The following is a 57,671-nucleotide window of genomic DNA, read 5'->3' as shown; positions in this document are numbered from 1 at the left end:
AGGTCGTCATCCACAGCTTCTCGGGGTCGAAGCCGTAGCCGCCCTGCTCGACCGGGCTCGTCAGCAGCTCGTAGGCGTAATGGATCGCCTCCTCCTTGAAGTAGTCGCCGAAGGAGAAGTTGCCGAGCATCTGGAAGAAGGTGCCGTGGCGGGTCGTCTTGCCGACCTCGTCGATGTCGAGCGTACGCACGCACTTCTGGTTGCTGGCCATGCGGCGGCTCGGCGGCGTCTGCTCGCCCATCAGGTACGGGATGAACGGCACCATGCCGGCGATCGTGAAGAGCGTCGTCGGGTTCGGCGAGATGAGCGAGGCGGACGGCACGATGAGGTGGTCCTGCTTCTTGAAGTAGTTGAGATATCGCTGGGCGATCTCCGCGGTGCGCATTGCTTGCGGCTCCTTACATACTCTGGATGTCCGTGGATGGATGATGAAAAACAATGAATGAAGATATCGGGACGCGCCGTGTCTCCGGCGCGTCCCTCCGCTCAGGAGAGCTTGTCCATGTAGCGGCTGTTGAGCTCCGCCTCGCGTGCGCGGCGCACGTCGGTGAACTCGGCGACGAGGCCCTGCAGCGTGCGCATGCCGACGTGCTCCTGGTCGGGGCCGAGCAGGAACTGGCGCGCCTTGTCGGGGGTGTTGGCCTTCACGTAGGCGGTGGCCTTGCTGACGGCGACGACGCCGGCGATCATGCCGAGCGCGATCCACAGTAGACGTTTGCGCATGGGTCACTCCCCCTTGGTCGGTGCGGCGGCCTTGGCGTCCTGCGCCGGCTGCCCGCCCTTGTTCATGAACGAGCGCGCCGTCGCCCTCAGCGCGTAGAAGGTCGAGGCGAGCTTGATGATCGGCTTGCCGAGGAAGGAGCCGTACAGGTTCGTCAGCGCGCCGATGTTGTTGGCGGTGCTCGAGGCGGCCGACGAGATCTCGTTGACGTCGGCGAGCGACTTGTTGACCTGCTGCACCGTCGTCACGCCCTCGTCGAGCGCCGGCAGCGCGTGGTCCCCGGTCTCCTTGACGGTGTCGGCGAGCTGGTCGAACAGCTTGCCCAGGCGGATCAGCGGATAGATCAGGAACCCGGCGAGCACGGCGAACGCTATCGCCGCGATCAGACCAGCAATTTCTCCAGCACCCATGTTCTCGTGCACCTCTTTCCTGTCACGACGTGCATGTCACGACTAGTTTCCTACCCGCATTAGGGTACCCAAGCGCCCAGACGGCCGGTCAGCGCCGGTTGTAGGAGACGACGGTGAGCGCCGAGGCGAAGTCGGCGTCGGTGTCCAGGTCGAATTCGCTGACCGATCCGTTCGCCGGCCGTTCGCTCAGGTCGTAGCCCTCCGGCGCGAAGCGCTGCATGAGGCTCAGCAGCGTGTTGCCGTGGGAGATCTGCAGGACGTGGTCGCCGTCCCTGAGCGCCGGGTTCGACGCGATGAGCGCGTAGCCGCCGGCGATGCGCTCCCAGTACTCATCGTCCGACTCGGCGTCGTGGAAGGGGTCGGCCTCCTTGAGGAAGTCGCGGGTCGCGGCGACGCCGTGGCGTTCGATGATCGCGTTGTAGGTGGGCGCACCGTGCGGGCCGCCGGCGGCGAGCCAGGCCATGCCCATGTCCTGCCCTTCCCAGTAGCCGTAGCACTGCTCGCGGAAGTGCATGTCGCACACGAGCCGCGGGCGCATGTGGCCGTGGGATTCGTTGACGTCGAGGATGCGCTCGGCGGTGACCTGCGCGCGCGTCGTGTCCGAGCAGTAGGCGGCGGCGAAGTCGACGTCGGCGAGCAGTTCGCCGGCGTGCGCCGCGTCGTCGAGGCCGGCGGCCGTCAGCGGCGAGTTCGACCATCCCTGCAGACGGTTGTATCGGTTGAAGAGGGTCTGTCCGTGGCGGACGAGATGCAGATGAACGATCATGGTTTCCGATTATCGCACCCGGCCGCCCTATAATCGGCTCATGAAAGATTTTCTTATTCGCTGGGCGATCCTGACGATCGCCGCGGGCGTCATGGTCGTGCTGCTTCCCGGCATGCACGCCGTGGGCGACCCGCCGATCCTCGGCGTCGCCGCGTTCTCGCTGTTCATGGCGCTGCTCAACGCGTCGATCAAACCAGTCGTGCAGATGCTCGCGCTGCCGTTCTCGATCCTGACCTTCGGCATCCTCGCCCTCGTCATCAACTGGCTGTTCATGGAGCTCGCCTCGTGGCTCGCGCTCAGCCTGTTCGGCGTCGGCGTCAGCATCGACGGCTTCCTGTGGGCGACGCTCGGCTCGCTGATCATGTCGATCGTCAGCGGCATCGTCAGCGCCGCGTTCTCCTCCTGAGCGCGCGCCGTTCCCTCCCCGACAACACGGAAGGCCCCGCGAAGCCATCGCGGGGCCTTACGCTGTATGTCCTTATACTGTATCGATTTACAGTACGTGAATCCAGATCAGCGGGCGTAGAATTCGACCACGTACTGGATGTTGACCTGCACCGGGATCTCCTCGGCCTCGGGCTTGCGGGTCAGCGTGGCCTTGAGCTGGGCGAGGTTGACGTCCAGGTAGCCCGGGACCGGCGGCAGCACGTCGCGGTGCGTGCCTTCGGCGGCGATCTGGAACGGGACCATCGTCTGGCTCTTCGGCTTGACCTGGATGGTCTGGCCCGGCTTGACGCGGTAGGACGGGCGGTCGACGATGTTGCCGTCGACGAGGATGTGGCGGTGCACCACGAACTGGCGGGCCTGCGCGGTCGTGCGGGCGATGCCGGCACGCAGCACGAGGGCGTCAAGACGGGTCTCGAGGTCGGTCAGCATCGCGTTGCCGGTCTGGCCCGCGGTGTGCGTGCCCTTCTCGTAGGCGGCGCGCAGCTGCTTCTCGGAGATGCCGTACTGGGCGCGCAGACGCTGCTTCTCGCGCAGACGTACCGCGTAATCGGATTCGGCGCGGCGGCGGGTGCGGCCGTGCTCACCGGGGGCATACGGACGCTTTTCGAAGATGCGCTGAGCCTTCGGGGTCAGTGCGATGCCGAGGGCGCGCGAGAGGCGCACCTGACGGCGGGAACGCTGAACGTTCGTCATTGGTTTGTATCCTTCTTTGTTCTGTCGTTGTCTGAACGGAACACGGCATGGACGCCCATGCCATGCGAGCCAGCCTCTCCAGCGCTTCGCCGTGCATCGCACGAACGGTCCGCGACGGACCGCCGATCCGCTGACGGGCCAAGGCTCCAGACGGCGCCGTCCCATTCGAAACGGCACTAATCGTCGATTGTACACCGCAGCCATGGACGAACGCGTGGCGTCCTCATGGCCGGGCGGCGGGGAGGGACTCAGAGCTTCTCGATGGGCGCGACGCGCAGCATGAGCCTCTTGACGCCGTCGGATCCGAAGTCGACGGTGATGATCGAGTTGCGGCCCTTGTCCTGCGTCTCGAGGACGGTGCCGAGGCCGAAGCTGTCGTGCGACACCTTGTCGCCGACGTGGAAGTCGTTGATGTCGAGGCGGTTGTCCTTGTCGAGCGAGGACGCCGGCTTCGGCGCCGTGCGCCGCGTCGTCACCTTCCCCGAACGCGACGACGGGGACGCCGCCGAGCCGGAGCGCGATGCCGAATGCGACGACAAACGCGACGACGACGGGGAGCCGCTCACGCCGTAGCTGAAGTGGGCGCCGCCGTTGCCCGACGAGGACGACGAGGAGCGCTTGCGCGCGGCCGATCCGAAACGCGGCGCCGCGTCGTCATGGGACGCCGCGCGCGAGCGCGACGCCGAGCCATACGACGATCCGCCGTAGGAGGAACGGCCGTACGACGACGAACCATAGGAGGAGCCTCCGTACGACGAGCCGCCATAGGACGGCGCGGAGAAGTCGTCGTCCCAGCCGCCGAACTCGTCGAGCTCCGAATCCCAGTCGGCGCCGCAGCCGTGCGAGCCGGAACCGGAGCCGTGCCCCCATCCCGACCGCATGCGTTCGACGCCGGCCTCGCGCCGCTTCCAGTCGATGAGCCCGTCGGGGATCTCGTCGAGGAACTGGCTCGGCATCATCTCGCTCGCCCTGCCCCACTGCGCGCGCACGGCGGCGCGGGTGATGTACAGGCGCCGCCTGGCGCGCGTGATGCCCACGTACGCCAGACGCCGCTCCTCGCTCAGCTCGCTCGTGTCCTCCATCGCGCGCGAATGCGGGAACGTGCCCTGCTCCATGCCGGTGAGGAAAACGACCGGGTATTCGAGGCCCTTCGCCGTGTGCAGCGTCATCAACGTGACCTTGCCGCTGTCCTCGGCCTCGTCGGGAAGCTGGTCGGAGTCGGCGACGAGCGCCGTCGTCTCGAGGAAGCCGGCGAGCGTCGCGTCGGGCGTGTTCTGCTCGTATTCGGCGGCCACCGACTGCAGCTGCGAGAGGTTCTCGACGCGCGACTGGTCCTGCGGGTCGGTCGACTTCTGCAGCTCCTCGAGCAGGCCGCTGAGCGCGAGCACCTCGGCGACGACCTGCGACGGCTGGCGGTCGTGCTCGGCCGCGAAGGCGCGCAGCTGCGTCATCATCGCGGCGAAGCGCCTGAGCGGGTTGAGCGTACGCGTCGTCATCCCCTCGATCCGATCGGCCTGCTCGATACCTTGCCAGAAGGTCAGTCCTCGCTCGTCGGCCCAGGCGGTGACGATCGATTCGGCGCGCGCGCCGAGTCCACGTTTGGGCACGTTGAGGATGCGGCGCATGTTGATGCCGTCCGCCGGGTTGACGATCGCCTGCAGATACGCGAGCGCGTCCTTGATCTCACGCCGCTCGTAGAACTTCGTGCCGCCGATGAGCTGGTACGGCACATGCGCCTGGATGAGCCCCTCCTCGAGCGAGCGCGACTGCGCGTTCGCCCGGTACATGACGGCGACGTCGGAGTAGCGCACGCCCTCCTCCTCGTGCAGGCGGCGGATCTCATGGGCGATCCAGTGCGCCTCAAGCTGCGCGGTGTCGGCGGCGTAGCCGGTGATCGGCGCGCCCTTGCCGGCGGCCGTCCACAGCTTCTTCGGCTTGCGTCCCTCATTGTGCGCGATGACGGCGTTCGCGGCGTCGAGGATCGTCTGCGTCGAGCGGTAGTTCTGCTCGAGCATGATCGTGCGCGCGTCCGGGAAGTCCTGCTCGAAGTCCTGGATGTTGCTGATGTCGGCGCCGCGGAACGCGTAGATCGACTGGTCGGAGTCGCCGACGACGGTGATCCACGCCGGCCCCCGCCTGCCGGCGCCGGGAGCATCGGGCGACGAGCGCTCGCCGGAGTCGACGCCGGCGAGCTCGCGCACGAGCACGTACTGCGCGTGGTTCGTGTCCTGGTACTCGTCGACGAGGATGTAGCGGAACTTGTGGTGGTAGTACTCGGCGACGTCCGGCTGCGTGCGCAGCAGCTCGACGGTGCGCGCGATGAGGTCGTCGAAGTCGACGGCGTTCGCGAGCGCGAGCCGGTGCTGGTATTCGGCGTAGACGATCGCGTAGAGCTCCTCGACGTTGCCGATGCGCCCGATGCGGAAGCCGCGCGTGCCGGGACGGAAGTCGGGCGCGTACCGGGCGAGCGTCTCGCGCACGCCGGTGAGGTTGTTCTTGTAGTCGGAGATGCGCGCGAGGATCTGGCGCGGCGTGTAGCGCTTGACGTCGATGTTGAAGTCGGTGGCGATGAGCTTGACGAGGCGCTCGCAGTCGGCCGTGTCGTAGATCGTGAACCCGGATTTCAGGCCGATCCTGCCGCCGTCGCGGCGCAGGATGCGCACGCATGCCGAATGGAACGTGGAGACCCACATGTGCTGCGCGACCGGTCCGATGAGCGCCGACAGGCGCTCGCGCATCTCGGCGGCCGCCTTGTTCGTGAACGTGATCGCGAGGATCTGGCTCGGCCATGCGCCGAACTGCGTGAGGATCCATGCGATGCGGCGCGTCAGCACGCGCGTCTTGCCGGATCCGGCGCCTGCGCCGATGAGCAGCGCCGGACCGCGGAACCGCACGGCCTGCGCCTGCTGCTCGTTGAGGTCGCCGACGAGTTCCTGCGGCGAGCGGACGATGACCTCCGGATCGTTATGCACTGTCGTGTCCTTTCGTTGCCTGCGTTCGCATGTGTCCGCCGTGCCCGCCCCGGCGACGCGCGTCCGTGTTCCGGCGTCGCCCCTACGGATGGGTGGTTTCCGTTACGGGCGGCATCAGTCGTACGTATCACGGACGGCGCTTCACCCACTCGTTACGGGTGGTACCTGACGAAAACCGGCTTTCATTTCTAGCACACGCTTTGGTCAGCCGCCGCCGGCCATGGCGACGATGCGCCCCAGAGACGATCGGGCGAATTGCCGCACTCAGGAATCGTTAGGGGCGCCCCCTTCATGCCTCAGCGTCCGCGAGAAGACCGTAAAACCCGCGCATGGCCTCATTCGTTATCCGGTTCCCGCACAATTCACCTTCAGCCACTCCCCCGCGGGCATCCTGCCATGGGGTTTCCGACCGTGTCTGACTGACCAGCTCGTAGGGCTTCATGTCGCCGTAGGCGTCCAGCACGGCGTCGATGCTTTCCCGCTCGTCGTCCGTGATGTTCGAAACGTCTCCGATGCCGGCGGGTGGTTGGCTGATGCTGATCATGCCGCGATGCTCGTGGTACAGGTCCGGCATGATCGGGCCGTTCGCCCACGCTTCGACCCGTTCCGGGAACAGGGAGCGTCCCGTCCATGCCAGATGCCAAGCCTGCGCATAGTAGCAGAGTTTCTGGAGTTTCATCGTCGTCATGCGTCCTTGCCGGTGCAGGATGTACGCGGCGACGTCGAACACATCAGGCATGGCGTCTCGCCTTTCGTGTTGCGATGCTAGGTGGGAAGCCGCACCCCTGCGCGGGGTTGCCGTTCGTGCCGTGCGCTGCGGCTGCCCGTTTCAGCCGTTCTTATGCGCCGTCTTCCTCCGGGCGGCCAGCCCTGTCATGATCGCCGCCGCCGCACGGGCCTTCGTCTGCTTCCTCAGGTTCCGTTGCGCCGTCCGCATCGACTCCTGACGGTGTTCCTCCAACCGGAGGGAATCATCCAGTCCGGGAATCGTCATCATTCTCATCATGTGCTTCATGGCTCATCACAGTCCTTCCGCTTGGCCGCTGTTCCAAGAACCGCTGTACTTGAAGAAACAAGAACACGTCAATCGCGATCCTCTTTCAAGAGGTTCAACGGGCGGTGACGCCATCGGTCGCCTGCCCTCTGCGACAAGTCGCTGTGCCGGCCGCTGCGTAAGGTTGCGTATGAGGACATGAGCAAAGCAGTCATTTGATAACAATCAACGCTGAATTGGTTTCATTGCTTCAGCTTGGCATACTGCGTCACATGGTCCCGTCATGCCGTGTCCGCCGCTGATGGGGACGCTGCCTGTGCTGCCGCCGGTGCTGGGTTTGGACGGGGTGGCCGGCTGTGCGGGTTGTGCGGGTGCGGTGTAGGTCGGCGTGTACGACTGCTGCGGCGCCGTGTACTGCTGCTGCGCCTGAGCGTTCGCCTGCGCCTGCGTCGCGGCTTGGGCTCCGGCTTCCTTGCGGGCCTTCTCTTCGGCCGACTTCCTATCCGCGTCCTGCTTGGCTTTGACGGAGGCGTCCACCTTGCCCATGAGCTCCTTGAGCTGCTTGGCCTGCGCGTCCATCGCCTTGGCATCCTTGCCGCTCTTGGTTGTGGCGGCCTTGCCGATCAGGGCCTTGAGGTCCTTGCGGGTCCTGTCGTCCTTGACCTTGCCGGCTGTGCCCTTGACCTTCTCCTGCGCGGCCGTCAGCTGCTTGGACAGGGCGTCCTTGGCGTCCTTCAACGTCTTGGCGTCATGCGACTCGTTGACCGCGTCCACGGCCTTCGACAGGTCGGCGGTGTGCGTGTCGTACCATGCGGCGTTCTGCTCGATGCGGTCCTTCGCCTCGCGCAGTTGGTCCACACCGGACACGTTGCATGCGGCCAAGTCGGGTGTCTTCTCCTTGTAGGCGGCGGCCAGAACCGTGACCGTATCGCCGTCCGCGACCTGCTTGTCGGTGATCTTCACGGCCTCGGCCGCATCCTGGTCGTGCAGCGTGTCGTACGTGTTGCGCGCCACGCGCAGCGTCTCGCTCGACCGGGCGCACGCCTCCCTCTCCTCCGCCAATTGCGCGGACGCGGAATGCCGGTACACGGCGACCGCGCCGCCGGCGGCCAGGACGGCGACCAGCAGCGCCGAAACGCCGATGATGATCCGACGTTTTCCGTGCGACGTGCGCTCCTGCGTCGAAGTCGATTCATTCATGATTTTGCTCCCTTCAATCAGCGCTTCCCTCTACGCTCATATTTAATTATCTGTGGCGTTGTATTTCAATCCGGATCGCCCCGCTCCGCGTGTCGAGACATGATGCCCGCCCGTCGCAACGACCACCCTCCGGGGAGGGCGGACGGCCGCCCCGACTCGGCGCTGCGGCGTTTCGGCGGCCTCGTCATTTGCACGGCGTAAGGTGGGACGCCATCACCACGTCCCGCGCGCACCGCACCCCGATCCGGCCCCGTATGGGCATACGCCGAGGCGGGCACGCACGACCATCCGAGGAAAGGAACGGCATCGATGAAGGAACTTGAGGAACGCATCGCGCGAGAGGGAACGGTCAAGCCGGGCAACGTGCTCAAGGTGGACGCGTTCCTCAACCACCAGTGCGACGTCGCGCTGTTCAACGCGATGGGCGCCGCATGGGCCGAGCATTTCGCCGGCAAGACGATCACGAAGATCCTGACGATCGAAGCGTCCGGCATCGGCATCGCCTGCATCGCCGCGCAGCATTTCGGCGACGTGCCGGTCGTGTTCGCGAAGAAGGCGCAGTCGATCAACCTCGACGGCGACCAGTACGTGACTCGTGTCTTCTCGTTCACCAAGCAGAAGGAGTTCCCGGTCATCGTCTCGAAGAAGTTCCTCAACGCGGGCGACCACATCCTCATCATCGACGACTTCCTCGCGAACGGACAGGCGCTCGCCGGCCTGATCGAGCTGTGCGAGGACGCCGGCGCGACCGTCGAGGGCATCGGCATCGCGATCGAGAAGGGTTTCCAGGGCGGCGGCGACGGCCTGCGCGCCGAGGGCTACGACCTCGATTCGCTCGCGATCATCGATTCGATGGATGCCGAGACCGGCACCGTGGCCTTCCGCGCATAGCACACCGCCCATCCCTCCCCTGCGGGCCGCCGCGCGAATACGAGGAAGAAGCCGATGGCCATCGCCTCCGGCTTCTTCCTCGTTTGCGGCTGTGCGACGTCCCAGCCTTATCCTTCCGTTTTTCATCGTCATCGTCATTGCGCGATTCCCCGTCGGCCGGCCCGCACCGCATGATCCGCGCCGGCCTTCCCATGCCACCATCATTTTCCCCCATCACTACCACTGGAGACGATATGACACCCACCGACGCCCCGAACACCACGGCACCGACGAGCGACCCCGATCCGTCGGGCGGGACCGGAACCCTCGAATCCACCGTCGTCACCGACGAGCTCAAGCGCGACGAGGCCGCAGCCACCCCCGCCGAGGAGCGCCGCGAGGCGAAACGCTCCGGCGTCTCCTTCGAGACGCTCTCGAGCCTCGACGCGCCGGTCTCCTTCTGGAAGGGCATACCCTTCGGCCTGCAGCATGTGCTCGCGATGTTCGTCGCCAACCTCGCGCCGATCTTCCTCGTGGCCGCCGCCGGCAACATGTCCGCGACCGACTCCGCGAAGATCATCCAGTCCGGCCTGCTCGTCGCCGGTCTCGGCACCTGCCTGCAGCTGTACGGGGTGTGGCGTTTCGGTTCGCGCCTGCCGATGGTCACCGGCATCTCCTTCACCTACGTCGCCGCCGCCATCGCGATCGTCTCCCATCAGGGCTACGGCGCCGTCGTCGGCGCCGTCATCGTCGGAGGTCTGCTCGAGGTCGTGCTCGGCCTGACGGCGAAGTACTGGCAGCGCTTCGTGCCGCCGATCGTCTCGGCGATCGTCGTCACCGCGATCGGCTTCTCGCTGCTGTCGGTCGGCGCCGAAAGCTTCGGCGGCGGCGCCGGCGCGAAGGACTTCGGCAGCTGGCAGAACCTCACGCTCGGCCTGATCTCGCTCGTCGCCTGCCTCGTGTTCCAGCTATGCATGAAGGGCACCGCCAAGCAGCTGTCGGTGCTTTTCGGCCTGCTCATCGGTTACGTCGCCGCGTTGTGCTTCGGCAAGGTCGATTTCAGCGGATTCGCGCATCTGCAGGTCATGAGCCTGCCGTCCGTCATGCCGTTCAAGCCCGAATTCGACTGGGGCGCGATCGTCTCGATCGGACTGCTCTACGTCGTCTCGTCGGTCGAGGTGCTCGGCGACACGGCCGCGTTGACGAAGGTGGGCCTCGACCGTGAGCCGACGCAGCGCGAGACGGCCGGCGCGATCGCCGGCGACGGCCTGATCTCCTCGGTTTCGGGCGTCTTCGGCTGCCTGCCGCTGACGTCGTTCGCACAGAACATCGGCCTGGTCGCGATGACGAAGGTCGTCAACAGGAAGGTCATCCTCTCCGGCGGCGTGCTGCTCATCCTCGCGAGCTTCGTGCCGGCCATCTCCGAGGTCTTCAACTCGATGCCGCAGGCGGTGCTCGGCGGCTGCACGATCATGATGTTCGGCAACATCATCCTCTCGGGCTTCCAGATGATCTCTGACGCCGGCTACACGCAGCGCAACATCACGATCGCCGCGCTGTCGCTGACGATCGGCATCGGCTTCACGCAGGTCTCGAGCATCTTCGAGCATTTCCCGCCGCTGTTCCAGTCGATCTTCGCGTCGAACTGCATCGCCGTCGCCTTCGTCGTCGCCGTCATCCTCAACGTCTTCCTGCCGAGCGAGGAGCATTTCCTCGCCACGCCGAAGCAGACGAAGTGAGCTGATCCGGCGACCTTTGCGAGGGGTCCCGCCCCGTTACCGCCCGCCCATCCTCCCCACTACCGGTAGGCGCTCCCCCATGGGATGCATATCGCATGCTTTTCCTACCGGCAGTCGCAAGCGCCCACCGCCGACGGGCGATTCCTTACGGGGTGCACCGCGCGCCGGCCGCCACCGTCAGCTCATCGCCAGCCCGCCACCGATAAGCGATTCCCCACGGGATGCACGATCCTTCGCCACCGCCTCCGGCGTCATGCCGGCGACGAATGGCGGCCGTGCCGATTTCGAATACGTCGCCGGGAGAACATCGGCGCCGGCCAGACGGTCCGTCCCTACAATGATTCGTGGAATCCGGCCGCCCATAGGACGCGTCGGCGCGCGCAAGGCCGCCGACGCCGCCCGCAGGCGCACGGCACGAGGACCCGAAGATACACAGGACAAGGAAAGACATGGCGATGCAGGAAATCCGTGGACAACGACTCACCGGCGAACGCGCGCTGTTCGCGCAGCGCGACGCGCTCATCGAGGACTGCGTGTTCGAGGACGGCGAATCCCCGCTCAAGGAGTCGAGGGACGTCACCGTCAAGGACACGGTGTTCCGCTGGAAGTATCCGCTGTGGTACAGCGACCGCGTCGAGGTGACGAACAGCCTGTTCGAGTTCAACGCGCACGCCGCGTTCTGGTATTCCATGCACATGCGCTTCGCCGACTGCACGATCCAAGCGCCCAAGGAGTTCCGCCGTAACGAGGACGTGACCGTCGAACGCACCGCCTTCACCAATGCCGCGGAGACGTTCTGGCAGTGCCGCGACGTCACGCTGCGCCATGTGAGCGCCAACGGCGACTACTTCGCGATGGACTGCGCGGGCATGCATGTCAGCGACTTCCAGCTCACCGGCAACTACTGCTTCGACGGCGCGCGCGACATCACGGTGGAACGCGCGCGGCTGCTGTCGAAGGACGCGTTCTGGAACTGCGAGAACGTGACGGTGCGCGACTCGTTCATCAGCGGCGAGTACCTCGCATGGAACACAAGGAACATCACCTTCGAGAACTGCACGATCGAAAGCCTGCAGGGCCTGTGCTACATCGACGGGCTGACGATGCGGGACTGCCGTCTGATCAACACGACGCGGGCCTTCGAATACTGCACCGGCATCGACGCCAACATCACGACGCATGTCGACGGCGTCGTCAACCCGGTCTCCGGCACGATCCGCGCGGCCGGATTCGGCGACGTCGTGCAGGACGACCCCAAGATCGACACGACAGGAATCCGGCTCATCGACACGCGGCGGACGCCACTCGAATAGACGAACAGGAAGGCATGGCATGGACATCAACGAACACATCGACGCATTCGACTCCCCCGTCGACCGCTCGGGCATCGCGTCCATGAAATGGGATGTGGCCGACGGCGAACTGCCGATGTGGGTCGCGGACATGGACTTCCGCACCGCTCCGGCGATCCGCGAGGCGCTGGCCGCACGCGTCGCCAACGGCACCTTCGGCTACACCGACGTCCCCGAAACATGGAACGACGCCGTCGCCGGCTGGTGGTCGCGCCGCTACGGCATGGACGTGGATCCGGACCATGTGACGTTCACGACCGGCGTCATCCCGGCGGTCTCCTCGCTCGTGCGCTCGCTGACGAACGTCGCCGAGAAGGTCGTCATCCAGCCGCCGGTCTACAACATCTTCACGAACTCGATCGTCAACAACGGCCGGCGCGTGCTGGCCAACCCGCTGCGCTACGAGCACGGCGCCTACTCGATCGACTTCGACGACCTCGAAACCAAACTCGCCGACCCGCTGACGCGGCTGATGATCCTGTGCAACCCGCAGAACCCGAGCGGCAACGTCTGGGGCGCCGACGACCTCGCGCATATCGGCGCGCTGTGCGCCGCGCACGACGTCACGGTGATCTCCGACGAGGTACACTGCGACATCGTGCGCCCCGGCATGGCCCATACGCCCTTCGCCGCCGTCAACGACGTCAACCGTTCGATCTGCGTGACCTGTTCGTCGCCGTCGAAGGCGTTCAACGTGGCCGGACTGCAATCCGCGTATTTCATCTGCGACGACGACGGCCTGCGGGCGCGCGCCGTGCGCGGCGTCAACACCGACGAGGTCGCCGAACCGAACGATTTCGCCGTGTTCTCGACGATCGCCGCATACACCGCGTGCGACCGGTGGCTCGAGGACCTGCGCCGCGTCGTGCAGCGCAACAAGGACTACGTGTCCGCCCGCCTCGACGCCGAATCCGACGGGATGCTGCACATGGTGGCGTCGGATGCCACCTATCTGGCGTGGATCGACTGCTCGGGACTGCTCGAGCGCGTCGGCGACGCCACGGCCGAGCGTTTCTGCGAGCATCTGCGCGAGCATACCGGACTCGTGCTCTCGTACGGCGGCATCTACGGCGAGAACGGTTCGAGATTCCTGCGCATGAACCTCGGCACGCACGCCGGCCTCGTCGTCGACGGCGTGCGCCGACTGCTCGAAGGCGCCGCCTCCTATGCGCGACGCTGAGGCGTCCAAACGGTGACGGAGCACCGCGCATCCGTCCCCGTCAATCGAAATCGGGCTCGTAGCGCCGGCGTGCGAGACGGATCACGAGCCAACGCAGCATAAGCGCGACGACGGCCGTCACCACGAGCGGCAGCCAGAAGTACGGCGAACGGAAGCTGGGCAGGAAGTACATGCCGAGCGCGCCCAGCACGCCGATCGCCACGGCGAAGCCGGTCAGCGACGACGACAGGTCGCACAGCTTCTTCTCGCCGAGCCGCATCTCGCGTCGCTCGTCGGTCTCGCTTTTGCCCAGCTCATAGACGTTGACGTTGCGCAACGCCCGGAAATTGTACAGGAACAGATCCGTGCGCGTCGCGTACAGGCCGCCGAACACGTAGCACCACACCCCCATCGCGACGCTCGTCTGCGCGACGCCGGCGGCGACGTCGTCGGGCATCGCATGCCCGTAGGCGAGCAGCAGACCATGCGTGACGAGGATCGCCGCGGTCCCCAGCATCACGAGCGCAGCGCAGCGGATCCATCCCTGCCGCCGCTGCGCTACCGTGTAGAACTGCTCGATGCGGTTGAAGGCGGCGGCATACTCCAACGAGTCCTCATGCGTGCGTTTGAGCAGCATGTAGCCGACCAATATGGCGACGATCTCGACGATGAACGATTCGGGATGCCGCTGCAGATGCGGCAGTTCCACCAGTTCCTTGGTCATGAGCCCGATCAGGCGGTCGAGCCCGCTGATCACCTCCTGCACATCCGCGGTGTTGCGTTCGGGAAGCGCCTGCAGGAACCTGCCCGCCGCGAATCCGAGGATGATGATCGCCACGCCGTTCGCGATCCTCAACGCCCTGTTGGTGGCATGGCGGTCGTATCCGAAACGATCGTCCTCTTCGACCAGCCTCTGTGTGCGCCGCGCCTGCGCCCGGACCGAGGCGTTGTGCGCCTGCGTGGCGATCTCATCGCGTATCCGCGCCGTTCCCGCCCGGCGTGTCTCCGTTGTCCCGTGCGCGTCGCCGCCGTCCGCTTGTTCCGTCATCATCGCACCCTCTCCCATGCTGCCCGTTCGTTCGATCGCCGTACGGCTTGTACGGCCTCGGATCATTGGTCTTGTTCATCCCAGTCTAGAGGGCCCGCGGCGAGATTCCCCTCGCCTATGCTTTCAAAGGCATTGCGCCGTCGGCGTCGACGCCGACGGCGCAATGCCCCCTGCCTGGCGGGGGCAGCAGGCCGCGACGAAGGAGCGAAACAACAGCCGGCTGGCCACGTCCGTCCTGTAACGGAACTCCGGATGCCACTGCACGGCGTGGCAATATCTGCTCGCCGGCCGGTGGACCGCCTCGACAAGGCCGTCCTCGCTGACTGCCATCGCCTCGAGTCCGTCGCCGAGCGTGCGGATCGCCTGATGGTGGTAGCTGTTGACGGCGAGGTCGTCGACGCGCAGCTCGTCGTGCAGCGGCGTCCCGTCGACGACGTGCACCCGATGCGCGGGACGGTCGTACGGCGGCTTCTGGTGGTGCTCGACGCCACTCGGATGCTCGCTCGGCAGATCCTGGTACAGCGTGCCGCCGCAGTGCACGTTGATAATCTGCAGACCACGGCAGATGCCGAACACCGGTCTGTCGTCGGCGAGCGCGAGACGCAGCAGCGCGGTCTCCATCGCGTCGCGCATGATGTTCGGCACGACGTTGTCGAACCGCGGCTCCTCGCCATAGCGACGCGGGTCGACGTCATGGCCGCCGGTCATCAGCAGCCCGTCGCTCATGTCGAAGATGCGTCTGATCTCCTCGGCGTCCGTCGTCAGCGCCGGCATGAACGGCACGGCTCCGGCCTCGCGCAGCGCGTCCATGTATCCGGGCAGCATCCACAGGCTCCCCCGTTCGTCGTCCACCAGCGGCATCACCGCGATCACCGGTCGCATGGGCGTCCTCCTTCACCTCCGCTCGACATGGCCGGACCCAACCTATCCGTCTTCGGCGTCCGGCCGGTGACATGGCGATTACGGATCCGTTTCGCGGCGGCGCAGGACGGATCAGGCGTCCGAAGCGGCGCAATCCGTCAGCCATACCTGACGTTTTCGACATGGATATTCAAAATGTCAGTTACACTCTACATTTTTGATATGATCGGTCATGGTATCGAATATAACTGATACTTTTGCAGAGCGAGGACCATATGGGCATGAGACAGTACATCAATCGTCCGCAGTATATGAATCTGCTGGAGTCCTATCGCGGTTCCGAACATATCAAGGTACTGCAGGGCATCCGCAGATGCGGCAAATCGAGCCTTCTCGAGATGCTCCGCGCACGTCTGCTCACGGAAGGCGTCCCCGCGTGCAACATCTACCGCAGACGATTCGACGAATTCGGCCTCCCACTCGAGTTCACCGCGCAACAGCTCACCGACGAGCTGCAGCGGATGCTGAGCGGATCCGACGACGCGCAGATGCGCTATGTCTTCCTCGACGAGATCCAGGAGGTGCAGGGCTGGCCGAAAGTGGTGCGCGGGCTGCACACACTCGAGAATGTGGACGTATACATCACCGGCTCGAACGCACATCTGCTTTCGACGGACCTTGCGACCGTGCTCGCCGGCAGAACCGTGACCATAGACGTGCATCCGCTCTCCTTTAAGGAGTACCTCGAATTCACGCGAACGTTGTTTGCTGACCGCGCGCAGCTTTCCCACGACGAGCTGTTCGCGGACTACGTCCGTTTCGGCGGCATGCCCACGCTGTTCGCGCTCCGGGAATTCAATGAGGAGAGCATCGCCCGAGAACTGGGGTCCGTGTACGACACCGTCATCCTACGTGACGTCGCTCAGCATCTGCAGATCCGCGACCTTCCGCTGCTCAACCGTCTCGTCACCTATCTCTTCTCCACATCCGGCAATCTGTTCTCCACCCGGAAAATCGTCGGCGCGCTGGTGAGTGGGGGACGCAAGACCTCCGCGGAGACGGTCGAGTCCTACATCGACGGTCTCATGCGTGCGTTCATCCTCTTCGAGGCCACGCAGTTCGGACTTCAAGGCAAGGACCTGCTCAATCCCCTGCGCAAGTTCTATGCGGAGGACTGCGGGCTGCGCAACATCGCAAACGGATTCTCCTCCCGAAACTACGGGTTCCAATTGGAGAACGTAGTCGCGACCGAACTGCGCAGGCGCGGATACGATGTGCATGCCGGAAGGCTTCGCGGCGCGGAAATCGATTTCGTAGCCCAACGATTCGACGGCAGGACCTACATTCAGGTCACCGAAACGATGCTCGACGAAGCCATCAGGGAGCGAGAGCTCGCGCCTCTGCAGGCACTGCACGATTCGTTCCCGAAGACCGTGCTCACGCTCGACAGGTTCCGCCTCGGCATGACTCCCGATGGCATCGAGATCCGCAACATCGTCGACTGGCTGCTCGATTCGTGAGCGCCGACGACCTGCGGCGACCCTACCGTGCCCCGTCGGCGTCGACGTAGATGAACATTTTCATGTATCCCATCGCGGCATCGACGGCTATTCCCCGCAACGCATCGCCGTACCGCTCGCTGAGCCGGAGCACAAGATCCTGCCCCTGTCCCGACCATGCATCATAGGGCATCCGCACTCGTATCAACCTATATGCACATGCATCGTGCCATGCGGCGGCGCCACGGCGGCAATTCCCCGCGCTTACTCCTTTCACATATCACATAATGCGCTGCCTGACGATTGCCCGTCCCGTCGCCGCCTCCTATACTCCCGTCGTGCCGAACGTCCATCGAATCGGAGGTACATCATGGAATTCGAGGAAGCGGTGAGGGCACTCCATTCGGTGCGCGACTTCAAGTCGCAGGAGATTCCGGACGAGGTGCTGACCAGGATCGTCGCCGTCGCGCAACGCACGCCGTCGTGGGCCAACTCGCAACCATGGAAGGTGTACATCGCCAAGGGGAACACGCTCGAGAAGATCAAGCGCGAGCACCTGAGCAAGGCCATGCAGGGCGCCCCGAGCACGTCGACATGCAGCAGATCCCCGCTCGTCCTGGGGACGCTTCCCGCTGGAGAACATGCAGCGCTGGGGCGACCGGCTCACCGCGTTCCTCGGTCAGGACGGCATGGAGATGAGCCAGATGCAGGCCAGGCTGTTCAACGCCTCCGCGCTCGTCTATCCTACCGCGCAGCGGGAGGTCTCCCCGTGGATGGTCTACGACATCGGCGCCTTCTCGCAGACGCTGATGCTCGCGGCGAAGGACAACGGCGTCGACTCGGCCCCCACCTATGAGGTGGTCCGCTTCGCCGACGACATCCACGCGATCATGGGCATCCCGGACGACGAGGCGATCATCGCCGGCATCGCGCTGGGATATCCGGCCGAGGACCGCATCAACGATTCCCACACCGACCGCGACGCCGCCGAGGACGTGCTCACGATCAGGAAGTGGCCTCTCCCATCGGTCGCATGGGCGGTCGGCATCGGCGCCGTCCGCCCATGCGTTCCCGTGTTCAGCCGCAGGCGCGCCTTTTGCGGAATCCGACGGCGCCCAGCACGAAGAACGCCGCCAGGAAGACGAACAGCGCCAGCAGATCCGGCCAAACGGTGCCCCATCCCTCGCCGCGCAGCATCACGTCGCGCAGCACGTCGACGCCGTAGGTCAGCGGCATGCATCGGCTGAGCGCACGCGGACGGCCACGCTCGAGGGCCAGGAACGCCTCCTCGAGCGTGGCCGTCCGCGTGCGCTCACAGATCCGCTCCGGCGAGCCGTCGGCGTTCACACGGCCGTTTCTGATCATCGCGATCCGTTCGCAGCGCTGCGCCTCGTCCATCACGATGTCCTCGTCGAGATCGACGTCGACGTCGTAGTCGTCGTCAACGAGCAGGATATCGACGCCGTGCGCGCGGGCCTGCGCGAGCGTGAGCGCATTGTCGTCGATGACGCGCCCCATCGTGCATGACGAGTCGTCGACGCGCCGCTCGATGACGTTCGCGTAGCGCAGGACGTCGTCGAAATGCGCGCGGATGTACCGTTCGGTCAGCACGATGCAACGGTAGCGTATGTGCGCAAGGTAGCGCGGCTCGAAATCGCGCGCCCAGTCGAACGGGATGTAGCAGCCTTCGATGATGAGGTGCTGCCCGTTCTCGATGGCGGTCTCGACCATCTCGCGCACGATCGGCCACAGGTAGTCGACGAGCGCGTCGTCATCATCGGGCGTGAGCGGCGTCTGCCCGGAGCGGATCAGCCCCATCTTCAGATGGCCGATCGACAGGTACTGGTAGCCGTAGCGTTCGAGCAGCCGCTACGCGAACGCCGTCTTGCCGGAGTGCGACGCGCCGGCGATCAGGATGATCATCGGGGGCACCTTTCATCGGCCGATCAATCGGAACCGGGAGGACGATTACGGGCGGCGCCCGCCGAAGCCGGACTTCGGCGGGCGCCGCCCGTAAGGAAGGACGTCACGCGAGCGACGGCCGCCCGATCGGCGGCGTCACTCCCATTCGATCGTCGCCGGCGGCTTCGACGTGCAGTCGAGCACGACGCGGTTGATCTGGCGGCATTCGTTCGTGATGCGCGTCGAGATCGTCGCGAGCACGTCGTACGGCACGCGCGACCAGTCGGCGGTCATCGCGTCCTCGGAGCTGACCGGGCGCAGCACGATCGGCGAACCGTAGGTGCGTTCGTCGCCCTGCACGCCGACGGAGTGCACATCGGCGAGCAGCACGACCGGGCACTGCCAGATGTCACGGTCGAGGCCGGCCTTCGAAAGCTCCTCGCGGGCGATCGCGTCGGCGTCGCGCAGCACGTCGAGGCGCTCCTTCGTGATCTCGCCGATGATGCGGATGCCCAGGCCCGGGCCCGGGAACGGCTGGCGCCAGACGATCTCGTCGGGCAGGCCGAGCTCGGTGCCGATGGCGCGCACCTCGTCCTTGAACAGCGAGCGCAGCGGCTCGATGAGCTCGAACTTGATGTCGTCGGGCAGGCCGCCGACGTTGTGGTGGGACTTGATGTTCGACGCGCCGTCGCCGCCGCCGGACTCGACGACGTCCGGGTAGAGCGTGCCCTGCACGAGGAACTTGACTTCCTTGCCCCGGGCGCCCGCCTCCTCGATGACCTGACGCTGCGCCTTCTCGAAGGTGCGGATGAATTTCTCGCCGATGATCTTGCGCTTCGTCTCGGGGTCGGAGACGCCCTTGAGCGCATCGAGGAAGTCCTTCGACGCGTCGACGGCGATGAGCCTGATGCCGGTCGCGGCGACGAAGTCGTGCTTGACCTGCTCGGCCTCGCCCTTGCGCAGCAGGCCGTGGTCGACGAAGACGCAGGTGAGCTGGTCGCCGACCGCACGGTGCACGAGCGCGGCGGCCACGGCGGAGTCGACGCCGCCGGACAGGCCGCAGATGACCTGCGCGTCACCGACCTTCTCGCGGATCGCCTCTACCTGCTCGTCGATGATGTTCTTCGCGTTCCAGTCGTCGGGGATGCCGGCGCATTCGTGCAGGAAGTTCGAGATGAGGTCCTGGCCGAGCGGCGTGTGGCGGACCTCGGGGTGCCACTGCACGCCGTAGAGCCTGCGCGAGGCGTGCTCCATCGCGGCGACGGGCGCGCCCTCGGTGTGCGCGAGGACCTCGAAGCCCTCCGGGGCCTTGTTCACGGCGACGCCGTGGCTCATCCACGTCGTCTGCAGCGACGGCGAGCCGTCGAGGATGCCGACGGCGTCGTCGATGACGGCCTCGGTCTTGCCGTACTCGCCGAGCGCGGCCTTGTCCACGTCGCCGCCGAGCTCGTGGGCCATCACCTGGAATCCGTAGCAGATGCCGAGCACCGGCACGCCGGCGTCGAAGACCTTCGGATCGATCGTCGGGGCGCCGGGCTCGTAGACGGACGCGGGGCCGCCGGACAGGATGATCGCCGAGGGCTTCTTGGCGAGCATCTCGTCGACGGACATCGAATGCGGGACCAGTTCGGAATACACATTGGCCTCACGTACGCGGCGCGCGATGAGCTGCGCGTACTGGGCGCCGAAATCAACGACGAGGACAGGACCGGTTGCCATACAACTCCCTTTGACGGACGGATTGCACTCTTACGGGCATTACAACATAGATATTGTGCTGCCGCAAGGAGACATCGGCCGCGTCGGCGCCACGGGCGGCGCCGTCCTCGGCGCCGACGCCGCTGAAGCGGTCAAACGCGCCCCGCGCAAGGCGCCGGACATGCCCGGACGGCCACACGCAACACGCCGCGATTCGCACATGGAATCGAACGGAGCTGGAAACGTGGATCACCTCGGAGACCAATGATCCCAACGGTTTGCCGCATTGTTCAGTCATCGGCCGAATTCACATTTCATCGGCAGATTCTTCCAAAATGCATAAGAAATCGCACATTTTCGCTCACACCTAACCAAAAGAACGCAAAACGTCAGCGAGTCCGCGTAACATGTTCCTCGACCGGACACGGGGTTCCTTCCTCACGGAGGGACATGCGGATCCCGTGCCCTGACCGAAAAAATCAATCGCACACTATGTGCAGGAGTACAGGAGCACACATGACTAATCCTGTTATTGGCACCCCCTGGCAGAAGCTGGATCGCCCGGTTTCCGAAGAAGCCATCGAAGGCATGGACAAGTACTGGCGCGTCGCCAACTACATGTCCATCGGCCAGATCTATCTTCGCAGCAACCCGCTGATGAAGGAGCCGTTCACCCGCGACGACGTCAAGCACCGTCTCGTCGGCCACTGGGGCACCACCCCGGGTCTGAACTTCCTCCTGGCCCACATCAACCGCCTCATCGCCGACCACCAGCAGAACACCGTGTTCATCATGGGTCCTGGCCACGGCGGCCCGGCCGGTACCGCGCAGTCCTACATCGACGGCACCTACACCGAGTACTATCCGAACATCACCAAGGACGAGGCTGGCCTGCAGAAGTTCTTCCGCCAGTTCTCCTACCCGGGCGGCATCCCGTCCCACTTCGCCCCGGAGACCCCGGGCTCGATCCACGAGGGCGGCGAGCTCGGCTACGCGCTCTCCCACGCCTACGGCGCGATCATGAACAACCCGAGCCTGTTCGTCCCGTGCATCGTCGGCGACGGCGAGGCCGAGACCGGCCCGCTGGCCACCGGCTGGCAGTCCAACAAGCTCGTCAACCCGCGCACCGACGGCATCGTCCTGCCGATCCTGCACCTCAACGGCTACAAGATCGCGAACCCGACGATCCTCGCCCGCATCTCCGACGAAGAGCTGCACGACTTCTTCCACGGCATGGGCTACCACCCGTACGAGTTCGTCGCCGGCTTCGACAACGAGGATCACCTGTCGATCCACCGTCGCTTCGCCGAGCTCTTCGAGACGATCTTCGATGAGATCTGCGACATCAAGGCCGCGGCGCAGACGGACGACATGACCCGCCCGTTCTACCCGATGCTCATCTTCCGCACGCCGAAGGGCTGGACCTGCCCGAAGTTCATCGACGGCAAGAAGACCGAGGGTTCCTGGCGTGCGCATCAGGTCCCGCTGGCCTCCGCCCGCGACACCGAGGAGCACTTCGAGGTCCTCAAGAGCTGGATGGAGTCCTACAAGCCGGAGGAGCTCTTCAACGCCGACGGCTCGATCAAGGACGACGTCACCGCGTTCATGCCGAAGGGCGATCTGCGCATCGGCGCCAACCCGAACGCCAACGGCGGCCGCATCCGCGAAGACCTCAAGCTCCCCGAGCTCGATCAGTACGAGATCACCGGCGTCAAGGAGTACGGCCATGGCTGGGGCCAGGTCGAGGCTCCGCGCTCGCTCGGCGCGTACTGCCGCGACATCATCAAGAACAACCCGGATTCGTTCCGCATCTTCGGACCGGACGAGACCGCTTCCAACCGTCTGAACGCGACCTACGAGGTCACGAAGAAGCAGTGGGACAACGGCTACCTGTCCGCTCTCGTCGACGAGAACATGGCCGTCACCGGCCAGGTCGTCGAGCAGCTGTCCGAGCATCAGTGCGAAGGCTTCCTCGAGGCCTACCTGCTCACCGGCCGTCACGGCATCTGGAGCTCCTACGAGTCCTTCGTCCACGTGATCGATTCGATGCTCAACCAGCATGCGAAGTGGCTTGAGGCGACCGTCCGCGAGATCCCGTGGCGCAAGCCGATCTCCTCGGTCAACCTGCTCGTCTCCTCGCACGTGTGGCGTCAGGATCACAACGGCTTCTCGCATCAGGATCCGGGTGTCACCTCGGTCCTGATCAACAAGACGTTCAACAACGACCACGTGACGAACATCTACTTCGCGACCGACGCCAACATGCTGCTCGCGATCGCCGAGAAGTGCTTCAAGTCGACCAACAAGATCAACGCGATCTTCTCCGGCAAGCAGCCGGCTCCGACGTGGATCACCCTCGACGAGGCTCGCGCCGAGCTCGAGGCCGGCGCCGCCGAGTGGAAGTGGGCTTCGAACGCCAAGAGCAACGACGAGGTCCAGGTCGTCCTCGCCGCCGCCGGCGACGTTCCGACGCAGGAGATCATGGCCGCTTCCGACGCCCTGAACAAGGAAGGCATCAAGTTCAAGGTCGTCAACGTCGTTGACCTCCTGAAGCTGCAGTCCCCGGAGGACAACGACGAAGCGATGTCCAACGAGGACTTCGCCGAGCTCTTCACCGCCGACAAGCCGGTCCTGTTCGCGTACCACTCCTATGCCCAGGACGTCCGCGGCCTCATCTACGACCGCCCGAACCACGACAACTTCCACGTCGTCGGCTACAAGGAGCAGGGCTCCACGACCACGCCGTTCGACATGGTCCGCGTCAACGACATGGATCGCTACGCGCTCGAAGCCCAGGCTCTCGAGCTGATCGACGCCGACAAGTACGCCGACAAGATCAACGAGCTCAACGAGTTCCGCAAGAAGGCGTTCCAGTTCGCGGTCGACAACGGCTACGACATCCCGGAGTTCACCGACTGGGTGTACCCGGACGTCAAGGTCGACGAGACGCAGATGCTCTCCGCCACCGCGGCCACCGCGGGCGACAACGAGTGAATCCTCTGCAGGACTGACCTCGTCTAGTCGATAGAGGCGGGGATCCGGACATTGTCCGGATCCCCGCCTTTTGCGTTGTCCGGGTGTTATCTAGCTCACATTTATGTTCGGCCCGCGCGCGCCGACAACGTTTGCACACCGGCGCTAGGTAGAATGGCGGTTGTGAACAACGTCGTCACGCTGCCCGCCGGCGTCGTGCCGAAGCCGGGCATCCTCGCACTGCAACTGTAGAAGGAGCGAACAGTGAGCCTCAAGAACGTCAGCATCCTCAGTCCGAATCCCGGCAACGGACGCAACATCGTGGCGCTCGGAGTCGTCAACGCACTTGCCAAGCATCTGCGCACCAGCATCTTCCGTCCCGCCGTCTCCCCCGACGAGACCTTCACCGACATGCTGCTCAAGTACACGTCGGTGGACCAGACGCGCGCGCAGGCCGTCGGCGTCACGATGCCGACGGCGCGGCTGCGCAAGAAGGAGGCGCGCGAGCAGATCGTCGCCAACTTCATCGACATGAACGCCGAGCTCGATCCACAGGCGCGCGTCATCGTCGGCTCGGACAAGACAAGGGTCGCCGACCCCGAACGCTTCTCGTTCAACGCGGACGTCTCCGCCGACCTGCAGTCGCCGGTCCTGCTCACCGTGTGCACGATCGGACGGAGCCCGGATGAGGTGCTCGAGACGATCGAATCATGCTCCGAAGTCGTGACGAACGCAGGCACCAAGGTCATCGGCGTATTCGTCACCGGCTGCAAGGACGACCAGACGACGGCGCTCAAGGCGTATCTCAAGGACTGCCCAGTGCATGTGTGGACGCTGCCGTTCCTCGACATGTCCGGCCTGACGCCGTCGCGCGCCGACGAGGCGATTGCGCTGTTCGACGAGCATGTGCCCGAGCATGAGCTGATGGAGACGCTCGACTCCCCCTTCGTGCCGCCGACGACGCCCTACGCGTTCCAGTACGACCTGCTCGCACGCGCGAAGGCGGACCGCAAGACGATCGTGCTGCCGGAAGGCTCCGACGACCGCATCATCCAGGCCGCCGACTACCTGCTGCAGTCCAACATCTGCGATCTCGTCATCATCGGCGAGCGCGACGACATCCTCAATCGTGGGCGCGCGCTCGGTCTGCATTCCCTCGACAAGGCACGCTTCCAGTCGATGGAGGACGAGCAGCTGCTCGCCGTCATGGTCGACCGGCTGTGCGAGCTGCGCGCGAAGAAGGGCATGACGCCCGACGTGGCGCGCAAGACGCTGCGCGACCCGAACTACTTCGGTACGATGCTCGTCGTGCTCGGACAGGCCGACGGCCTCGTCTCCGGCGCGATCAGTTCGACGGCGAACACGGTGCGTCCGGCGCTGCAGCTCATCAAGACGAAGCCCGGCACCAAATCGGTGTCCGGAGCGTTCCTGATGTGCCTCAAGGACCATGTCTCGGTCTTCGCCGATTGCGCGATCAACCTCGACCCCGACGCCGAGCAGCTCGCGGACATCGCGCTGCAGTCGGCGCAGACGGCGAAGGCCTTCTCCGTCGAGCCGCGCGTCGGCATGCTCTCCTATTCGACGCTCGGCTCGGGCAAGGGGCCGGACGTCGATCTCGTCGACGCGGCGACGTCCATCGCCCGGCAGAAGGCGCCGGAGCTTGAGCTCGTCGGCCCGATCCAGTTCGACGCGGCATGGTCGTCCGAAGTGGCGTCCGTCAAGGCGCCGGGCAACCCGGTTGCCGGTCGCGTCACCGTCTTCGTCTTCCCCGACCTCGACTCCGGCAACATCTGCTACAAGGCGGTGCAGCGCACGGCGAACGCCGTCGCGATCGGCCCGATCCTGCAGGGTCTGAACAAGCCGGTCAACGACCTGTCCCGCGGCGCCCTCGTCCGGGACATCATCAATACGATCGCGCTGACCGCGATCGAAGCCCAGCGCAACGACTGAGCATGCGGGATATCCCGCAGCCGCCGCCCGCAGATGATGGTCTCGTCCGACCGTCGCCTGCGGGCGGCGGCTTTTCCGTGCGCCGCGTTCCCCTTCCCGCGACGGCATCGCCGGGAATGTCCATATTCGGCGGAGCCGTTCGCATGTTTGTAGCATTCGGTGAGTAATCTGTCTTGAGGAAAGTCGCAACCGCGGCGAACGCAATAACCCAATGGAGGATGCCACAATGGCGAAAACCGTCCTTGTTATCAACTCGGGCTCCAGCTCGATCAAGTACCAGCTCGTCGACCTCGAGACCGGCGAGGGAATCGCGTCCGGCCTCGTCGAGAAGATCGGCGAACCGATCGACGGTCACTACAAGTACGAATACAACGGCGAGAAGCATGAGCTCGAAGAGCGCATCGAGAACCATGAGCAGGGTCTCAAGCGCGTGCTCGGCTTCTTCGACGAGTTCGGCCCGAAGCTCGACGAGGCGGGCATCATCGCCGTCGGCCACCGCGTCGTCCAGGGCGGCAACACCTTCCCGCATCCGGCGCTCGTGACCCCGGAGACGACCGAGAAGGTCGAGGGACTCGCCGTCCTCGCGCCGCTGCACAACGGCCCCGAGGCGAAGGGCGCGCGCGTCATGCGTCAGCTGATGCCGGACGTCCCGCAGGTCTACGTCTTCGATTCCTCCTTCTTCCAGCAGCTGCCGAAGGCCTCCAGCACCTACGCGCTCAACAAGGAAGTCGCCGAGAAGTACAAGATCCGCCGCTACGGCGCGCACGGCACCTCCCACTGGTTCGTCTCCTCGCAGATCCCGGAGTTCCTCGGCGTGGACGCCGAGGCCGCGAAGGGCCTCAAGCAGATCGTGCTGCACATCGGCAACGGCGCCTCCGCCTCCGCCGAGCTCGGCGGCCGTCCGATCGAGACGTCGATGGGCCTGACCCCGCTCGAGGGCCTCGTCATGGGCTCGCGCACCGGCGACATCGACCCCGCCGCCGTCTTCCACCTGATGCGCAACGCGCACATGGACGTCGACGAGCTCGACGATCTCTTCAACAAGAAGTCCGGCATGATGGGCATGACCGGCTTCGGCGACATGCGTGAGGTGCACCGTCTGATCGCCGAGGGCAACGAGGACGCGAAGCTCGCGCTCGACGTCTACGTCCACCGCATCGTCAGCTACATCGGCGCCTACACCGCGCAGCTCGGCGGCCTCGACGTGCTCACCTTCACCGCCGGCGTCGGCGAGAACGACGAGATCGTGCGCCGCATGGTGTGCGAGAAGCTCGCGCCGTTCGGCGTCAAGCTCGACATGGAGAAGAACGACACGCGTTCGAAGGAGCCGCGCATCATCTCCACGCCGGATTCCTCGGTGACCGTCGTCGTCTACCCGACGAACGAGGAGCTCGCGATCGCGCAGCGCGCGCAGGAGATCGTCGAGAAGGCCGAGGACAAGTACGGCAACAAGATCGCCGACTGAGCATCGATCGGTGCGGCGCCGGCCATGACGACCGCCGGCCGCGCATGATACGGAGGGACGACTCGTGGGAGTCGTCCCTCCTTTCGTTTGCCCGCCGTCCATCCGCCCGGGCATCCCTCGCCGCGTTATGGGTGGCAGCCGACGCATCCTGTACGGCTTACGGGACGTACGACTTACGGGGATGCCGCCCGCAATGGCGTGGAGGCGCCGTCCGCAGCGGGACGGCGCGCGTAAGGTCAGCGGTGCTGCGCGAGCATCGCCGCCCACATGCCGGTGAAGTCGGGGATCGTCTTGCGTGTCGTCTGCACGTCCCTGACCTCGATGCCGGGAATGCGCAGGCCGAGCATCGCCGCGAAGGTGGCCATGCGATGGTCGGCGTAGGTCTCCATGACCGCGCCGTGCAGTTCGTCGTCGGCGACCGGCTCGATGGCGATGCCGTTGTCGAGTTCCTCGGCGTGCGCGCCGACGCGTTCGATCTCGGTGACGAGCGCCTGAAGGCGGTTCGTCTCGTGTCCGCGCAGATGGCCGATGCCGACGAGCTGCGACGGGCCGTCCGCGAGCGTCGCGATGGCGGCGACGCTCGGCGCGAGCTCCCCCGCCGCGGACATGTCGAGTTCGCCGAGTCCGTGGATCGAGCCGTCGCCGGTCACGCACAGCGTGCCGGAAAAGTCGTCGTTGAACATCTCGCAGTCGTTGATCTCGTCGAACGGTTCGCCGTCGAGCGTGATCGTCGCACCGAACTTGTGCAGCATCGACGGCAGCAGGCCGCCCGGCTGCGTCGTATGGGCGGGCCAGTTCGGAACACGCACGGCGCCGCCGGCGATGAGCGCGGCGCCCAGGAACGGCGCGGCGTTCGACAGGTCAGGCTCGACGGTCACGGTCCGCGGCAGGTCGAGGTCACGCGGCTGCACGAGCCAGCGTCCCCGCTCCGGCATCGTCACGTCGCCGCCGGCGGCGTTGATGTCCTCCATCGTCATGCGGATGTGCGGCAGGCTCGGCAGCGTCCTGCCGGTATGGCGCAGCAGCACGCCGCCGGGGATGCGGGACGCCGCGAGCAGCAGGCCGGAGACGAACTGCGAGGACGACGACGAGTCGACGCGGATCTTGATCGGCTTGCCGTTGGCCGAGCCGAGCTTCTTCGGCGGCGTCACCGTGAACGGCAGGCATCCTTCCTGACCGTGGTATTCGACATGGGCGCCGAGCTGCTTGAGGCCGAACAGCAGCGGTTCCATCGGCCGTGCATACGCCTGCTCGTCGCCGTCGAAGCGTACCGGGCCGTCGGCGAACAGCACGAGCGGCGGCACGAAGCGCATCACCGTGCCGGCGAGGCCGCAGTAGACCTCCGTGCAGCCGGTGAACACGCCGTTCGGCGGCGGCGTCACCGTGACCGTCGTCGGGTCGTCGGCGTCCTCCCGGCAGGTCACGCCGAGCGCGCGCAGCGCGTTCATCATCAGGTCGGTGTCGCGCGAACGCAGCAGGCCGCGGATGCGCACGGGATCGGCGCCCAGCGCGGCGAGGATGAGGTAACGGTTGGAAAGCGATTTGCTGCCCGGGATCGTGACGGTCGCGTCCAGCGGTGCGGTCGCGAGCGGTGCGGGCCACGGATCGGCCACGACGGCCGTATGGTTCGGTTCGTTCATGTCCTCCATCGTAATGGAGGCGGCTGAATTCGCAGTCCCCGCATCTGCATGCCGGAGCGGCGCGGCAAACGCGGACGGCGCAACCGCACACGGTTTTGCCGGCACTCCTCTGCCGAATGCCGATCCGCACCGGTCATGACAATGAAAAAGCCGCCCGGAGGCGGCTTGTTGGCTCCTGCGACTGGGCTTGAACCAGTGACCGTCCGATCTCTGGTCAGCCCCAGCGGCCCTGATGATCGCCTTGATGGCGCTGTCTTCCATTGTACAGGCCGGCATCGTTCGAGACGACGCGGTGGAGGGCTGAACGATGACGGATATCACATGCGAGTTTGTCGAGAGGGATTACCGGGGATCCGCGTTCAGGCTGCAGGTGTCGGCCGGATCAATGCAATGGTCCCGCAATCTTTGGGACATCGATCTGGAGAATCTGGTCGATCTCGCCGACGCGCGCCTCAGAGGCGAGGACGTGCCGAATATCCCTGATTGGCACAACGACAAATATCCCGAGCAGGAGCATCCCGAATTGTACGAGCGTCGCGCACCCGGCTTCAGCATAGAGGCCGTCGCCGAGAACCAGTGGATCGTGACGATCCACGACGAATCGTCGATGTCGGTGCAGATGGACACGGAGGACCTGTCCTCGACCGTCGAGCGGCTGCGGGCGAAGCTCGACGAGCCATGGGAACGCGCCTTCGGACCACAGCCGAACGTCTGGGAGACGCCAACCGCCTATAGCCGGTGATCTTCTCCCATAGACCCTTATCCCCGTATCCCCGTTGAGCCGTGGTTAAGGGCTTATGGGCCGAAACGCTCGTAGGAAGGACAACCATGGAAACCGATACCATTCCGAAATCCCGTGAAGTCGTCAAGACCACGTTCAGCATCCCGGTCGAGCTGCACCGTCGTCTCAAGTACCATGCGCTGATCCATGATACGGCCATGATCGATCTGGTCTGTGAATGGATCGAGGACAACACCGGTGATCTTCCCGCATGACCTCTTAGAAGTAAATGGCTCATGCACCAAAACTCCCTGTAATGCGTAAAGACCACTACCGTGCGTCTCTGCGGCCGGGATTCACCGAGTGTGGCCAGAGGTGTTGTCGTCCATGCCGTAGCTGCCCGAGAAGCGTTCCATGAGGACGTCGATCTCACCGTCATCGACCGGTTCTTCCCCGGCCGTGCCGGCGTCCGTGGTGAGTCCGACCATGTCAAGGGCGTTGAGGAAGCTGTCCGCGAGACGGTCGACGTCTATGAGCGGATCATGCTGCGTGCGGGTCAGGTAGTCGAACTGCTCCACATCCTTGTATTCCAACGCCCGCTGTGCCGCCTTCCTGGCGGATTTGGACAGTTCGTCGTAATAATGCTCGATGATAAAGGTCAGATCGTACAGGTCACGGATCTTGTCCCTGTTCTGATAGGCGGACGCCTTCAACTCGCACAGCTCGCTGATGGTGTAGGTCTTGATGCCGTCGACATGGGTGATGGCATCGGGGTCCACCACTTTGATCCTGTGGGACACTTCGATCTTCAAGGGCGTGTCCTCACGGCCGTAGTTGACGAATGCGCGCTGCACGGTCGGGGTGTTCTTCCCCTCGCGCCAATCGTACCCGTGTTCGCGGCATGTATGCTCGATGAACCTGAAGAACCGCGCCGCCGGCACCGCGGCCCGTTGCGCGTCCAGGTCGATGTCCTCGGAGAAGCGTGACAGGCCGTAGCACAGCATGAGCGCCGTACCCCCTTTGAGTATGTAGGGGTTGTCCTCCGACCTGTTCATGTCACGCATGATGGTCTCGATGGCGGCACGATGCTCAGGCCTGTATCCGTTCTCTTGCGCACTCATACTGTCTCGCCCCTGTTCGTTTGCATCTGCCGTTGTTTGTAGTCGAGCCATCGCGTCGAGTACTCACGGCCCATGAACGCGTCGATGGACGGCCAGTTTCGGCTGCCGCGCAGCTTCCACACCTGCCGCATGACGACGCCGTCGGTGGCCGGGTTCGCGAGGAAATACTCACGCATCCCCTGCACATCGCCGAAACACCCCAGAACGATCATGTCCAGGCACGCGCGGATATGGTTCGCGACGGGCATCGGACCATGGCCGGGCACTGGCTCGTCGCCAATCCCCCAACACCCGTACGGCGAAGCCGAGGTGTCCAGCATGAAGGGCCGCTCCCAGTCCATGGAGCTATGATGCCAGTCGCCCGGCGTGACGCTGCGGTCGCCCAGGTTGAGCGCCGGCAGACCGGACACGTAACGCATGCCCACGCCTCCTTTCGCGACCCCATGTGCACTCCATCGACCGTGTGCCGACGGCTCCTGATATCCCCCATCATACCCTGTCGTCCGCATCGCCCATAGGCCCGTATTTCCTTACGTAATCGCGTAAAGGAATACGGGTCTACGTATATGCGGCGCGTATCCGGCGCATGCCCGTCAATGGGGAGCGGAAACGGCGATCCCGCCGTCCTCCATCATCGACGGAAAGGAATAGCAATATGAGCTGGAACGAGTACAAGGGGACCTATGCGGTCGACCATGTGCGTGCGCGCGACGACTGGGACGGCGCATTGGAATCATGGTGCCGGTATTTGGAGGCGATAGGGCGCACCCGCGAGACCATCCGCACCAGATGGTACCAGATCAGCCGCTTCAGCCGCATGGTCGGCAAACCCATCGAACGCGTCACCAGCATGGACGTCGTCGACGCCGTATCCAACCCGAACCTCGGCCTGAGCGCCAGGAAAGGGCTGCGCGCCGCGATCCAGGGCTTCTACCAGTGGGTCATCGACATCGAGGCCGTCCGGGACGTGCACGCCAACCCCGCCCGGGCCGTACCGCCCATGCCGGACGCGCCGGGAGGCGGCCTCATCTGCCCCGAGGACGCGCTGGCGCGCGCCGTCACGCACCAGGAGCCGCGCGTCAGGGTCGTGTGCATGCTCGCCGGATGGCTCGGCCTGCGCCGCATCGAGATCAGCCGCCTGCACCCCGCCGACATGGAGACCCGCGGGGCCGAGACCGTCCTGCACGTCGACGGCAAGGGCAGGCGCCGACGCGACCTGCCCGTGCCCATGCGCCTGCGCCTCGAGATCCAATCCCTCGCCGCCGCCCAGAACGGCTGCCCGTACCTAATCCCGGGCCGGATCCACCCGCAATGCAGCGTCGACTACGTGGACACGCTCATCAAACGCGGCAGCGGCTGGCCGCCCCACACACTGCGCCGGCGCTTCGCGACCGTCGCCTACGCCAACAGCCACGACATCCTCGCGGTGGCGCGCCTGCTCGGCCACGCCGACTCGAAGACCACGATGCGCTACATCGGCCTGATCGACGCCGATCTGACCGCCATCGTCGAGTCCACGACCACACCATGGCAGGCCACGCACAGCGCCGCGCTGCCCTCACGGTCGGGATGGGCCGGGCTCGTCTGACGCAACGACGTCGGTCACGCTCCCGTCGGGACGTGGCCGGCCACAAGCAGGACATCTGCCTCCCCCTATGCGCGGCCCCGGACGCCGCCCCGCATCGGCGGACCGGGGACGGCGCCGTCCCCGCAGGCGCCGAATATGTCCAGCTCGTCCCATGCATGCTTGAGGTACGGGTTCTCGATTCTTCTAGCGACGACGCCGTCCCACGCATCGTGGTAGGTGTAGGATGTGCGATCTGGAGCCATGGTCTCCACGATGCCGCGGTATACGTCCCGTTCCGCGAGCAGCGTGTCGATGAGATATCCGGGCGTGCGCCCGAACTCACGCAGACCGCGGACGTACAGGCCCCTGTTGCGGTCCTGGATCACCATGGGCATCGCGTCGATGCGCAGCAGCTCCTTGAACAGCAGCAGCCTGCCGACCCTGCCGTTGCCGTCGAAGAACGGATGCGTCGTCTCGAAGAGCCAATGCGCGAAGGCGATGGAGAAGGGGTCGTCCTTCAGCTCCCGATGCGCCGCGATCACCTCCCCCATGGCGGCGGGGACGTCGGCGGGCAGGACGGTATGCTCCTGCAGAAGGCCGCCGATGACATTGGGACGGGCCTTATACGCGCCCACATTGTTGTCCGGGTCCTGCTCCTGTGATGTGCCGCGTTTGAGGATGGCATGCATGCTGCAGATCATGGCGTCGTCCACCGGCAGGTCGACCCTGTCCAGCATCCAGTTAAACGCGTGGAAATGGTTGCGCGTCTCGATCGCGTCGTCCAGCCTGATCGCGTCCATGCCGTCCGCCGGCGACACGCTTCCCGTCGTGTACAGGTCGGAGGTCTGTTCAACGCTGAGCGTCGAACCTTCCATATGGTTCGAGTTGAACGCGAACAGCACCTGGGTGGTCTCGAACAATCCACCCGAAATATGCTCGTCGCGTTCCCTGCGCAACCATTCGCACAACCGCGCTCCCCCGGATACGCTCATCCGTCTTCGCCCTCCCGCGATCCGTCACGCCCCATCGCACCGCACGGCCGCGGCATGCAGCCGGCACGCGTGATGGGGCGGCCGTATTCGTCGAGGCCCGCAATGTCCTCGTTGTAGTCGGCGAGCCATCGCATGACGCGCACGTCCTCCCGCACGTACCACAGGCCCATCAGATCGTTGAACGTGCGGCGGTCCGGATCCTGGGTGGGCACGATCAGAGCGCGCCCCGTGCCATGGTCCAGCAGCAGCCGGTTGGCGACGAGCAGCGCAGTGCGTTTGTTGCCGTCACCGAACGGCTGCATCCGGGCGAGCCGGGCGAACAGTTGCGCCGCACCGAACAGGCCCCCATCTCCGTGTCGTGCTTCGGCTAGAACCGATTCCATCCCCTCCTCGTCGGGCACTTCGGGGATGTAGTCGCCGATGGATGTGCGCACCATGATGTTGCGGTCCGTGCGCAGCACGCCCGGTTCGAGCGCCGCAGTACGGCTCAGCCTCGCGTTGACGCCCTTCACGAACGCCGCGTCCAATGGCGCCGGCTCATGCAGCGCATACGACGACGCGTCCCTGAGGTCCTCCAGCAACGCGAGGTCGGCGCGGGAGCCGATCACCCTCGGATTGTTCGTACGCAGGAACTCCTCCGTGGCGATGTAGGTCGACGACAGGTTGTCGAACGTGTGCCCCATGGAGTACAGCAGCCCCGCCAACTGTTTCGTGTCCAGTCCCATGCCTCCGCCTCCGTTCGTTGAAACGCGTCACCCCATCATACCCGGTCCCCGGCGCGGCCGCCGGCGGCGGTTCCGTGATACCGCTGCGAGGATTGCCGTCTGAAACCGCGATGCCGGTGCGACCGGGAAATCCCGACCGCACCGGCATCGCCTCACCCGGCCGCCGGACCGTCCCGCATGGGCCGGTCCGACGGCGACTAGGCCCGGGGCTCGCCGGCATGACGTCCGTGCGGCCGCAGCCGTTCACGCACGGACAATACCGCGATCGCCAATGCGGCCGACAGCACCGCCACCACACCGGCCACGCTCACTTCCATACCCGTGGCGGCGAGCGAGGTGATCCCGGAGATGTCGTCCGCGCTGACCTGCGGCCGGCCGCCGGGCTCCTTGGGATCGCCTTCGCCGGACGGGGTCCCCGTCGCGCCGGAGGGCCCCGATTCGCCGGAGGTATCCGGCGAATCGGCCGGGATGTCGGGTGGAGTGCCGGCGCGCGTGTTCGCGATCCATGCGGTCGATTCGATCACGGGCAGCCCCTCCGGCCAGAACACCTGTCCGTCGCGCACTTCGAACCGGAGCGGAGCCTCGAGTCTGGCATACCCGGTCGGGGCGGCCGTTTCCTCCAGCCGGTACGTGCCGTCCTGGACGGCCGCGATGTGGAAATGGCCGGCGCGAGTGTCCACGTCCTCCCATGCGGGGTTCACCTGCTTGGGCTGGGTCTGCAGTGTGTCCGTCATGCCGTCGTCGGGGGTTTCGATGCTGGCTTTCTCCTCGTCGGTAAGGCCGGGCATCGCATCGCCGGGGCGGAACGCGACGGATGGGACGAACGCCACTTCCCCGCCGAGCTGGAGGATCCGGGCTGATGAGACGTCGACGTAGTCGAGATGCACGAAACGGTGCCGGCCGAATGTCGAGGTGAACCCATAGGGGCCCATGCCCCATTCGGATACGAATGAGCCGCCGGTCTCGTCGGTGCAGCGGGCGCGCAGGGAGGCGTCCTGCAGCACCGAGCATTGGACCGTCTGGGTCTTGCGGCTGGTCAGATAGACGTATTTGCCGGGGATGGCGTCGCGAGGGATGTCCAACCGGGTGATCGGAGTGGAGGATGCGCCGTCTGCGTGGGCCGTGTCGTACGCGTGGGAGATCACTGTCTTATCTCGGGAATCCCACTGGTCGGCGCCGATCAGCATGTCGTCGTTGTCGTAATACGTCCACTGTCGGTATCGGATGTCGCTCTCGCGGATGGCGCATGGGTCGTCCTCACCGCACAGGCCGTCCAGCTGGGAGGTGTACATATACAGGGCGATGTCGCCGGGGTCGACGACATGGACCTGCACCCATTGGCTCGATCCGGTGGGCGCGATCGCGTAGACGTCCGCGATGCCCGGACTGCGCGCCTCGATGGCGCCTTCGTCGCTGACGGCCGCCACGTCCGTGTTCGAGCTCTTCCAGTAGACGCGGCCGTCCGTATCGCCGGTGCCCTGCACGACGCGGGCCGTCAGTTTGAGCGTGGAGCCGGTGTCCATCGCCTGTACGCCGCCGGATTCGATGCGGTCGCCCTTGTCGTCCGTGATGCGCACGTCGCCGGTGCGGGACGGTTTCATCTGTCCGGGCACGCCCGTGCCGGAGCTGTCCCAGTTCTCCATCCACACCGCGATCTGTCCGGCCGGCGCGTGGAAGTTCGAGTAGTCCGGCCCGCGCATGGCCTTGATCTCCACGGACTGCATGGGCGCGCCGTTGGTCGTCCACGAGTACCGGCCCACGTTGGCGCCCACCACGTAGTCGAACGCGTCCAGGTTCTCGTTGGGCACGTACACCACGCTCCAGTCCGCGTCGTTCGCCGTCTTCTGGGCCTTGAGGATGTTGTCCTCGTACCTGACGTCGGTCAGTTCGGGCGTGCATACCGGTTTGCGCTCGTCGTGGCAGATGATCTCGCCCGTGGGCCCGTCCGGCGTCGTCTTGTAGATGTTGTCGCCGTGACGGGTGGCGAAGAACACGGCCGTCACGCCCTCGGGCACCACGGTGAGCGTGAACTCGCGCGCCTGGCCGGCCACGGTGTACGACAGGCGCGCCGTGCCCGGGTTGCCCGCGATGAGCTTGCCGTCGCGCACGCGTGCGACGTTGGTGTCGGAGCTGGTGACATGCGGCAGGCGGTCCGAGTCCACGCTCAGCGTCAGCGGATGCTCGCCGGCCACGACCGCGTATGCGCCGCCCGGCTCGTATGCGGTGCCGGCGTTCACCAGCGTGAAATCGCCGGTGACGCGCACCTCGAGCGTGGCCTTGACCGCCGGGTCGGCGCCGCTGGCCACGTCGATCGTGGTGGTGCCCGGCTTGCCTGCGGTCACCAGGCCGCCGTCCACGCTCGCCACCGCCGTGTCCGCGCTGGTCCACCGCACGGTGCGCGGCGCGTCGGCGGGCGCCACCTCCGCATAAAGCTGCGCCGACTCGCCCTGGAACAGGGTCAGCGCGGTCACGCGGCCGCCCTGGCGGGTCACCTCCACCGATTCGGCGCTCACCGTCGCGTCCGCGACCGGCGTGCCCTGCTCCGCGCCGTCGGGCGTGACCGTCCACTGCGATCCGGCCAGCACGCCTTCCGTGTCGCCCGCGGACCTGGAGGCGTCGTACTTGACCCACGACACCTGTGTGGACCGCTGGTTCACGATCGCGTTGTCCGCGCCCAGGGCGGCGTCCGCGGCGCCGTCCACGCCGCTCAGCGCGCCCGTGTCCGCGTCGGCCGCCCAGATGCCCTCGTTGATGTCGTAGCCGCTGGGGGCGGCCGTCTCACGGATGAAGTAGTCGTGGCCCCCTTTGAGGTTGCCCACCGCGATCACGCCGTCCTGGCCGTCCAGGTCGAGGGCGTCGTTGTCGGTGACGGACAGCAGCGCGTTCGTGCGGGCCTTGGCATCGGCCAGGGTGGCGTACACCTGCCACCGCGAGCCCGGCAGCAGGTTGCCCTCCGCGTCGCTTTTGCGCCACGACACCTCCCTGCCGTCCAGATGCATCAGGCCGATCCACGGGAAGTTGTGGCGCTCCTGCTCCATGCCCAGCACGCTGGCCCGGGTGTTCCACGAGGGATTCGACGTGCTGCCGTCGTTCCTTATGGTGCCGGACGCCATCGTGTAGTCCCCTCCGGTCATCACGCGCCCGTTCGTGGACGCCTCGGTCGTCAACGCGCCATCCGGCACGAGGATCGAGCCGATGAACTCGGCCGCCGGGTCCCCCCAGCGGTCACGGGCGCTGCCGGATCCGGGCGTGAGGATCGTGTCCCGCCCGTCGCCGTTGTTCAGCCTGCCGCCCTGGATGCGCACGCTGGACGCGTCCTTGAAATTCCACATGATCGACGAGGCGGCCTCCCTGAACGCCGCGACGGTGTCCGCGGACGCGTCCTTGCCCCACGCGTTGCCGATCTCAACGCCGTTCCACCAGAACCGCCATCCGTTGTCGAAGACGACGTCCTGCGCGGCGCCGCGCACGTTGACCACGACGGCCGCGTCCTCGGGGATGGCGTCGAACCGCCACGACACGCCATGCCAGCCTTCCGTGACGAGCTGTGCGGCGTCCACGGTGAACACCTGCACGGCGGATTTGCCGTCGCCCGTGAACGTGACCAGGCGTTCCGCGAACCGGTGGTCGCCGTCCTCGCCTTCGAAGATGAACTTATAGCTCACGCTCTCGGCCTGCCAGTTCGTCCTCCAATAGTCCGCGTCGGCGGGGGCGACGCCATACGCCACGGCGCCGGTGTCCTTCATGGCGGCCAGTTGCGCGGACCGCTGCTGGATCGACTGGCGGTGGGCGCGGTAGTCCACGCCGTTGACGTCCGCCAACGGGTCGTCCGTCTGTTCGATCCAATCGGCGCGCGTCCCGTCCGCGTTCGCGGCCAGGACGTCCTCCGTGCGGCCGGCGCCGCATGAACCGCCCGGCCCCACGGCGAGCTTCGCGCGGTATTCCGCATCGTCCGAACGGGACGCGGCGACGAACGCGGTGGACCGATCGTAGTTCCAGATGGAATTGCCGCATGCCGCGGATCCGACGGCGAGCACGACGTCGCCGCGCGCGGGCCCGTGCCCCGACCCCAGGCCGGCGGCGCCGAAACGGAAACTGCGGTTGTTCCAGTCCCATCCGCCGTCATGCTGGCTGCCCAGCTGGACCCAGCCATCCACGACGGTCAGCCCCTCGGCCTCCGCGGCGCGCGACGGGACGACGACCGTCCCCGAATGGTCGGGATCGGTGCGGTCGTCCATGATGTTGAGGTTGCCGCCCACATACGTGGCGGCCCCGTCATCCACGATCTCGGCCAGGTCGCGGTCCAGCGGATAGGCCAGGCCGCCGCCTTCGCGCCATTCGTCCGCCGCCCTCGCGGTGTCCGCGATGCAGGCGGCGCCGAAGAGCATCGCCGTCGCGGTCAGGGCCGCTGCCGCCGAGCACATGCGCCGTATCAGGTCTTTGCCCATGTTCGTTCCTTTCCTTCTTGTCCCCCGGGGCGTCGATGCCGGTGCGTTCGCGCATCGCATCGCGCCGACGCGCTTCGCCATGGGAGGAACCTCTGTTCATTGTCGCCGCCGGTGACGCATTACGCGGCACACGCGTAGGCGTCCGCGCGGCGCTGCGGCCGGGTCGGGGGATGCTTTCCGCGCTCGGCGCGACGGGAGGTGGTGCCTTGGCACCATGGTGTCAAGGCGCCACCTCGGTCGGGTGTCGGTCAGCGGGTCGCGTCGTGCGCGGGCGGGACGGCCGCGGCCATGCCGGGGTCGGGGATGGTGTAGTGCTCGCCGCGCATGATGTCGATGCCGTCGTGCCATCCGTAGTCCGCGAACATGTCGTCCGCCGGCGTGCGCGGCGGGGCGGGCGCGGCGCCTCGTTGGCCCTGTCCGGCCTTGACGGCGCAGCACAGGTCCCAGGGGTCGTCGATGCGCATGGTCTCGCGTTGCGGGCCGCGGCCGCGGTACAGGTCGACGGGCTTGTCGGGCCGGAAGCTGATCGTGACGGGCCCTCCGTTGGCCTTGTCCGCGCTGCTGCGCCGGTCGGCGAACGCGCTGAGCCGCCATCCGCCCAGGTCGACGTCCTGCAGGCGCACGCCTTCGGGGATGGTCACGCCCATCATGTCCCAACGCCGCCCGTCGCGGCCCGTGTGCGTGTATGGGTGCACGGCCGCGTTGGGGAAGTCGGCGCGCGGCCAGCGCGGCCGCCTTTGCCCGGCGCGTGCGGCCGGTCCGGCCGGCGCCGGCGTGCGGGCGCTTCCCGCGTCGTCCTGCCTGGCGATGGTGTGCGGCGCGTCCGGCAGCGTCGCCTCGTCCGCGTCGATCAGGCGCGCGTCGATGACGCGGCCCGGCAGCCGGTAGTTGACGGACAGGGGCCCGTCGAGGCCGCCGGGGGCGGGTACGAGCCCGGTCCATGCGCGCACGATGCGGTCGGAGTCGGGCAGGGTCATGCGCAGGTAGCGGATGCGGCGCGCCGTCTCCCCGATGAGCAGGTTCACGCCGCCGTCGGGGCGGCGCGTCGCCACGCATACGCCGTCGCGCACCCTGTCGCCGTATCGGATCGTGTAGCGTGCCAGCCGTTCGTCCCGTCCGTTGATGACGTGGTCCATGGCGAACGGCGGCCAGATGTCCTCGAGCGTGTCCATGGCGCCTCCTTCGCGTGCCGTGCCGTCCAGTATGGGCCGTGCGCGCGAGGGGGTCGGCCCACGCGTCAGTACCAGTTGTGCGAGAGCCACCATTGCTTGGCGCCGGTGGGCGTCTTGTAGCGCTGCTCGATGTATTCGAGCCCCCAGGCGATCTGCGTGGCGGCGTTGTCGCGCCAGTCGTCGCCTTTGGTGGCCATCTTGTCGCCGGGCAGCGATTGGGGGATGCCGTATGCCCCCGATGAGGGGTTCTCGGCGTCCCAGCGCCATCCCGACTCGTGTTCCCACACCCATTCGAGCGCCTCGTATTCCTTCTGCGTGTCCCAATGCGTGTAGTGCTCCTTGAGCATCTTCATGGCGATCGCCTTCGCCTGGTCGGGTGTGGCGTGCCTGCCGTCGCCCTTGTAGTCGGCGAGTTCGATCTGCGCGCCGGACGTGTCCGCCGGGGCGGCGGCGGTCGACGAGCATGTCCAGGCGGCCTCGATCTGCGGGTCGGGCGTCCTGGAGCGCGGGTCGCGCGTCGTGGCGGCCGTCGCGGGCCCGGACGCCGTCTTCGTGCCCGTGCCGGCCGTCTTCGTGTCCGCGCCGTCCGTCTTCGTCGTCTTGTCGTGCTTGGAGGCGGACGACGTCTTGTCGGGCAGGATGTAGACGGCGCCGCCGTTGATGGGCAGCACGCGGCTGGTGGCGATGGGGCCCTTCACGTTCATCTCGCTGATGAGCACGCTGCCGGCCTTGGAGTCGACCGCCTCGACGACGGCGACGTGTCCGTAGGTACGGTCCGCGCCTTGCACGCCGGGAGGGTAGCTGACCAGGGCGCCGGCGACGGGTTGGTCGCTGGTGGTGCGGTATCCGGCGGCGCGCCCGGAGGCGGCCCAGTCGCCGCCGTTGCCCCAGTAGGAACCGACGTCGATGCCGAGCCGGCGGCCGCGCATGCATGCCCACCAGGTGCATTGCCCGTCCGCGTATCGCGAGCATACGGACTCGTCGGTGCCGCCGTTGTATCGGTTCATCGTCTCGGTGGTGGTCATGTTCTCCCATGCGTCGCCGCCGGTGGCGTCCCTGAGCGTGCCGAGCGTGCCCGTGCCCGCGGCGGGGTTGGCCGCGTTCGCCGCGGCGACGACGACGGCGGGGGCGGATTGCGTCGTGTCCGCGTATTTGCAGCCCTGCATGACGTCGATGACGCTGCGCACGCTGCATCCGGGCATGGCCGCCGTCATGCACGCGACGGCGAGCAGCGCGCATGCGCGCCGCGCCCGGGCACGGGCCGCGGGGCGCGTCACGCGCCCTCCCCCACGTACCAGTACGGCGTCTGGCCGCCGACGCTCACGTCGATGGTCCTGCATGGGTGCTGCCGGGTGCCGAACCCGGTGCCGCCCGCCGATCTGACGACCTCGCCGTCGCCGATGCGAGCCGGGTCGGTCTCGTCGCCGTCGAGGTCGGTGACGACGTGCCGCCAGTCGTCGGTGCGCGCCGGGCAGTACACGGTGATGTGCCATGGGCCGTCGTCCATGGGGATGACGACCGTGTCGTACTGGCGGGCGAGGATCTCCTGCGGGTCGGTGCGTGAGTCGTAGGAGAACCCCGCGGGCACGGCGAAGCGGGTCTCGCCTTTCTGGTAGCGGCCGGCGGCGCCGAGCGCGCCGTGGTCGTCGCCCTGGTATTCTCCCGCTTTGCAGTAGCTCGTCCACGAGCGCATGATGCGGATGTCCCCGGTGCACAGCGTGTCGGGGTCGAAGCGGCGGTCGAGCGCCCAATGGCGGGGGAAGTTGGGCAGCGCGTAGGTCACGCCGGCGCCGTCGGCGCCCATGGTGTCGGCGACGCGCGCCGCCCAGGTCTTGTCGTCCGTCGTGGCGTCGAGCAGCGCGTCCATGGTGGCCAGGGCCGCGTCGACGGCTCCGGTGCCCGCCGGCATCCTGGCCGTCTTCGCCTTGCCGTCCGTTTTCGCCAGCTTGTCCGTGAGGGCTCCGTCGCGCACGAGCTGGACGGTGTATTCCGGACGGCTCCATTCGCCCGGCGTGGGGATGCCCGCGGCGCGCAGCCCCTTCCATGCGTCCCCTTCGCTCCCGGCGTCTCCGTCTCGCGCCGCGGCGCGGCCGGTCTCGTCGGTCGCCGGCTGCGCGTCGGTGCGCCCGTGGTGGGTGACGATGGCGCCGAACGCGCATACGAGGATGACGGCGACGGCCCAGACGGCCAGCCGTCTCATGCGGCCCCATGCGCGCACGCGGGGCTCCTTGGCGCGGCGGTTCACCATGGGTGCGCCTCCTGCCCGGGCTGCCCGTCCGCGGACACGCCGTCGGCGCCGTCCCCGTGCGTGTCCTCGTGCGTGTCCTCGTGGTCGTCGTCGGCGATCCTGGCGCGCACGATGCGTGCGGCCTCGTCGAGTTCGGCGGCGGTGTTGCCCCGGTCGCGCGCCTCGGCGCGCGCCTGGTCGCGGCGTTGCTTGGCCGCTGCCAGGTCGAGTTCGGCCGTGTGCACCGCGAGGAGCGCGTCGACGTAGTCGCCCAGCGCGTTCTCGCGTGCGGCACGTTTGCCGCGGATCTCGCCGAGCACGGCGCGTTTCGTGTTTGCTGTCACGTCTTCCTCCTTGTCGTGTGGTCGTCGCCGTCCAGTATGGGCCGTGCGCGCGCGGGGCGCGGACCACGTGGTCCGCGCCGCGGGGGCGCCGGGGCGATGATGGGACGGTCCTCAATCGACGACAGAACGGATCGGAGACGGTTATGGAGTTCATCAATATGGTGTGGCGAGCCACGCTCAATCTGGGCGTGTGGCAGGTGCCGGTCACGCTGGCGGCGTTCGTCGCCGGCGGGGCGTGCATGATCGTGGCGCGACGGCTGGCGCGTCCGACGATCGACGAGACGGGCATGGGCACGGCGGTCAAGACCGCCGTCATGGCCCTGGCCTGGATCGTGGGCGTGCTGCTGTGCCTGTACGCGCTGGTGTGCGTGGCCGCGGTCTTCTGGCCGCTGTTCACGGGCGCGGCCGTCTGACGGGAGCGCGCGGGGGTCGGGCGTGCGCGTCCGGCCTTTTTTCATTGGCCTTCGTGCGAAAGGAGAACACATGACGAAGGTGGTCATTGCGGAGAAGCGCAGTGTGGCGCGGGCGGTCGCCGCGGCGCTTGGCGGCGGCGTCGAGCGTGCCGGGGGCATCGAGTGCGGCGACGTCGTGGTGACGTGGGCCGCGGGGCATCTGGTGGACCTCGCCGAGCCCGGCGACTATCCGGGTCGCGGCTGGGGGCGTTGGAGCATGGAGTCGCTGCCGATCGACCCCGGCGAATGGCGGTGGCGCGTGGAAGGCGGTGAGGCCCGCGCGCGTCTGGACGCGATCCGCGCGGCCGTCGGGCGCGACGGCGTGGACGTGCTCGTCAACGCGTGCGATCCGGACCGTGAGGGCGAGGCGATCTTCGACCGGATCGTGCGGTATCTGGGCGTGCGCCTGCCGGTGCTGCGCCTGTGGGTGGCGAGTCTCGAGGAGGACGCGATCCGCGCGGCCTGGGAGACGATGCGTCCCGGTGTGGAGTACCGGGGGCTGCGCGACGCGGCGGACATCCGCGCGAAGGCCGATTGGCTGATCGGCATGAACGCGTCGCGCGCGTACGGCCTGGTGCATGACGCGCGTGTGAGCGTCGGGCGCGTGCAGACGCCCACGCTCGCCATGGTCGTCGGACGCGACGGCGAGGTCGAGTCGCACAGGCCGGTCCCGTTCTGGCAGGCCGTCGCGCCGATGGGCGGGTTCACGTTCATGTCCGGGCGCGAACAGGACCAGGCGCGTGCGCGTCTCGCCGCGGACCTCGCGGCGCGCGGGCTGGCGGTCACGAAGGTGGAGCGGCGCGAGGCCCATGACCGGCCGCCGCGCCTGTACGACCTGACGGGGCTGCAGAAGGACATGAACCGGATGCACCGCATGAGCGCGGCGCGCACGCTCGCCGCGCTGCAGGGCCTGTACGAGGCGGGGCTCGCGACGTACCCGCGCACCGATTCGCGCTTCATCACGCACGACGACCTGCCCACGCTCGAGGCGCTGCTCGCCTGCGCGCCGCTCGCCGACGTGTACGCGCCCGCGGCGCGCGGCATGCGCATGCGCCCCGAGCTGACGGTCTCGGACGGCCGGGTCGCGGGTCATACGGCGATCCTGCCGACGGCCCGCGCGGCGCACGCGGACCCCGCCCGTCTGGACGAGGACGGGCGTCTCGTGCTCACGCGTGTGGTGCGCCGCATGTTCGAGGCGGTCGGCGACGACCGCGTCCGCATGCTCGTGCACGCCCATGCGCGCGCCGGACACGGGACGGACGTGTTCGGGTTCGACGCGTCGAGCGACGAGACGCTGCAGGCGGGATGGAGCGTCGTCGAACCGCCCCGCGCCGACGAAGACGCCGACACCGACGGCGATGATGCGCGGCGCGCGGCGCGCGAGCGGATCCCGGCGAACCTGCGCGAGGGCGTCACGCTCGCCCCGGTCGGGCCGACCGGCGTGCATGAGGGACGCACGTCGCCGCCGAAACGGTTCACGGAGGCGACGCTGCTGGCGGCGATGGAGCTTGCGAGCAGGTTCGTCGACGATCCGGGCCTGAAGGCCGCGCTCGACGACGACACGTCGCATTCGGGGGGCATCGGCACGCCGGCGACGCGCGCGGACGTGATCGAGAAGCTGCTGCGCTGCGGATACCTGGAGCGCCGGCGAGGCGGCGCGCTGGTGTCGACGCAGGCGGGACGCGACCTGGTGCGCGTCGTGGACGCCCGGCTCAGGGACGTCGCGTTGACCGCCGACATGGAGCAGGCGCTGGCGCAGGTCGAACGCGGCGGCGCGGACCCGGCCGAGGTGATGGAGGCGTTCCGCGCGTGGGCGGTCGAGATACCGTCGCTGGCGGCCTCGTCACGCGACGTGGGCGTCACGCTCGCCCGGCAGTGGGGCCCGTGCCCCCGGTGCGGCGCGCCGGTCGTCGAACGCGGCGGCGTGTGGACGTGCTCGACGAACCGCTCCGAACGCGACGGGGACGGGTCGTGGCGCGACGTCGAGGGATGCGGGTGGCGGCTGTGGCCGACGCTGTGCGGCGTGAGGCTGACCGACGCGAACGTGCGCCGCCTGCTCGCCGGCGGGCAGGTGGCGCGCAAGGGGTTCACGTCCAAAAGGACGGGACGCCGGTTCGACGCGAAGGTCGCGATCGACGCGCGGCGCGGCGCGCGCCTCGTGTTCGACGACGAGCCGCGTGCGCGCGGAGGCGCGCACGCGCCGGGAGCGAACCGCACCCAGACGCCGGAAGGAGAGGAATGATGCTCCGCTACCCCCATCGCGTCACCGTCGTCATGGACACGGACACATGGAACGCGATCGACGAGACGTGCAGGCGCCTGGGCGTGAGCAAGTCGCACTTCCTGCGCTTCTGCGTGCTGCCGGCCAGCGTCCGGTTCATGGACGCGTCCGACGACTTCATCCCCGCCCATCCCCCGCACGCCTGGTCCGACGAGCACGTCACGCGCGGCGAGACCCGCTGCGTGTCGCTCACGCTCAGCGACGAGATGATGGAGGTCGCCCGCCGCGTCGCGTCCAAGGCCCGCAGCTCGCTGCCCCAGGTCATGCGCGACCAGGCCGCCCTCGCGCTCGACGCGCTGCGCGACGACCCGACCCTGCGCATCCCGGCCCTCAAGGAACTCGAGGCCAGCGCGCGCGACCTGCTCGACGCGCTGCACGCCCCCGCCGCACCGGACCGGCCGACCCCGCCACCTCCTCAAAGCACACAGAAAGCATGAAACATGGGCACGTAATTCAACAATTCTGCAACTAGTCTATAACCAGTATCTAACCATTATTGTTATATTATATGACAACTGTATAACTACAATATAACTATTATATAACCATTGTAGTTATACAGTTCATGAACAGAGCATACATACGAAGGGCAGCAAGCTATACGGATTGTGTACACAATCCGTATCTCCCCCTCGCCCCGCCCGACGGCGGCGCAAGGAACGAACCCGAGTGCCGAAGGCCTGGCGCGCGACGGCCGCGCGGAAATCCGACGCCGCCCGACGGCGACGGGGACGGCGCACCGGTCCCCGGACGTGCCATCCCCGGAAAACCGGGGGCCGGCATCCGGGAAAACGGGACGGCGCACGCCGGAAAACACGGGCCGGCCTCCCGGAAAACGGCGCCCCGTCCACGGCGGGATCAGCGCATGCCCACGCCGAAAACCAAGGACGCCCCCTCCGCGCACGGAGGGGGCGGGCCGCCAAGGAGCGGACGATGACACGCAGAAAACAACGCCGCCAGGACGGCACGACACGGGACAGGCAGATGCACCTGCGCGCATCCGACGAGGACATCCGCATGATGCGCCGCGTCTCCGAACGCATGGGCATGACGGTCGCCCACGCCACCGTGACGCTGTTCCGCCGGGCCGAGGGCGTCCAGGAACGCGACCGCGAGGAACGCGAATCGCCGCAGGTGCGCGAACTGAAGGCGATCCGCACGCAGATCTGGAGGATCGGCCACAACATCAACCAGATCGCGCGCAACACGAACCGGGACGTGAACGCCACGCAAGCCGACGAGGCGGCCGCCGTGAACGCGGTGCGCGACTGCCGGAAACTGCTGGCGCAGGCCGACGAAATCATCCGGTCGAACACCCCGGAAGCATGAAACCATCCCCGGTTCCCGCGACATGCGCAATCCCCGGGCAGACGGCGCGAAGGGCATTCCCCGCCCATCGCCGAGGGCCCATCGACGCCATCCACTCCGGGAAAAGCGCCGCATCCAGCGGCCGCCCAACGGGGCCCGGATGAGAAAAAACGGCCGCCGCGGTCTCCCGCAAAAAGGAGGTCAAGGCGACGGCCACTGAAAAACGAGACGCCGGAAAGAAGGCGCCTCTTCACGATCGTCGTCGACGATTAACTGAGGAGGTGGTTCACCAGCCGCTGGCCTGAAAACCGGGCGCGGCCCTCATCAAATCGGGCTGCGCCTCCCCCCTAACGCCGGCCGCCCGCACGAGCGGGGATCCACCGAAGAGCATGCCCCGCGCCGCCACGGGGACGGCACCCGGAGAAGGGACGCGCCGCCCAATCCGGCGGCCCGGACGGGCGCATGCTTGACGCCGGGGCCGGCGAAGACGGGTCCGTCCGCCTTCGCCGCCGCCCGCGGACCATACGCGCGTCCGGCGCGGCCGGGGCGCCCCGGAACGGGGCATCACCCGTGGAGAGACGGCCGGCCCTTCACCGTCTACAATGGACGGCGTCGGCGAGAAAGGAACACGCCATGCCCAATCCGGCGCTCACGAGCAGAATCGAAAACCTGCCAAAGGAACTCATGCTGATCCAGTCCCGAAAGGACGTGCGGGACATGCTCGGCCGCGCCGATTCGGGCGGCGCACGCCTGGACGGCCTTCAAGGACTCGATGGTGTGGAGGAATCCGCGCTTGACGACTACAGGCGCGAATGGCTCGGCCGATACGTCTACAATTCCAACGCGATCGAGGGTTCAACCCTTAGTCTGGCGGACACCGAGCTCATTCTCGAAGGCCAATTTGTCCCCCTCGACGGGCCCGCGCGCTACATCTTCGCCGCCAAGGGCGTCGCCGACGGCATGGACTGCGTACGCCGTTGGGCCATGGAAGGCCGCGCCGTGGACATCGACCTGATCCGCGCCATACACGCGATGACCGCCCTGGACGTGCAACCCGTCATGCGTGGAGCCTTCCGCCCCTATGGCTATACGGCACGTATCGTCGGCGCCCGGATCAAGACCGCCGACGCGTTGGAGATATGGGACGATCTCGAAAAACTCATCGACTCCACCCGGCGCTCGGACGCGCACCCGATCCTGAAGACGGCCGCCTTCCACATGCTGTTCGAGAATGTGCACCCCTTCGCCGACGGCAACGGACGCACCGGCAGGCAACTGCTCAATCTCATGCTCATGGAATCCGGCTACCAGCCGATAGCCATCGAACATGACGCCGGACGCGCCTACGGACGCTCATTGGAGCGATGGCAGGCGTACGACGACCCCGCGCCGTTCCTCTCGCTGATCACGGACTGCATCAGCCAGGAACAGGGGAACATCGCCGCGATCATCAAACGCATCAGATACGACGAGCCGTCACGGGCCGCGGACACGGGCGCGACGATGCGCCCGGAAAACGGAAGCGCCCTCATGCGATGAACGGACGGGCGCATCGTCGCGCGCGTGGGACGCGGGATCCGTGCAGGAGGGCGATGATGGTGCGCATGATCCCCAACATCACGCGCGGCAGCAACCCCGCCGGACTCATCCGCTACCTGTTCGGCCCCGGCAGGAAGAACGAGCACCGCGACCAGCATCTGGTATGCGCCAGCGGCGACATGCTCGACGCGTTCGATCTGTCCGGCCGGCCCACGGCCACCTATGAACGGGTCGGCCGTCTCCTCGACCGCCGCTACCAACGCCTGCGCCGCGATGGCAGGACCTGCCCGCCCGACCGCAGCCCGGGCGGCAAGCACAATCCCGAACGGGAGGACGGCAAGGACCGGATCTGGCACTGCTCCCTGTCCATCCCCGCCGCGCACGGCGCGCTTTCGGACGCCCAATGGGAGAAGATCGTCGTCGACTACCTCACACGGATGAACATCATCGACGGGCCGGACGACGAGACCGCCAGCTGGATCGCCGTGCGCCACGGGTTGAGCGCCAACGGCAACGACCACGTGCACATCGCCGTCCAGCTCGCCCGCGACGACGGATGGATCAACCCGTACAAGGACTGGCGGCACGCGCAACGCGCCTGCCGCCACCTCGAGAAAACGGACGCGAACCTCGAACAAATCACGCGCCGCCGGCCGCTCGACGACGTGCCCTACCAGTACGCGCAATGGCGCCGATGGGCCGAATGGAAGGCCCGTTACGACTGGATCGAGGAACACGGCGCCCCTTGGGACGACCTCGACGAGGACGGGCGCGAGCGGATGATCCGCGCATGGGACGCACAGCCCGAACCCGTACGACGGCGCAGGATCAACCACATCGCCGCCTCGACGATGCCGCGCATGCACGTCGCGCGCCTCGTCGAGGCGTGCGCCATCGCCAGCGACACCGAGGACGAGTTCATCCGCCGCGTGCGGCGCGAGGGCCTGCAGATCGACCCGTTCCTCAGGAAAGGAACCGGCCGGGACGACTTCCGCTCCCCCGGCCAGGTCACCGGATACCGCATCACCTGGCGCAGCTCGAACGACTGGACCGAACGGTTCAACACCAAGGACCTCGGCGACGGGTTCCGCCTCAAGACCTTGCGCGCGCACTGGAGGCACGACCCGCACGAGGACGCCCTCGCCGTGCTCGAATGGAAGGCCGCCATGGAGAACAGGCCGCCCGCCATCGAGGACGGGGCGGAGAAACACCCCGCAAACCTCAGCGTCCACGACCTGCAGACGATGATCGACACCGCGTTCCGGCAGGCCATGCGCATGCGCGACGCCGACCCGGACGAACTGCGCGGGATCATCCTCGACGGCATCCGCGCGTTCGACCGGATGCGCGACCGATACGGCGCCCCGCCCTCCATAATCGACGGGGCGCCCATACGCCTGCCCGGCACGGACACGGCGGGAAGAAAGATCTGACCGCCGGAAACACCGCAAAGCCGGAAACGCGCCGGCACAACGGACACGGGACGCCGCACGGCCAGCAGCGAAGCATCGGTGGACATGGGCCAAGCGCCACTGCGCCGACGCGACCGACGAAAAACACCTGTCCGTCACGCCCATGATGGACGCGACGGACAGGCGCCGCACAAAAGAGGCGCTGAAAGAAAGGCGCCCCACCGGGCGAAGAATCCAACGGGGCGAAACTTCAGATGCGCGCCACGAAAACCCAGAAGTGAACCGATCCTTCACCGGCGGGTTCAATATAGCAAGGCATCCGGAACCCGCCATGCCATCCGGAAATCACGCCGCCACACATACGGTGCAGCGACCACGCCGGGAAGAACGATGACAGAGCCGACCGCTCAACGGCGGATGGAGGAAACCGTCTGACGGACATCGCACGTCAGCCGGACGTCAAGCCTATCTGGAAGCAGACGGAGACCGCATGCCGCTACTCCGGTCGTCCTGCGTCATCAATGTCTGGTTGAACGGCACGCCATTGTCGGACAACGGCTCGATGGACTCATTCGCCTTGCGGAGGCACCACATGAGACGGTCGAACACGTGCGGCGCGAGTGACCCGGACAATGATTCCGCATACTCCAGAACGCGTGCCGCCATGATTCTGGCCGTGCTCGTCACGCGATCCTCGTCGAGGTGATGCCTGCGTGCCAACGCAGCCCACTGCGCCGGTGTCACCCATTCGGCGAATGGGGCGTCCTCGTCCATGGGCATCGCGTACTCCTGCACGAATTCCGGCCAGAACCGTGTGGCCACCGCATCGTACACGGGAGACAAACGCGTACCGTCCGGATCCGTCATCAACGAGTAGTTCTTGGCATGGGCATCGCTGTTCGCCGTGGAGATGTTGAACGCATACCGCTCCAGCCACATGTACGACAATTCGTCGCTGGCGTCCACCCGGTGCAGCAGATCGAGCACGTCATCGACGCCCACGTCGTATTTCATGCGTCCGGGCAGCCCCATGGCCTGCAACAGGTCCTCCTGCCGCAGCCGCACGATGCGGCCGTCGCGCACACTGCGGTCGAAGCGCTCCACCATGTATGCGTCATGGCCACGAACCGACAGCACACCGCTTTGCGGCACGGGAAGACCCACCAACCCCGCCAGCCGCATGACCGCCAACTCGACATCGCGCAGATCCCCGAGGCTGCGCGGCTGCGGTTTGACGATATGCGTGGACGGCAGCATCGCATCCGGCCAATACCACTGCCCGCGAAGACGGGTCAGGGAGAACTTGCCCTGCGCCCCGGCCAATGAGAACCGCGCCCTCGCGCCCTCCTCGTTCCACCATGAGTGAGGACGTCGCTCGACCAAGGCCATCTGATCGGCCAGCATGTTCTCCCCCACCGGCTCGATGCCCTCGGAGGCCGACGGCAACTCCTCCCGACGGGAGAAGATGAGACCACCGGTGGAATCCACCCGATCCAGCAGATCGAACGCATCCGTCGACGCCGCGCCCAGACGATGCATCATCGCCTGACGGGCGGCTTCCTCATCGGGAAGCAGATTATCCACAAACGCCTCCGGAGCCCGCCGAGCCCATCCTCCCGTCAGGGGAAGGCTCACGCTGATCGGCATCATGGCGTCGACGTCATACTCAAAACCGATATGCCCATCGCCGTCACGGGTGAAGACACCCACATGCCGGCTGTCATCCATCCACGCATGAAGCACATCGCTCACAACGACCACGCCACCATCTCCCTCGGATACGAATGCACGCGGATGCCCAGCACCGCGTACACCCTGCGCGTCTCGTCCAGCGCCGCAAGGCCGCGCTCGTACAACGACCGCACCACATCCGTGCCCACCCGTGCCCGCCGGGCCACCTGCGCCATGTCCAGGCCCTCCTCGTCGACGGCTTCACGCACACGGGACGCGACGGCCCGCGGCGTGGGCAGGTAGTCCACGCGCACCATCGGTTTGCGTGGCCGGGAATCGTACGCAGTCAACGCATCGTACTTCGACAGATCCAACGTCGTATGCACCGTCTCTCACTCCTAAACCTCAGCCGAAAGCTCCTTGATTCATCCGGCGGGATTCGCGGTTCCATCCGCCTTCTCGTCTAGGTCCAGTGTAAACCACCCATCAATGAACATACACGAAGGCTTGTGGGGCGCGGATCCGGTTTAATCGATAACATAACCTTCATCTACTTCTCCCAGTCGCAAAATACTCCGGAATGCCATACTGCCAATCTTCGGCGTACGTCATCATTCCCGTCCATGACTCAGGATGAGCATCTGGCCGAGCAATATGCTAAGCGCGATAGCCTGCTCGCGATTATTGGTGGAAGTATAGCCATGTGCGCCACTCTGCAGCATTTTGAGCATGCTGTCAGGCGTGACCGCTTGTGCGTCGAGATAGGTGACGACGTCCTGCCCGTCGGCGCGATTCCGTAGGTTCTTTTTTGCTTTCGCCGCATACTTCTTGACATACGTCGACAGGTTCGGGTTCTTCCCCTCTATGTCTTCTGCCGTGGCGGTCTCGGCGAGCAGGCGAAGCCCCATGCGGAAGACGGCGACGAAGGCTTGGGAGTTCTTCAGCTTTCCTTGTTCGTTGAGGACCCACAGCTCGTCGAGCGTCCGGTAGATGTTGTTCACCGCGCCAGGGCGCAATAGAAGGCCGCCGCCGAATACGGCGAGGGACTTCCGGCGGGCCTGTCTTGTTCTTCTGCTCCCGGCTGGTCTTTCTTGCTCGGATCGCTCTTGTTCGGGGAAGAGCGCCATCTCCTGCGGATCCTCATGCTCGATGCGTGCAGGGCGCGCCGCATCTTCCGCAGCCGGCCGCCGCTCCGTTTCCCCATCGGCGCATCCCGCATGCCGTATCTTCCGGCCTGCGGGATGCGATTCCCTGTCCTGCCGGATTTTGGCCAGAAGATCTTGAGGAAGCGCTGAGACCGGGTCGTTGCGGTTCTTTCTGGTGTCGATTCTCCCTTCGTGCAGCGCCGTGGCGATGGATTGCAACAGCTCGTCCATCATCTCGGCCGAGACCCCGTAGTCCTCGTACTCGGGATCCAGCCCCATCTCCCGCAGATGCCTGTCGTTCAGCACTTCGTCCCTGACATAGCGTTGATTCAGTTCCGGCCAACGGGTCACCGCATCGGCCAGTTCCTGAAGACGCACCAGCACGCTTTTGTCGGCGTCCATATACCGGTGCATGAACAGATCACGCTCGTATCTGCCCCACGTTCCGTTGTTGGAATGCTTGCGCAGCACATGTTCCAGCGCGGTGTCCTGTTCACATACGTTGCATGGCAAACGCGCCGGGACAAGAGGAAGCTCGAACTGGTCCCCGTCTTCGGGGAACCCCTCCTGCTGCAGCAGTGCCAGTATCACGCGGCGATTACCGTCATAGACCCGGTACCGGGGCCTCCCGCCCTCGTCGATGCGCACCACCGTGGGCAGTTCGCTCGTATCGTAGTGGTCACCCATCTTCCGCGCGAGCTTGCGAAGGTTCCACCGTTTACTGTCATCATGGAGCGCATGGGCGATAATCTCCTCATTGGTCATGTCGCCGTCCAACGGATCACGAGGATTCTCCGTCCACAACCTCAGCTGCGCAAGAGGTATCTCCACCACCTTCTGCTGGGGCAGAACGCTTCTCCGCCCGCCTTTCTCTCTGGCCATGCCTTCCTCCTTGCATCATTCGCGTTCCCAAATAGATGTGGGCAGCGCATTAGAGAGTTCCCGGGAGAAGACCATCGCCTCGCGCGCGATGCGATGGTTCGCCGCACTGTATCTCAGGGAGAAAAGACCACCCGGCATGCCGCCATACAGCTCCTCCACCAACGGCGCATCGTCATAGGTGAGCATCCATGTCCCTCCGCACTCCAGCACAAGCACTTCGGCCAGGGCGCGGTGACGCTCCTCATCGAACGCGTTGAGGTACAGGCTCGACCCCTTGACCACATACGGCGGATCCGCATACACGAACGCACCGGGCCGTCCCGCATAATCGCGCACCACTTCGACGCCGTCGTCGCCACGCACTTCGATGCGTTCGGCGACCCGGCCGAGGTACTCCAATTTGCCACGCAGCTGTTCCTTGTTGTACCTGGCATCCACACGGTATCGCCCGCGCTGCGCCAAACCGCCGATGACCCCTCCATTGATCACCCCGGAACGGCAGGTGCGGTTCAGGAAGAAGAACGCGAACCCCCGTTCCAGTTCGCTAACCGGATCCCGCAACACGGCACGCCAGTGATGCCACTGTTCGATGGTGGGCTCGACACGGTCAAAGAGTCGCATGAAGCGCGCGTGATCATTGACCGCTGAATCCCAGAAGGCATGCACGTTCGCGTCCATGTCATTGATGACGATGCCGGACACCTTCCCTCCCGCCAATAGACGCAAGGCAATGCCCGCACCACCCGCATACGGCTCCACATATGCGCCCCTGCAGCCGCTCGCGTCGACCAATCCGGACACGTACGCCGACAGCACGCTCTTGCCGCCCGGATACCGCAATGGGGATGCCACCGAATGCACGCTTGCCAGGGGAACACTCAGAACGCGCCGTTCCTTGAACAACGGGAACGGGCCTCCCGATCGTCTACCCGATTCGCCCATCTCCGACCCTCCCGCCCCTGCCAAGGCATCTCCGTTCGTCCAGTATAGAGTATTCCCGCCAGCAACACGTCACATTCAAGCGATGCGACCAAGCTCGGAAAGCAGACCGCCATCATCCGGTGTCACCATTTGCCGAACAGCACCGCCGCGATAAGATCAAGCAATGCCGTGACCGCCAAAAGTGCGGCAAGGACATTCAGGTAGCCTTCTATGACCCTGAGCCTAGCGGCCTCAAAGCTCTCGCCCGCAGAATAATAATGTTCTATCGGCTTAGACAGGAACCTGCCCACGGCGGGGAAGACCGCACCAATAATCGCCAGAGCCGACGTGAGAGAGCCGGTCTTACCGCCAGACAGCAGAAGCGTCATGGACATGACCATCAAGAGAAACACAAGACCATATACGACCTTCACACACCTGCGCTGAGTTTTGCGGAGCTTCGTCCTTTCCTCCTCGGTGAGGGACTCCCAGTTCCTCTTCTCCCCCAGCGACAGGATAAGCCATCTATCGGCAGAATGGTCTACGCCGTTCGGTACTCGATCGCCCACGGTCCCTCCATTGCTCTACATGAATTACCATTTTCATGGTAGCTCATATATACTATCGGCATGAGACGAGATATGGCGTTGCGTAGGCTGGCGGAGGCGGAACGCAGGTTCGGCCTGTACGTGTACCGCAAGGCCGACCTGTCCGCCGTGCTGGGGGAAGAGGGGAATCCCCTGACGCGCACGCTGACGTCGTTGTGCGCCGCCGGCATCATGGAACGCGCCGTGCGGGGCGTGTACGTGTTCTCGTACGCGCGCGGCATCGGCGACGGCACATTGGACGCGATCGTGCAATGCCTGCGCCCGACCAGCATCAGCTGGGAAAGCCTGGAGAGCGTGTTGAGCAAGTGGGGCGTCATCAGCCAGATCCCCATCGGGCGCGTCACGTACATGACCACGGGCCGCGAGGGCGAGTTCGACACAAGGTTCGGCGTGATCGATCTGACGCATAGCTCGCTGCCCGCATCGAGGATCGTCCCCAATCTCGTCATGCGCGGCGACGGCCGTCTGCCCATGGCCTCTAAGATGTTCGCGTACGAGAACCTGAAGGCCACCGGGCGCAATCTGCATCTGGTGGACATGGAGGAGCTGGAGTGGGACTATGACGAGAACTGACGCAGATCCGGAGGAGCTCGCCCGGATCGTGGCCCGCGAGAACGGCACCGAGGCGATGCTGCCCGTCATCACGAAGGAACTGTACCACCAGTACATACTCGGCTCCATGAGGGAACAGGGCTTCCTCGACCGCCTGGTGTTCCAGGGCGGCACCAGCCTGCGCCTGTGCCATGGATCCCCCCGATACAGCGAGGACCTGGATTTCGCCGGCGGCCCGGACTTCTCATTGGAGGATTTCGCGGCGATGGGCGAATGCATCCGCGACACGCTCTCCCGGGTCTCCCCCACCGCGCAGGTGCGGGTCCGCGACCCACGCAGTGAGGGCATGGTGAACCGGTGGCGCATCAACATACGCACGGCGGAACAGACCAAGGACATGCCCAGCCAGATCATCAAGCTCGAGGTCGCGGCCGTCGCCGCCCATGACCCGCGGCTGGCCGTGGCGCGAATCCGATACCCGCAGCTTGCAGGCGTCTTCGCCCCCATCCCATTGACCGCGGAAAGCATAGAGGAAATACTCGCGGACAAGATGCTCTCGTACGTCGCCGCCGATTACGTCCGGTACCGCGACCTATGGGACATGGGCTGGCTGACGATGCGCGGCGGCATCGACGAGGACCATGTGTGGGCCATGGCGACGGACAAACAGGACGATTATGACGAACACCCCGATTGGAAAGCGCGGCTCGACTCCGACCGCGACGTCACGCGCGTCATAGAGTCGCGGGGTTTCACGGACGAACTGACCCGGTTCATCGCCCCGTCGGCGCGACCGACCACGATAGACGACCCCCTGTGGCGGCGGTCGATCGCGACGTGCCTCACCCGGCTGTTCTCCTCCTATATCGAGCAGAACGCCCCGGCGCCTTATCCGTACGATCCGACGGCGGGATTCGCCTCGTCCGACGCCCACCGCACACGGTAACGCCTCCGTGACGTCGTCGGCCGCGGCGGTCATCGGACGTGCGCCGTGGACGTCTGGTCCATGGCGAGCAGGTCGAAGATGTCGGGTTGCACGGCGTTCGAGTAGTCGAACGGGTCGATCGGCGCCGCGGCGTACGGGTCGTCCTCCGCGGCGGTCTCGTCGGCCTCATCGCTCCTGCGCTCCCATTGGGCCGGGTCGAGCGTGTCGAAGGGCCGGAAGTCGGGGAAGAATCCCCGCATGGTGCGGTCGAGCAGGCCCTCGTTCTCGCGCATGGCGGCGTAGCGGTTGTTGGTGCGGTAGGTGTCGTGGTCGGCCAGCAGGCTCGATTCGACCCCGACGATTTCGCTCGCCCAGTATTCGAAGGACCTGGCGAACGCCTCGGTGGGGGTCTTGAGGTAGTCCCTGAAGTCGCGCGAATACTGTTCGGCGCGCGCGTCGACGTCGTCGACGACGGCCTGGAGCATGGGCCGGAAGTCTGCGCCCATGCTCAGTTGCGTGCCTTCGACGCTGGTGTGGTCGAGGTGGTGGGCCCATTCGTGCAGGAAGCTGCTCATGCCGCTGTAGCCGTTCCTGGTGGCCTTGCCGTCGTCGAGCGCGATCGCGACGTGCAGCGGCGAGTACACGCCCATGGTGTTGCCCCGGTATCGCCCGAGCTTGCGCACGCGCAGCGCGTCCAGGCCCCGGCCGCTTTGGGGCAGGTGGCTCATCGCCGTGATGATCTCCTGCTCCATCTGGTGTATTTTGGTCCGGTCGATGTCCTCGTCGTATTCGACGTGGCCGACCAGCGCGTTGAGGGGGCTGCGCGCGGCCAGATCGGCGACCTGGCGGGATACGACGATCTTGTCGTCGAACGCGCCGGCGATCGATCCGGTGCGCCGGTCCTTGATGTTGAGGGCCTGGAGCCGGTGCGCGTCCTCGCTCATGGCGATGCGGTCGAGCGCCCCGGACAGTGCATCCAGCACGTCGGCGCGGCGCCGGTCGCGTTCGGGTGTCGGCCGCGCCCACAGGGCGAGTTCGTCGCGCCGCTTGCTGATGTCGATGCCGGTGAGCTCGCTCAGGGCGGCGCGCAGCCTGATGTGCCCCAGCAGCATCTCCACGTCGAGGCGGCCCACGATGTCGGGCCGGCTGGCGACGCGCTCACGGAACGCGAACACGTCCGGCCGGGGAAGGCCCCAGCTGCAGGCCCGGTCGTCGAGGTATGGGTGGTCGGCCGTCTTGGAGAACATGCTGCGTGCGGTGTGGCGTACGCCGTCGGCGAGTAGGACGGACATCGTCGTCCCCTCGCGCCGGCGCACCCCGCGGAACGATCCGAGCCTGTCCATGTCGACCTGGCCGAGGTCCATGACGGCGTGCACGTGCCGCGACGGGTACCCGCCTTTCTCGAGTGTGCGCCGCGCCCAGTCGGGCGGCTCGTCCGCGCCCATGATGCGCACGCGGCCGGCCGGGTCGGGGTCGGCCTGCGCCGTGGACGTGTAGGCGTCGGGCAGGTGGATGAGCACGGCTTCGGCGAGGATGTCCCGAGCGGCGCGGCTGTCGTGCGCGTCGCGGACCGTGTCGAGCCATTGGGCGCCCAGATGGTAGGACAGGCGGGTGATCTTGCGTCCCACGGTCTCGGTGGGGTCCCATCCCAGGTCGGGCTGCATGGCGCGGCGTTCCGTGCTGATGCGCCGGTGGGGGTCGAGCAGGCTGTCGATCCGCTCCATTCTGTCTTCGCTCATCGTCGTTCCTTCCTCCATGCGCTCAGCGGGTGAATGCGTGCGCGGCCGGCGGGCCGGGGTCCGGCATGGGGCCGGGGATGTCGGTGTCGACCAACGGGTTGTCGCGCCAGTCGGCGGGCAGGTCCGCGATGACGACCCGCGCCCGGTGCGGCCCGATCCGTATGCTTGCGCGCTCCTCGAGGCCGAGGTCGGCGAAGGCGCGGCGTGTCAGTTCGCCGTCGATCCGGTAGGCGCCCACGGCGATGCGGTCGCCGCCGGCGGGCAGCGTGGGCGCGGCGACGGTGATCGTCTGCCAGTCGCCGCGCGCGGGCCCGTCCCATCCCAGGTCGGCCGCCATGCGCACGTCGTCGGGGTCGGGCGGGCATGTCGCGGTCACGCACAGCGTGCCGTCCTCGTAGCGTTCGATCCGGTATCGCAGGTCCTGCGGCTGGTCCATGACGCGCTCTCCTTCCTTCAGATGGCGGCGGCCTCGGCCGCGCGCCGCTCGAAGCCGCGCGGGTCGAGGACGGGTGCGGGGCCCGGCTCGTCCGAGGATGCGGCCATGTCGCTTTCGTCGACGA

General features: G+C 66.4%; 51 protein-coding genes and 2 pseudogenes (2 of these 53 only partly in view). 22 read left to right on the top strand and 31 right to left on the bottom strand.

Going from position 1 to position 57,671, the window contains the following annotated elements; translation table 11 throughout:
* From alaS to BcFMB_RS06730, 4 genes are all read right to left on the bottom strand, one after another.
* Positions 1-385: the 5' portion of an alanine--tRNA ligase gene (alaS, locus tag BcFMB_RS06745; protein WP_099721358.1), read on the bottom strand. The gene continues 2,312 nt to the left of window position 1, outside the view; 385 of the gene's 2,697 nt are visible here — the first part of the coding sequence; its start codon is at positions 383-385; its stop codon lies beyond the left edge, outside the window.
* Positions 386-486: 101 nt separating this feature from the next.
* Positions 487-723, bottom strand: coding sequence for a hypothetical protein (locus BcFMB_RS06740; protein ID WP_024541406.1), 237 nt, complete (start codon positions 721-723; stop codon positions 487-489).
* A 3-nt stretch (positions 724-726) separates the two neighbouring features.
* Positions 727-1,131 carry a DUF948 domain-containing protein gene (locus BcFMB_RS06735; protein WP_024541407.1) on the bottom strand — a complete coding sequence of 135 codons (405 nt, stop codon included), beginning with the start codon at positions 1,129-1,131 and terminating at the stop codon, positions 727-729.
* 88 nt (positions 1,132-1,219) lie between these two features.
* The gene (locus BcFMB_RS06730) at positions 1,220-1,897 is read right to left on the bottom strand and encodes a histidine phosphatase family protein (protein ID WP_024541408.1); all 678 of its coding nucleotides are present in this window, start codon (positions 1,895-1,897) and stop codon (positions 1,220-1,222) included.
* Positions 1,898-1,937: 40 nt separating this feature from the next.
* On the opposite strand from BcFMB_RS06730, the gene BcFMB_RS06725 reads away from it, so the two are divergent.
* Complete coding sequence (locus BcFMB_RS06725; RefSeq protein ID WP_024541409.1) at positions 1,938-2,303, top strand: phage holin family protein; 366 nt, start codon at positions 1,938-1,940, stop codon at positions 2,301-2,303.
* A gap of 107 nt (positions 2,304-2,410) precedes the next feature.
* Here BcFMB_RS06725 and rpsD read toward each other — a convergent pair whose 3' ends face one another.
* The 5 genes from rpsD to BcFMB_RS06700 form a co-directional block, all read right to left on the bottom strand.
* The gene (gene rpsD, locus BcFMB_RS06720; protein WP_024541410.1) at positions 2,411-3,037 is read right to left on the bottom strand and encodes a 30S ribosomal protein S4; all 627 of its coding nucleotides are present in this window, start codon (positions 3,035-3,037) and stop codon (positions 2,411-2,413) included.
* Between the two features lie 248 nt (positions 3,038-3,285).
* Positions 3,286-6,009 (bottom strand): UvrD-helicase domain-containing protein, encoded by a 2,724-nt coding sequence (locus BcFMB_RS06715; RefSeq protein ID WP_099721357.1) that lies wholly within the window; start codon positions 6,007-6,009, stop codon positions 3,286-3,288.
* Between the two features lie 289 nt (positions 6,010-6,298).
* A complete protein-coding gene (locus BcFMB_RS06710; protein ID WP_099721356.1) occupies positions 6,299-6,748 on the bottom strand; it encodes a Panacea domain-containing protein in 450 nt (149 codons plus the stop codon).
* 90 nt (positions 6,749-6,838) lie between these two features.
* The gene (locus tag BcFMB_RS06705; protein WP_024541413.1) at positions 6,839-7,024 is read right to left on the bottom strand and encodes a hypothetical protein; all 186 of its coding nucleotides are present in this window, start codon (positions 7,022-7,024) and stop codon (positions 6,839-6,841) included.
* 204 nt (positions 7,025-7,228) lie between these two features.
* The gene (locus BcFMB_RS06700; RefSeq protein WP_099721355.1) at positions 7,229-8,203 is read right to left on the bottom strand and encodes a hypothetical protein; all 975 of its coding nucleotides are present in this window, start codon (positions 8,201-8,203) and stop codon (positions 7,229-7,231) included.
* Positions 8,204-8,512: 309 nt separating this feature from the next.
* Between BcFMB_RS06700 and BcFMB_RS06695 the strand changes: the two genes are divergently transcribed.
* From BcFMB_RS06695 to BcFMB_RS06680, 4 genes are all read left to right on the top strand, one after another.
* Positions 8,513-9,094: a xanthine phosphoribosyltransferase gene (locus BcFMB_RS06695; RefSeq protein WP_024540447.1), complete on the top strand. Its 582-nt coding sequence runs from the start codon at positions 8,513-8,515 to the stop codon at positions 9,092-9,094.
* Between the two features lie 233 nt (positions 9,095-9,327).
* Positions 9,328-10,812 carry a nucleobase:cation symporter-2 family protein gene (locus BcFMB_RS06690; protein ID WP_099721354.1) on the top strand — a complete coding sequence of 495 codons (1,485 nt, stop codon included), beginning with the start codon at positions 9,328-9,330 and terminating at the stop codon, positions 10,810-10,812.
* A gap of 455 nt (positions 10,813-11,267) precedes the next feature.
* Entirely contained in the window at positions 11,268-12,125 is an 858-nt protein-coding gene (locus tag BcFMB_RS06685; RefSeq protein ID WP_099721750.1) for a DUF3737 family protein, read from the top strand.
* 19 nt (positions 12,126-12,144) lie between these two features.
* Entirely contained in the window at positions 12,145-13,344 is a 1,200-nt protein-coding gene (locus BcFMB_RS06680; RefSeq protein ID WP_193345752.1) for a MalY/PatB family protein, read from the top strand.
* Positions 13,345-13,384: 40 nt separating this feature from the next.
* On the opposite strand, the gene BcFMB_RS06675 is transcribed toward BcFMB_RS06680, so the two are convergent.
* Entirely contained in the window at positions 13,385-14,371 is a 987-nt protein-coding gene (locus tag BcFMB_RS06675) for a hypothetical protein (protein WP_024540443.1), read from the bottom strand.
* A gap of 123 nt (positions 14,372-14,494) precedes the next feature.
* The gene (locus BcFMB_RS06670) at positions 14,495-15,253 is read right to left on the bottom strand and encodes a gamma-glutamyl-gamma-aminobutyrate hydrolase family protein (protein WP_099721353.1); all 759 of its coding nucleotides are present in this window, start codon (positions 15,251-15,253) and stop codon (positions 14,495-14,497) included.
* A gap of 260 nt (positions 15,254-15,513) precedes the next feature.
* Between BcFMB_RS06670 and BcFMB_RS06665 the strand changes: the two genes are divergently transcribed.
* The 3 genes and pseudogenes from BcFMB_RS06665 to BcFMB_RS10080 form a co-directional block, all read left to right on the top strand.
* The gene (locus BcFMB_RS06665) at positions 15,514-16,752 is read left to right on the top strand and encodes an ATP-binding protein (protein ID WP_099721749.1); all 1,239 of its coding nucleotides are present in this window, start codon (positions 15,514-15,516) and stop codon (positions 16,750-16,752) included.
* Positions 16,706-17,317, top strand: a pseudogene (locus BcFMB_RS10085) (nitroreductase family protein); the annotation flags it as partial. The gene BcFMB_RS06665 and the pseudogene BcFMB_RS10085, both read left to right, overlap by 47 nt.
* A gap of 55 nt (positions 17,318-17,372) precedes the next feature.
* Positions 17,373-17,660, top strand: a pseudogene (locus BcFMB_RS10080) (nitroreductase family protein); the annotation flags it as partial.
* 148 nt (positions 17,661-17,808) lie between these two features.
* Here BcFMB_RS10080 and BcFMB_RS09860 read toward each other — a convergent pair.
* A complete protein-coding gene (locus tag BcFMB_RS09860) occupies positions 17,809-18,549 on the bottom strand; it encodes an ABC transporter permease (protein WP_232513776.1) in 741 nt (246 codons plus the stop codon).
* A gap of 240 nt (positions 18,550-18,789) precedes the next feature.
* Positions 18,790-20,352 (bottom strand): glutamine-hydrolyzing GMP synthase, encoded by a 1,563-nt coding sequence (gene guaA / locus BcFMB_RS06645; RefSeq protein ID WP_024540439.1) that lies wholly within the window; start codon positions 20,350-20,352, stop codon positions 18,790-18,792.
* A gap of 495 nt (positions 20,353-20,847) precedes the next feature.
* Between guaA and BcFMB_RS06640 the strand changes: the two genes are divergently transcribed.
* The 3 genes from BcFMB_RS06640 to BcFMB_RS06630 all read left to right on the top strand — a co-directional run bounded on the left by BcFMB_RS06640 (position 20,848) and on the right by BcFMB_RS06630 (position 26,719).
* The gene (locus BcFMB_RS06640) at positions 20,848-23,325 is read left to right on the top strand and encodes a phosphoketolase (RefSeq protein WP_024540438.1); all 2,478 of its coding nucleotides are present in this window, start codon (positions 20,848-20,850) and stop codon (positions 23,323-23,325) included.
* A gap of 243 nt (positions 23,326-23,568) precedes the next feature.
* Positions 23,569-25,254, top strand: a complete 1,686-nt coding sequence (gene pta, locus BcFMB_RS06635) for a phosphate acetyltransferase (protein WP_024540437.1) — start codon at positions 23,569-23,571, stop codon at positions 25,252-25,254.
* 226 nt (positions 25,255-25,480) lie between these two features.
* Positions 25,481-26,719, top strand: a complete 1,239-nt coding sequence (locus BcFMB_RS06630) for an acetate/propionate family kinase (protein ID WP_024540436.1) — start codon at positions 25,481-25,483, stop codon at positions 26,717-26,719.
* 236 nt (positions 26,720-26,955) lie between these two features.
* On the opposite strand, the gene aroA is transcribed toward BcFMB_RS06630, so the two are convergent.
* The gene (gene aroA, locus BcFMB_RS06625; protein ID WP_099721351.1) at positions 26,956-28,368 is read right to left on the bottom strand and encodes a 3-phosphoshikimate 1-carboxyvinyltransferase; all 1,413 of its coding nucleotides are present in this window, start codon (positions 28,366-28,368) and stop codon (positions 26,956-26,958) included.
* A gap of 298 nt (positions 28,369-28,666) precedes the next feature.
* Between aroA and BcFMB_RS06620 the strand changes: the two genes are divergently transcribed.
* Entirely contained in the window at positions 28,667-29,101 is a 435-nt protein-coding gene (locus BcFMB_RS06620) for a hypothetical protein (RefSeq protein ID WP_033517650.1), read from the top strand.
* 86 nt (positions 29,102-29,187) lie between these two features.
* A complete protein-coding gene (locus BcFMB_RS09585) occupies positions 29,188-29,355 on the top strand; it encodes a hypothetical protein (protein WP_156100135.1) in 168 nt (55 codons plus the stop codon).
* Between the two features lie 81 nt (positions 29,356-29,436).
* Here the strand turns inward: BcFMB_RS09585 and BcFMB_RS06615 are convergent, their stop codons facing one another.
* Complete coding sequence (locus BcFMB_RS06615; protein WP_081895592.1) at positions 29,437-30,252, bottom strand: nucleotidyl transferase AbiEii/AbiGii toxin family protein; 816 nt, start codon at positions 30,250-30,252, stop codon at positions 29,437-29,439.
* On the bottom strand, positions 30,198-30,620 hold the full coding sequence (locus BcFMB_RS06610; RefSeq protein ID WP_033517652.1) for a hypothetical protein: 423 nt from the start codon (positions 30,618-30,620) through the stop codon (positions 30,198-30,200). Before BcFMB_RS06610 ends, BcFMB_RS06615 begins: the two co-directional genes overlap by 55 nt.
* A gap of 236 nt (positions 30,621-30,856) precedes the next feature.
* Between BcFMB_RS06610 and BcFMB_RS06605 the strand changes: the two genes are divergently transcribed.
* Positions 30,857-31,789 (top strand): site-specific integrase, encoded by a 933-nt coding sequence (locus BcFMB_RS06605; RefSeq protein ID WP_051920880.1) that lies wholly within the window; start codon positions 30,857-30,859, stop codon positions 31,787-31,789.
* 65 nt (positions 31,790-31,854) lie between these two features.
* Here BcFMB_RS06605 and BcFMB_RS06600 read toward each other — a convergent pair whose 3' ends face one another.
* From BcFMB_RS06600 to BcFMB_RS06575, 7 genes are all read right to left on the bottom strand, one after another.
* Positions 31,855-32,688, bottom strand: coding sequence for a Fic family protein (locus BcFMB_RS06600; RefSeq protein ID WP_232513774.1), 834 nt, complete (start codon positions 32,686-32,688; stop codon positions 31,855-31,857).
* A 68-nt stretch (positions 32,689-32,756) separates the two neighbouring features.
* Positions 32,757-33,485, bottom strand: coding sequence for a Fic family protein (locus BcFMB_RS06595; RefSeq protein WP_232513773.1), 729 nt, complete (start codon positions 33,483-33,485; stop codon positions 32,757-32,759).
* Positions 33,486-33,682: 197 nt separating this feature from the next.
* Positions 33,683-37,933: a SpaA isopeptide-forming pilin-related protein gene (locus BcFMB_RS06590; RefSeq protein ID WP_198405401.1), complete on the bottom strand. Its 4,251-nt coding sequence runs from the start codon at positions 37,931-37,933 to the stop codon at positions 33,683-33,685.
* A 248-nt stretch (positions 37,934-38,181) separates the two neighbouring features.
* Positions 38,182-39,105 (bottom strand): hypothetical protein, encoded by a 924-nt coding sequence (locus tag BcFMB_RS06585; protein WP_099721348.1) that lies wholly within the window; start codon positions 39,103-39,105, stop codon positions 38,182-38,184.
* 65 nt (positions 39,106-39,170) lie between these two features.
* The gene (locus BcFMB_RS06580) at positions 39,171-40,307 is read right to left on the bottom strand and encodes an aggregation-promoting factor C-terminal-like domain-containing protein (RefSeq protein ID WP_327078507.1); all 1,137 of its coding nucleotides are present in this window, start codon (positions 40,305-40,307) and stop codon (positions 39,171-39,173) included.
* 71 nt (positions 40,308-40,378) lie between these two features.
* A complete protein-coding gene (locus tag BcFMB_RS09720; RefSeq protein WP_033518190.1) occupies positions 40,379-41,353 on the bottom strand; it encodes a hypothetical protein in 975 nt (324 codons plus the stop codon).
* Positions 41,347-41,676 (bottom strand): hypothetical protein, encoded by a 330-nt coding sequence (locus tag BcFMB_RS06575; protein WP_095613821.1) that lies wholly within the window; start codon positions 41,674-41,676, stop codon positions 41,347-41,349. The genes BcFMB_RS09720 and BcFMB_RS06575 overlap by 7 nt, the downstream gene beginning before the upstream one ends.
* 143 nt (positions 41,677-41,819) lie before the next feature.
* On the opposite strand from BcFMB_RS06575, the gene BcFMB_RS06570 reads away from it, so the two are divergent.
* The 6 genes from BcFMB_RS06570 (at position 41,820) to BcFMB_RS06545 (ending at position 48,689) form a co-directional block, all read left to right on the top strand.
* Positions 41,820-42,089 carry a hypothetical protein gene (locus BcFMB_RS06570; RefSeq protein ID WP_033518192.1) on the top strand — a complete coding sequence of 90 codons (270 nt, stop codon included), beginning with the start codon at positions 41,820-41,822 and terminating at the stop codon, positions 42,087-42,089.
* A gap of 70 nt (positions 42,090-42,159) precedes the next feature.
* A complete protein-coding gene (locus tag BcFMB_RS06565) occupies positions 42,160-44,370 on the top strand; it encodes a type IA DNA topoisomerase (protein WP_099721347.1) in 2,211 nt (736 codons plus the stop codon).
* Positions 44,367-44,846, top strand: coding sequence for a ribbon-helix-helix domain-containing protein (locus BcFMB_RS06560; RefSeq protein ID WP_033518194.1), 480 nt, complete (start codon positions 44,367-44,369; stop codon positions 44,844-44,846). Before BcFMB_RS06565 ends, BcFMB_RS06560 begins: the two co-directional genes overlap by 4 nt.
* Positions 44,847-45,342: 496 nt before the next feature.
* On the top strand, positions 45,343-45,738 hold the full coding sequence (gene mobC / locus BcFMB_RS06555; RefSeq protein WP_099721346.1) for a plasmid mobilization relaxosome protein MobC: 396 nt from the start codon (positions 45,343-45,345) through the stop codon (positions 45,736-45,738).
* Positions 45,739-46,350: 612 nt separating this feature from the next.
* Positions 46,351-47,256: a Fic family protein gene (locus BcFMB_RS06550; RefSeq protein WP_099721345.1), complete on the top strand. Its 906-nt coding sequence runs from the start codon at positions 46,351-46,353 to the stop codon at positions 47,254-47,256.
* Between the two features lie 65 nt (positions 47,257-47,321).
* Positions 47,322-48,689, top strand: a complete 1,368-nt coding sequence (locus tag BcFMB_RS06545; protein ID WP_157775181.1) for a relaxase/mobilization nuclease domain-containing protein — start codon at positions 47,322-47,324, stop codon at positions 48,687-48,689.
* A gap of 444 nt (positions 48,690-49,133) precedes the next feature.
* On the opposite strand, the gene BcFMB_RS06540 is transcribed toward BcFMB_RS06545, so the two are convergent.
* From BcFMB_RS06540 to BcFMB_RS06520, 5 genes are all read right to left on the bottom strand, one after another.
* Positions 49,134-50,429 carry a HipA domain-containing protein gene (locus tag BcFMB_RS06540; RefSeq protein WP_099721343.1) on the bottom strand — a complete coding sequence of 432 codons (1,296 nt, stop codon included), beginning with the start codon at positions 50,427-50,429 and terminating at the stop codon, positions 49,134-49,136.
* A complete protein-coding gene (locus BcFMB_RS06535) occupies positions 50,417-50,725 on the bottom strand; it encodes an XRE family transcriptional regulator (RefSeq protein ID WP_099721342.1) in 309 nt (102 codons plus the stop codon). The genes BcFMB_RS06540 and BcFMB_RS06535 overlap by 13 nt, the downstream gene beginning before the upstream one ends.
* A gap of 225 nt (positions 50,726-50,950) precedes the next feature.
* Entirely contained in the window at positions 50,951-52,366 is a 1,416-nt protein-coding gene (locus BcFMB_RS06530) for a hypothetical protein (RefSeq protein WP_099721341.1), read from the bottom strand.
* Positions 52,367-52,381: 15 nt separating this feature from the next.
* The gene (locus BcFMB_RS06525; protein WP_232513772.1) at positions 52,382-53,269 is read right to left on the bottom strand and encodes a DNA adenine methylase; all 888 of its coding nucleotides are present in this window, start codon (positions 53,267-53,269) and stop codon (positions 52,382-52,384) included.
* A gap of 161 nt (positions 53,270-53,430) precedes the next feature.
* Positions 53,431-53,856 (bottom strand): hypothetical protein, encoded by a 426-nt coding sequence (locus BcFMB_RS06520; protein WP_099721339.1) that lies wholly within the window; start codon positions 53,854-53,856, stop codon positions 53,431-53,433.
* Between the two features lie 60 nt (positions 53,857-53,916).
* On the opposite strand from BcFMB_RS06520, the gene abiEi reads away from it, so the two are divergent.
* Both abiEi and BcFMB_RS06510 read left to right on the top strand, forming a co-directional pair.
* On the top strand, positions 53,917-54,468 hold the full coding sequence (gene abiEi, locus BcFMB_RS06515) for a type IV toxin-antitoxin system AbiEi family antitoxin (protein WP_099721338.1): 552 nt from the start codon (positions 53,917-53,919) through the stop codon (positions 54,466-54,468).
* Positions 54,455-55,393, top strand: coding sequence for a nucleotidyl transferase AbiEii/AbiGii toxin family protein (locus tag BcFMB_RS06510; RefSeq protein WP_099721337.1), 939 nt, complete (start codon positions 54,455-54,457; stop codon positions 55,391-55,393). Before abiEi ends, BcFMB_RS06510 begins: the two co-directional genes overlap by 14 nt.
* 29 nt (positions 55,394-55,422) lie before the next feature.
* On the opposite strand, the gene BcFMB_RS06505 is transcribed toward BcFMB_RS06510, so the two are convergent.
* The 3 genes in view from BcFMB_RS06505 to BcFMB_RS06495 are tightly spaced (at most 22 nt apart) and all read right to left on the bottom strand, a layout consistent with a single transcriptional unit that may run on beyond the window.
* Complete coding sequence (locus BcFMB_RS06505; RefSeq protein ID WP_157775177.1) at positions 55,423-57,111, bottom strand: hypothetical protein; 1,689 nt, start codon at positions 57,109-57,111, stop codon at positions 55,423-55,425.
* 22 nt (positions 57,112-57,133) lie between these two features.
* Positions 57,134-57,547, bottom strand: a complete 414-nt coding sequence (locus BcFMB_RS06500) for a hypothetical protein (RefSeq protein WP_051920873.1) — start codon at positions 57,545-57,547, stop codon at positions 57,134-57,136.
* Between the two features lie 17 nt (positions 57,548-57,564).
* Positions 57,565-57,671: the 3' end of a hypothetical protein gene (locus BcFMB_RS06495; protein ID WP_157775174.1), read on the bottom strand. The gene runs 982 nt beyond the window's last position; the window shows 107 of its 1,089 coding nt (coding positions 983-1,089); its start codon lies off the right edge, out of view — the gene reads right to left on this strand; the stop codon is at positions 57,565-57,567.

It is taken from the genome of Bifidobacterium choerinum (assembly GCF_002761235.1).
GTDB classification, from domain to species: Bacteria; Actinomycetota; Actinomycetes; order Actinomycetales; family Bifidobacteriaceae; genus Bifidobacterium; species Bifidobacterium choerinum.
This window is presented reverse-complemented; position numbering and strand designations above follow the sequence as displayed.

Coding starts and splice junctions, on each gene's coding strand:
- BcFMB_RS06740 (WP_024541406.1), bottom strand. CDS start 723: ATGCGCAAACGTCTACTGTGGATCGCGCTCGGCATGATCGCCGGCGTC.
- BcFMB_RS06735 (WP_024541407.1), bottom strand. CDS start 1,131: ATGGGTGCTGGAGAAATTGCTGGTCTGATCGCGGCGATAGCGTTCGCC.
- BcFMB_RS06730 (WP_024541408.1), bottom strand. CDS start 1,897: ATGATCGTTCATCTGCATCTCGTCCGCCACGGACAGACCCTCTTCAAC.
- BcFMB_RS06725 (WP_024541409.1), top strand. CDS start 1,938: ATGAAAGATTTTCTTATTCGCTGGGCGATCCTGACGATCGCCGCGGGC.
- rpsD (WP_024541410.1), bottom strand. CDS start 3,037: ATGACGAACGTTCAGCGTTCCCGCCGTCAGGTGCGCCTCTCGCGCGCC.
- BcFMB_RS06710 (WP_099721356.1), bottom strand. CDS start 6,748: ATGCCTGATGTGTTCGACGTCGCCGCGTACATCCTGCACCGGCAAGGA.
- BcFMB_RS06705 (WP_024541413.1), bottom strand. CDS start 7,024: ATGAAGCACATGATGAGAATGATGACGATTCCCGGACTGGATGATTCC.
- BcFMB_RS06700 (WP_099721355.1), bottom strand. CDS start 8,203: ATGAATGAATCGACTTCGACGCAGGAGCGCACGTCGCACGGAAAACGT.
- BcFMB_RS06695 (WP_024540447.1), top strand. CDS start 8,513: ATGAAGGAACTTGAGGAACGCATCGCGCGAGAGGGAACGGTCAAGCCG.
- BcFMB_RS06690 (WP_099721354.1), top strand. CDS start 9,328: ATGACACCCACCGACGCCCCGAACACCACGGCACCGACGAGCGACCCC.
- BcFMB_RS06685 (WP_099721750.1), top strand. CDS start 11,268: ATGCAGGAAATCCGTGGACAACGACTCACCGGCGAACGCGCGCTGTTC.
- BcFMB_RS06680 (WP_193345752.1), top strand. CDS start 12,145: ATGGACATCAACGAACACATCGACGCATTCGACTCCCCCGTCGACCGC.
- BcFMB_RS06675 (WP_024540443.1), bottom strand. CDS start 14,371: ATGACGGAACAAGCGGACGGCGGCGACGCGCACGGGACAACGGAGACA.
- BcFMB_RS06670 (WP_099721353.1), bottom strand. CDS start 15,253: ATGCGACCGGTGATCGCGGTGATGCCGCTGGTGGACGACGAACGGGGG.
- BcFMB_RS06665 (WP_099721749.1), top strand. CDS start 15,514: ATGAGACAGTACATCAATCGTCCGCAGTATATGAATCTGCTGGAGTCC.
- BcFMB_RS09860 (WP_232513776.1), bottom strand. CDS start 18,549: ATGGGGCTGATCCGCTCCGGGCAGACGCCGCTCACGCCCGATGATGAC.
- guaA (WP_024540439.1), bottom strand. CDS start 20,352: ATGGCAACCGGTCCTGTCCTCGTCGTTGATTTCGGCGCCCAGTACGCG.
- BcFMB_RS06640 (WP_024540438.1), top strand. CDS start 20,848: ATGACTAATCCTGTTATTGGCACCCCCTGGCAGAAGCTGGATCGCCCG.
- BcFMB_RS06630 (WP_024540436.1), top strand. CDS start 25,481: ATGGCGAAAACCGTCCTTGTTATCAACTCGGGCTCCAGCTCGATCAAG.
- aroA (WP_099721351.1), bottom strand. CDS start 28,368: ATGGAGGACATGAACGAACCGAACCATACGGCCGTCGTGGCCGATCCG.
- BcFMB_RS06620 (WP_033517650.1), top strand. CDS start 28,667: ATGACGGATATCACATGCGAGTTTGTCGAGAGGGATTACCGGGGATCC.
- BcFMB_RS09585 (WP_156100135.1), top strand. CDS start 29,188: ATGGAAACCGATACCATTCCGAAATCCCGTGAAGTCGTCAAGACCACG.
- BcFMB_RS06615 (WP_081895592.1), bottom strand. CDS start 30,252: ATGGCTCGACTACAAACAACGGCAGATGCAAACGAACAGGGGCGAGAC.
- BcFMB_RS06610 (WP_033517652.1), bottom strand. CDS start 30,620: ATGCGTTACGTGTCCGGTCTGCCGGCGCTCAACCTGGGCGACCGCAGC.
- BcFMB_RS06605 (WP_051920880.1), top strand. CDS start 30,857: ATGAGCTGGAACGAGTACAAGGGGACCTATGCGGTCGACCATGTGCGT.
- BcFMB_RS06595 (WP_232513773.1), bottom strand. CDS start 33,485: ATGGGACTGGACACGAAACAGTTGGCGGGGCTGCTGTACTCCATGGGG.
- BcFMB_RS06590 (WP_198405401.1), bottom strand. CDS start 37,933: ATGGGCAAAGACCTGATACGGCGCATGTGCTCGGCGGCAGCGGCCCTG.
- BcFMB_RS06585 (WP_099721348.1), bottom strand. CDS start 39,105: ATGGACACGCTCGAGGACATCTGGCCGCCGTTCGCCATGGACCACGTC.
- BcFMB_RS06580 (WP_327078507.1), bottom strand. CDS start 40,307: ATGCCCGGATGCAGCGTGCGCAGCGTCATCGACGTCATGCAGGGCTGC.
- BcFMB_RS09720 (WP_033518190.1), bottom strand. CDS start 41,353: ATGGTGAACCGCCGCGCCAAGGAGCCCCGCGTGCGCGCATGGGGCCGC.
- BcFMB_RS06570 (WP_033518192.1), top strand. CDS start 41,820: ATGGAGTTCATCAATATGGTGTGGCGAGCCACGCTCAATCTGGGCGTG.
- BcFMB_RS06565 (WP_099721347.1), top strand. CDS start 42,160: ATGACGAAGGTGGTCATTGCGGAGAAGCGCAGTGTGGCGCGGGCGGTC.
- BcFMB_RS06560 (WP_033518194.1), top strand. CDS start 44,367: ATGATGCTCCGCTACCCCCATCGCGTCACCGTCGTCATGGACACGGAC.
- mobC (WP_099721346.1), top strand. CDS start 45,343: ATGACACGCAGAAAACAACGCCGCCAGGACGGCACGACACGGGACAGG.
- BcFMB_RS06550 (WP_099721345.1), top strand. CDS start 46,351: ATGCCCAATCCGGCGCTCACGAGCAGAATCGAAAACCTGCCAAAGGAA.
- BcFMB_RS06545 (WP_157775181.1), top strand. CDS start 47,322: ATGATCCCCAACATCACGCGCGGCAGCAACCCCGCCGGACTCATCCGC.
- BcFMB_RS06530 (WP_099721341.1), bottom strand. CDS start 52,366: ATGGCCAGAGAGAAAGGCGGGCGGAGAAGCGTTCTGCCCCAGCAGAAG.
- abiEi (WP_099721338.1), top strand. CDS start 53,917: ATGAGACGAGATATGGCGTTGCGTAGGCTGGCGGAGGCGGAACGCAGG.
- BcFMB_RS06510 (WP_099721337.1), top strand. CDS start 54,455: ATGACGAGAACTGACGCAGATCCGGAGGAGCTCGCCCGGATCGTGGCC.
- BcFMB_RS06505 (WP_157775177.1), bottom strand. CDS start 57,111: ATGAGCGAAGACAGAATGGAGCGGATCGACAGCCTGCTCGACCCCCAC.
- BcFMB_RS06500 (WP_051920873.1), bottom strand. CDS start 57,547: ATGGACCAGCCGCAGGACCTGCGATACCGGATCGAACGCTACGAGGAC.